A 56663-nucleotide genomic window follows, 5' to 3' on the forward strand; every position below is an offset into this window, starting at 1 on the left:
AGCCCGGCACGGGCGCCGTCGACGCCCGCCCCGGCGCCTGCGCCGGCACGCGCCGCCGCGCCCGCGCCCGCGAAGGCGCCCACCGCGGCGGCCCCGGCACCCGCTCCGGCGCCGGCACCCGCCGCGGCCACCCCTTCCGGTGCGCCGGCGACAACGACGCGCACTGCCTCGCTTGCGCCCCAGGAGCGCAGGCGCAGCGAAACGGCCCGGGCGGAGCGCCAGCCGCGCTTGCCGGACTGGGCCACGAACGACGATGCGCCGCCGGCGCCCCCCGCCACGGCAACGACGATGCCCTGGATCCGCCCGCCGGGCTGGACCCGCGACGACCCCGGCACGCCGGCGGCCCGCGCGCCCGCGCCCGTCACCGCGCCCGTGCCGGTCATCGCCCCGCCCCGTGGCCAGGCCCGCGATGGCGGACCGCCGATCGCGCCCGGCCCAGGCCCCGTCTACAACTACAGCTCGCCCGGCACCCCGGCATCGGCCGGCGGCGACGGCGGGCCGCCGGTGGTGCCCGGCCCCGGGCCGCTGTTCAGCGCGCCCCGCGCCGCCACGGTGGCGGCCGACGACTCGGGCCCACCCGTCACGCGAGGCCCCGGACCGGTCTACAACTGGACGTCGACGCGCGAGCGCCAGTGACTGGCGCGCGCGCTGCCGATCCGTACACACGCCACGAGAACTGCTTGTTTTTGTAAGGGCAATTCGCTACCCGGTCGGGTCGCCTGCGGCGATAAGATCGCGGCCCGTTGAACCGGACACTTTTACCAGGAGACCACATGAAGAGACTGTTGGCTTTCGCTGCCATCGCCACTGCCGTCACGGGCGCGTATTCCCAGGATTTCCCCGGCAGCAAGCCCATCACCATCGTGGTTCCCTTCGCCGCCGGCGGCCCCACCGACCGCGTGGCCCGCGACCTGGCCGAAGCCCTGCGCAAGCCCATGGGCGGCGGCAGCATCGTGATCGACAACGTGCCCGGCGCCGGCAGCTCCATCGGCGCGGCGAAGGTGGCCCGTGCCGCGCCCGACGGCTACACCCTGCTGCTGAACCACATCGCCATGTCCACCGTGCCCACGCTGGTGCGCAACGTGCCCTTCAAGGTCGAAACCGACTTCGAGTACCTGGGCATCATCAACGACGTGCCGATGACGCTCATCGCCAAGCCCGCGATGAAGGCCAACAACTACAAGGAACTCACCGCCTGGATGGCCGAGAACAAGGGCAAGATCAACCTCGGCAACGCGGGCGTGGGCTCGGCCTCGCACCTGTGCGGCCTGCTGTTCCAGAGCGCCACCAAGACCGAGATGACCCCCGTTCCCTACAAGGGCACGGCGCCGGCCATCACCGACCTGATCGGCGGCCAGATCGACCTGCTGTGCGACCAGACCACCAACACCTCGCCGCAGATCGAGGCGAAGAAGGTCAAGGCCTATGCCGTGACCACGCCCAAGCGACTGACGACCCCGCTGCTGAAGGACCTGCCGACGCTGCAGGAGCAGGGTTTGAAGGACTTCCAGGTCACCATCTGGCACGGCCTCTACGCGCCCAAGGGCACGCCGACCGCGGTGACCAAGAAGATCAACGACGCGCTCAAGGTCGCGCTGAAGGACCCGGACTTCATCAAGAAGCAGGAAGGCCTGGGCGCCGTGGTCGCCACCGACAACCGTGTCGAGCCTGCGGAGCACAAGAAGTTCGTGCAGGCCGAGATTGCGAAGTGGAGTCCGATCATCAAGGCGGCGGGCGTGTACGCCGACTGACGTTCTGAGCGAAGCGCCGATCGAAGGTCTTTCGATGGCATGAAGGTCGCGGCGCGGGCGCGCCGCGACTTCGAATCCAGGTGGGGCGGGGTGAGGGACTCGTGCAATGCGAGTGCCGCCGCTTCCACCGCCGACGCCCATTCCCCACGATAGCGCGCTGCGCACCCTCGGTGGCCGCATGCCGGCCTTGTGCGTATCGGCGTGCTGGCTACGAATTTCGTAGAGCGGGCCGAGCGATATTCGCGGAGCATCGGCCTCCGATGAAAAACTCCGAACTCATTCGTGCGCACGGCGAGGTGGTCGCGCAAGGGCCGTTCACGCACACGGTTCTTCGCTATGTTCATGACATCGGGACGGCGGAGTTCATCAATGTGGGGCTGGTGGTTGCGATGACCGATGTGCCATGTGTGGCGGCGAAGTTCAATACCGACTTCAGACGGGTGAAATGCGCATTTCCCACGCTGGACGTCGAAGTCTTTGTGGCGCGCATGAAGCGGCTGCAGTCCTGCTTCGATGGCATTGATGAGACGTGGTGCACTGAACTGCGGGCTCGGGTAGGAGATTCACTGATGGCGCTGGTCCGGTCCGTTCTGCCGTTGGAAGACACGGCGCTTCACTGGTCTCCGGTCGGGGCGGATGCAGGTGGACCTCTGCCGGCGGCGCTGCAACTGCTCTACCAGCGCTTCGTCGTCATTGCATGATCGCCGTCGCTGAGTTCCGGGAAGACTTGGGCCCACTCTGGGCGCCGCGTGCCATTTCGCCCGCATCTGTGCCATACATCACGACGACGACCACGCATCGGCGCACGGATCGGGCGCACGCCTCTTCGGCTCGTCAGAGTGCCGGCCGAGGAGACCCGAGGTGGCTTGTCGAAGAAAGACAAGCACTGCGGAAGAGTTGATCGAACTGATCGCCATGCTGACCTGGTGGCTGCGTTGCGCTGTCCGTCACAAGCTACGCCGCCTTGCACGCCTGGGCCAATCGGCTCGCCGCCGCCATGGGAAGCGGGCAAGCCCTATCGAACGCATTCTCTGATCCACTCGTCTACGCCGGCCAGTACCCCTGCGGGAGAGCCGTTCTGGGGCTGCACGCTATACCCGAAATGCAAGCGCACGGTTTGAGGTGAGTGCAGTTGCAAATTTCCGCGTATGCGATCACCCGATCACCCCATCCAAATGCCATGCGAATTGAGGTGCGGGCCTCTTCGCTCCGCCGTATCGCTTGCACTACTGATGCTCGTGGCATCGGTGAATGCACCCGGTCATGCAGCAAACTATCCATGCTCCGGCCGCAAAGGCGGAGTCTCCCACTGCGCCGGTGAGCTTTTGGTCTGCAACGATGGATCGATCAGTGGTTCAAAGAAGATCTGCACGGGGCCGCAAGGCTCGGCGACGCGCGCCGTGCGTTCCCCCCAACGCCCATTGATGAGCAGCGAGGATTGCGCTTGTCGATCGGGAAGGATTTGTGTTGGCCCGCGGGGTGGTCGCTGTCGCTTGAGCGACAGTGGGAGCAAGAGCTATGTGCGTCGATGAGCCCGGGGAAAATGGGCGTTCCAGCCTAAGTCTGTTTTGCAGCAGCAGTAGCAGTCAGTCAAGCAGGCTTCTCCGAACCAACGCTCAGGGCCCATGGCTGTCCTTCAAGCCGCGGCGTCGGATGACAGCAATGCAGCGTTTTCCGCATATCCCTGTTGGACAGCGAACTTTCGCTGTCGGCCCGTTTCCAGTCATCCAAGTGCTGACGCCGCCTCGGTATGGACGGCCGGTCCCAAAGCATTGCAGTCATAGCTCCCCGCTCGCCCTTAAGCGACCTTGCCCTCTAAGCGTCGAACGTCAGCTCTGTTCGCCATCAAAATGGGAGTACGGGCCCGTTGCCCTCCATTAACTTCGGTTGCCCAATGACAGGTGTACGGCAGGAAGCCGCCGTCTTGGTCGCCGATCTCCGACGATCAGGATTTGCGCCCGGACTTGGGGCATGGGCACGTGCCTTCGCGCACGCCAACGTCGCCGCTCCTACCCTTGCTCGCGCGGAATTCCGGTGACCGTGACCGGTGATGGCGCCCGAGTGGCTCGCTTGAAGATCGAAGGTGAGATGCCCGTGTGCTCCTTGAAGAAGCGCGAAAAGTTGCCTGGCGCAGAGAAGCCGAGGTCGAGCGCGACATCAGTGAGTTCGCTGCCTTCGCTCACGCGGCGCATTGCTTCCTCAACGCGCACGCCGCTCCAGAAGACTTGGGGCGTGGTATTGAGTTGGTCGCGAAACAGCGCGAAGAGGCGTGCGCGTGAGAGGCCGACCTTGGCGGCGATCTCGTCGATCGAGGTCTTGTCGGACACGTTCTGCCGCATGTGGGCGATCGCACTGCGCAGCCGATGGTCCAGCGTGACGCCAACGCTTACGCCGGGTGCCGCCTCGCCACCGGCCGTCGACGCGGCAATGGCCGCCTCGAGCAGCCGTTCGACCTCGTCGTCGATTTCGCTGCGCTCCGGTCCGGCCGAGATAATCAGGTCCAGCACGCGCCAGCACGAACGGCGCATCGCAGGGCTGATGGGAACGTGCGGCGACGGAAACCTGAAGCTGCGTTCCTTGGCGACGCCGAGTTCATCCAGCCACTCCTTCTTGATCATGAAGACGATGAACAGGCATGGGCCGCTGTCGTCCAGTTTGACCATGTCGTGCGCTTCGTACGCATTGACGCCGAGGGCCACGTTTTCTCCGTAGGGGACGACGCTCGAGCCGACACGGGCAGTGGCGCGCGCGCCACCAAGCCAAAGCGCCAACTGCGTTTCGGAATGCGCATGCGATACCAGATTGGCGCGCGCTTCCAGGACGATGGCCGTACCGAACGCTCCTTCATGGAGCGCATAAGCCTCCTGCATGTGAATACTCCAGAAGTCCGGTCAGGATGCGATTGTTCCTTTGCCAGCGGGGTCCCGAGGCGCCAATTCGGGTAAGTCCTAAGTACACGGCAAGACTCCCTGATACGCCGCTGGACGCGTCGATAAGCGCCAAACGGCTGCAATTCCTAAAGTTCATCCCATGCCGCCGAGCCCTTCAAGCCGGCGAATTTCGGAGAGAACCACAGGAGTCAACAAGCATGCGCATCGCTACCTACCTGGTCGACGGCCGCCGCCAAACAGGCCTCGTGTCTGCCGACGGTCTCACGATCACACCCTTCATCCTCACGCCCGAGCAGGCCGACAAAGGCGCCTTGACCTTGATCGAAACGCTGGCCGAAGGCGGCAAGCTGCCGGCAACCAACGGCGCCGTCGTCAAGGTCTCGGACGTCGCGCTTGACGCGCCGTTGCCCAAGCCGCGCCGCAACGTCTGGTGCGTCGGCCGCAACTACCACGCGCATGCCAAGGAGCTGTCGTCCTCGGTGTTCAAGGACAGCGGCGCCAAGACCGACGAATGGCCGATCGTCTTCACCAAGGTGCCCGAATGCGTGGTCGGCCCGCATGACGAAGTGCTGGTGCCGAGCGACATCTCTCAGCAGATCGACTACGAAGCCGAGCTCGCCGTCGTCATCGGCAAAGGCGGCAAGAACATCACGCGTGCCGACGCGATGGACCATGTCTTCGGCTACACGGTCGTCAACGACGTGACGGCGCGCGACGTGCAGGTGCGCCACAGCCAATGGGACATGGGCAAGTCCTTCGACACCTTCTGCCCGATGGGCCCGTGGGTCGTGACGGCCGACGAGTTCGATGGCACGAAGACGCGCGTGCGCTGCTGGGTCAATGGCGAGCTGCGCCAGGACGGCCCGACCGAGAACATGATCTTCGACATCCCGACGCTGATCGAGACCATCTCGCGCGGCATCACGCTGTATCCGGGCGACATGATCGCCACCGGCACGCCGGCCGGCGTGGGCATGGGCATGTCGCCGCCGCAGTACCTGAAGGCGGGCGACGTGGTGCGGGTCGAGATCGACGGTCTCGGCGCCATCGAGAACAAGTTCATCTGAGCGCACCGATGACCACGCAAATCATCAACGGACTGGCCGTCGAGATCGACGGCGAAGGCGACGCACTGCTGTGCATCCACGGGCTCGGCGGTTCGTCGAACAACTGGACGCCGGTGCTGGCGGCGCTGTCGGGCTTCAAGGTCATCCGGCCGGACCTGCCGGGCAGCGCGCGTTCTTCGCTGCTGCAGCATCCGCTCTCCATCGAGCGCTACGTCGCCGCGCTCGACCAGTTGCTGGCCGGCCTGGGCGTCGAGTCGGTGCATGTCATGGCCCACTCCCTCGGCACCATCGTCGCGCAGCACTTCGCCGTGCGCCATCCTGACAAGGTCAAGTCGCTGGCACTGTTCGGCCCACTGGTCGCACCGCCGGAAGCGGCACGACCGAACATCACGGCGCGGGCCACCCTGGCGCGCAGCGGTCCGGTTGCCATGCAGGAGATCGCCGACGCCATCGTCAAGGGTGCGACCAGCAAGGAGACCAAGGAGCAGCAGCCCGCGGTGCTTGCCTTGGTGCGCGAGAGCGTGATGCGCCAGTCGCCCGAGGGCTATGCGCAAAGCTGCGAGGCGCTGGCCACCGCCCAGTCGGCTGCGATCGAACAGATCGACGTGCCGACGCTGCTCGTCACCGGCGACCAGGATGGCGTCGCCCCGCCCGCCAACGTTGCCGCGATGGCCGCGCGCATCGCCGGTTCCCGCCAAGTCGTCCTCGATGGCTGCGGCCATTGGACGACTTTTGAAAAGCCACAACGCTGCATGCAGGAACTCGAACAGTTCCACGCTTCGCTCGCGCTGATTTCGTAAACCCATTGCCGGCGTTCCGCCAGAGGAGACAAGCATGACCCGCATCGCATTCACCAACGTCCGCATCTTCGACGGCACCGGCGAAGACACCTACCTCGGCGACGTCCTCGTCGAAGGCAAGCGCATCGTCGAAGTCACGCGCCTGCCCAAGCGCGTGAGCACCGACGACGCCCGCGTCATCGAAGGCCGCGGCCGCTTCCTCATGCCCGGCATGACCGAGGCGCACACGCACTTTTCGTGGAACGACCAGCCCTCGCTCGCTGCCATCCAGTTCATGCCGCCCGAGGAGCACATGCTGTGGTGCGTGCGCGTGGCCAAGCGCTACCTCGACATGGGCTGGACGTCCGCGATTGGCGCGGCGGCGGCCAAGCCGCGGCTCGACGTGGTGCTGCGCAATGCGATCGATGCCGGTGAATTCCCAGGCCCCCGCTACCTCGCGGGCAGCCAGGAGATCACCACCATCGGCGCGCTCGGCGACAACACGCTGCCGCACATGAAGTTCGAGGAATTGAGCTTCGGCAGCGTATGCAGCGGCCCCGAAGACATCCGCAAGTCGGCGCGCACCTTCATCAAGTACGGCGTCGATCACCTGAAGATCAACCTGTCGGGCGAGTACATCGCCGGCCTGCCCGCAGAGATGTCGCCATTCGCAGAAGACGAGGTGGCGATGCTTGCGCAGGAGGCCAAGCGATACGGCAAGCGCATGGCGGCGCACGCGCGGTCGAGCGAGTCAGTCAAGCAGTGCGTGCGGCATGGCATCGAGATGGTCTATCACGCCAGCTTCGCGGACGAGGAAGCGCTCGACATGCTGGAGGCGGCCAAGGACAAGCACTTTGTCGCGCCGGGCATTGGCTGGCTGATCCGCACGACCTACAACGCCGCCGAGTTCGGCATCACCGAGGCGATCGCCACGCAGATGGGCTACAAGCGTGAACTGGAGATTGCATCCCAGTCGCTGCGCAAGATGCACCAACGCGGCATCCGTATCCTGCCCGGCGGGGACTACGGATTTGCCTGGATGCCCCATGGCACCAACGCCAACGACCTGCAGTATTTCGTCGACTACATCGGCATGACACCGAAGGAGGCGCTGCTCGCCGCGACGAAGCTGGGCGGCCAGATCATGCTGCGACCCGACGAGCTGGGGCAGTTGAAGGCCGGCTACCTTGCCGACATCGTGCTGGTCGACGGCGACCCGCTGCAGAACCTTGCACTGCTGACCGACCCCACCAAGGTCCGGCTCGTGATGAAGGACGGCGTTATCTACAAGGATTGCGCAACGCCTGTTCCGGCGGAAGCAGCACTTCACCTGGATGGCGCAAGCACACCCCTGCGCGAGGAGGGGGTAAAAGAGGCGATTGCTGAAATGAACTGAGGGCAGGACGGACGCGCGGCCCATTGATATGGATGTGCCGCGCGACCGCAATGCAAGTGCGGATTCAACCGGTCGATGCAACACACTAGAAACTGCTTAAGCAGAAGGAGTTTTGCAGATGAAGTATCGAACGCGGACCTACGACACGGACGCCCAGAAGGCCCTTATGTGGGAGCGCTGGAAAGCAGGCGACAGCCTTCAACAGATAGCCCAGTTGTTCGATCGATCGCATTCGTCGGTCGGAGGGATTCGGTCCCGAACAGGCGGCATACCGCCGCCAAAACGGTGCCGGTCCTGCTTGGCGCTGACTTTGTCCGAGCGCGAGGAGATCTCACGTGCTGTAGTGGCCGGCTTCTCGATTCGAGCGATCGCCAGCATCCTCGGGCGAGCGCCATCGACTGTTAGCCGGGAGATCAAGCGCAACGGTGGTCGCGAGGGCTACCGGGCTGCTCAGGCCGACCAGGCGGCGTGGGACCGCGGCCGCCGTCCCAAGAGATGCAAACTGGCAAGGAACAGAGCCCTGGCGCGCATGGTGGCTGCCAAGCTCCAATCGCTGTGGGCGCCCGAGCAGATCGCGGGGTGGCTCAGGCATAGTTATCCTGGCGACGAGGATTTCCAGGTGTCACACGAGACCATCTATCGCAGCCTCTTCATCCAAGCTCGAGGCGCATTGAAGAAGGAGCTGCTGCAGCACCTGCGGCGCACGCGTGTCATGCGCCGCTCGCGCCATCACACGCAGAAGACCGACAAACACGGAAGAATTCTCGAAACGGTGTCCATTAGCGAGCGCCCGGCCACGGTGGAAGATCGGGCGGCGCCTGGTCATTGGGAAGGCGACCTGCTGTTCGGGGGCACGAGCAGCCAGATTGCCACCCTGGTCGAGCGTCAAACACGCTACGTGATGTTGGTGAAACTTGGGGGCACGGACACCGAAACCGTCGTCAGTGCGCTGATCAAGAACGCTCGCAAGTTGCCGCAGGAGTTGTATAAATCGCTGACCTGGGATCGAGGCAAGGAGATGGCGGCTCACAAGCGATTCACCCTGGCGACCGACATCTAAGTCTACTTCTGCGATCCGCACAATCCTTGGCAGCGCGGAACCAACGAGAACACGAATGGCTTGCTCAGGCAGTACTTCCCTAAAGGGATCGAGCTCTCGAACCATTCACAAGCCAAGCTGAATGCCGTTGCAAGACAATTGAACGAGCGACCAAGGAAGACCCTCGACTTCCACACACCGGCTGAGATGTTCAGCCAAATCGTTGCATCGACCGGTTGAATCCGCAAAGTGAGACCAGTCATTGCGGGCGGCCGCCCGGCTGACCGGACATGGCCGGCACCGCAGTTCCGCGTCGTGTCAAGGAAGCTGCCGGTCGGCGGTACCCGCGGCGGGATCTGCCAATTCGGGCATATCGATCGACCGCTTCACCGAGTTCTGCGGTCGACGGCGTGCCCGATGAAACGACGTGCGAATCAGATCTCGGTTTGTTCAGCGATCTCCAATGCATCGTCGACTTCGATGCCAAGGTAACGTACCGTTGACTCCAGCTTGGAATGGCCAAGCAGCAACTGCACGGCCCGCGAGTTCTTGGTCCGGCGGTAGATCAACGTGGCCTTGGTTCGCCGCATCGAATGCGTACCGTACGCTGTAGGATCAAGACCAAGTTCCTTGACCCAGCCTTCGAGAATTCGAGCGTATTGTCGCGTCCCCAGATGTGGAGACGCGTGGACACGGCTTGGGAACAAGAAATCTTCAGACTTCAGCCCAGTTTGCTTGATCCACTTCTGCACAGCTTCGCGTGTCACCGGCGTGATCTCGAACTGCACAGGGCGCTGCGTCTTGTGCTGCATCACGACTGCGCGCGTTGCCACTAGGTCACCGTGGCAGACCTCCCGAACCTTGAGGCTGACGAGGTCGCAGCCGCGCAACTTGCTGTCGATTCCCAGATTGAACAAAGCAAGCTCGCTTACTCGGCTTTCCGTCTGAAGGCGCGCTCGCAATACCCAGATGTCCTTGGTCCTGAACGGAACCTTCTGACCGACGATCTTGCCCTTGTTCCACGGCTCGCGAGCAGGGGATTTGAGATTGGATGCCATGATGGACTCCCATCAAGTTGAGGGCCATCTGGGATGCGCGGCTGTACGTTCCGAAATCAAGGCGCCCGTCTCGACCGATAGCGCCCTGCAATGATGCAATCCAACAAAATTTCCGCTTTGTGGACCAACTGCGAACTGGCAGTCTCGGCCAGGAGCTGCCCCGCGAGCGCGCAGGTTGTAGGACTGCTTCGGCTGGGCAGAGTCACTCGTGAAAGACGGTCCAAGTCCCGCTGCGTTCGATACCCGACATTCGACGGGCAGCGGCTCGTATGACTCCTGCGCATCCGAGACCGGGCACTCGCTGGGTTGCGGCGGGCGGTCCGACCTGGAATGACTGGGCCGGTCTGGGACGAACTGACACTGCCGACCCAAAGCAGCCGTTGCCCGCCGAGGGGCAGCTGCAAGCCCCGTCTTCCATTCGTTCAGGGGGCACAGTGAGCCGCGACACAGTGTCTTCACATGGAAGGCGACCGCGGCGTAGGTGAAACCGGCTCCGTCCGTGTGTTCAGGATGCAAGCGAGCCTGGCGCGCGCACGCCGACTTGGCCGAATCCCAGCAACTGCCGCGAAGGAATCAAGGCGGCGCGAGAACTGTCATCGAGTGTGCCCGCGACGTACTCCATAGCAGGATGGACTTCTCCGCTTTCATCGAGCAGGTTGAACTACCTGCGCCTGTCAGCCTCTTGGATCTCCATCACGCATCTCCAATGCTGCGACGCACCAATACGTGGGCAGACCTTGCAGTTGCATGCGTGAACCTAGCGGCCTCCCCGACGGCCGCGAGGTCCGTCGCGATCGGGCGTAGTGCTGCAGGTTCCGGGTGCATGGTTCATGCCGGGCCTGAGGCGGCGTGAGTGCCCCAAGTGCACGCCGCACGTGTTCCGGCGGTGATTCCGCGACTACTTCTTCGACGGCGGCAGGTCGGTGCAGGTGCCTTGCGCAACCTCCGCCGCCATGCCAATGCTCTCGCCCAGCGTCGGGTGCGGATGGATGCTCTTGCTGATGTCGATCTCGTCAGCGCCCATCTCGATTGCGAGCACGATCTCGCCCAGCATGTCGCCGGCGTGCGTGCCGACAATGCCCCCACCGAGGATGCGGTGCGTCTCCGCGTCGAAGATCAGCTTGGTGAAGCCCTCGTCTCGACCGTTGGCGATAGCCCGTCCCGACGCGCTCCAAGGAAAGTGGCCCTTCTTGATATTGATGCCTTCAACCTTGGCCCGGGCCTCCGTGAGGCCAACCCACGCCACTTCTGGGTCGGTATACGCTACGTTGGGGATCACGCGCGGGTCGAAGGCGGCGCTCGAAAGTTCCTTGTTGCCGTGTATGTCGCCGGCAATAACCTCGGCCGCCACGTGCGCCTCGTGCACCGCCTTGTGAGCTAGCATCGGCTGGCCGACGACGTCGCCGATCGCGAAGATGTGCGGCACGTTCGTCCGCATCTGGGTGTCGACGCCGATGAAGCCACGATCGGTCACGTGAACGCCAGCCCTTTCGGCGCCGATCTTCTTGCCGTTCGGGCTGCGGCCGACGGCCTGCAGCACCAGGTCGTACACCTGCGATTCCTGGGGCGCATTCTCGCCCTCGAACATGACCTTGATGCCTTCCTTGGTGGCTTCGGCGCCGACCGTCCTGGTCTTCAGCATGATGTTGTCGAAGCGCGCGGCGTTCATCTTCTCCCAGACCTTGACGAGGTCGCGGTCCGCGCCCGGCATGAGGCCCTCGAGCATCTCGACCACGTCGAGCCGCGCGCCGAGCGTCGAATAGACCGTGGCCATCTCGAGGCCGATGATGCCGCCGCCGAGAATCAGCATGCGCTTGGGATCCGTCCCCAACTCGAGCGCGCTGGTGGAGTCCACAATGCGCGGGTCGCCCTTTGGCACGAACGGCAGACTGACCGACTGCGAGCCCGCGGCGATGACGCAGTAGCGGAACTTGAATTTCTGCTTCTTGCCGGTAGTGTCCCAGCGCGTGCCCGAGGTCTCGTCGACCTCTATGACATGGCTGTCGATGAAGCTGCCGAAGCCGCGTACCACCGTCACGCGGCGCATCTTCGCCATCGCGGTGAGGCCGCCGGTGAGCTTGCCGACCACCTTGTTCTTGTGCGCGAGCAGCTTGGCGCGATCAACCGTGGGCGCGGCGAAGCTCACGCCGAGCGACTCGAAATGCTTGACATCGTCCATCACCGACGCGACGTGCAGCAGCGCCTTTGACGGGATGCAGCCAACGTTGAGGCAGACACCTCCGAGCGCGGCGTAGCGCTCGATCAGAATTACCTTGAGGCCGAGGTCGGCCGCGCGGAACGCGGCCGAATAGCCGCCGGGTCCGGCACCGAGCACGACGACGTCGCACTCGGCGTCGACTGCGCCGCCGTAGCTCGACGCATGCACCGCAGGTGCGACAGATGCCCAAGGTGCCTTCGCAGTGCCGGGGGCTGCCGAGTTCGCGGCCGGTGCCATCGCATGCCCCAACGCTGCGGCGGCTGCATCGTCAACCTCGAGCGTCAGCACCACCGACCCTTCGCTGATCCTGTCGCCCACCTTGACCGCCAGTGCCGTGACCACCCCAGCCGCCGACGAAGGAATCTCCATGGAGGCCTTGTCCGATTCGACGGTGATCAGCGACTGCTCGACCTTGATCGTGTCGCCCACCTTGACCAGGACCTCGGTTACCGTTACCGCGTCGAAGTCACCGATGTCGGGTACCTTGATTCGTTGCTGACTCATATGGCGCCGATCAAAGTAGCACTCGGCGGAAATCAGCCAGCACCTGGCCGAAGAACGCGTTGAAGCGAGCCGCGGACGCACCGTCGATGACGCGGTGATCCCACGACAGCGACAGCGGGAGAATGAGCCTGGGGACAAACGCCTTGCCGTCCCATTTGGGCTCGAGCTGGCTCTTGCACACACCCATGATCGCGACTTCGGGTGCGTTGATGATCGGCGTAAAGTAGCGCCCGCCGATGCCGCCCAGCGAGCTGATCGTGAAGCAGGCGCCCGACATGTCGGCCGGGCTAAGCTTGCCGTCCCTCGCCTTCCTGGCAAGCTCCGCCATCTCCTGGCTGATCTGGATCACACCCTTCTTGTCGGCGTCTTTGATGACCGGCACCACGAGACCGCCAGGCGTGTCCGCCGCGAAGCCAATGTGGAAGTACTTTTTGAGCACGAGCTGGTCGCCGTCGAGCGAGCTGTTGAACTCGGGGAACTTGCGCAGCGCCGCCACCGACGCCTTGACCATGAAGGCGAGCATGGTCAGCTTCACGCCGGCCTTTTCGTTCTCCTTATTGATCGCAACGCGGAAGACCTCGAGCTCGGTGATGTCGCAGTCGTCATGGTTGGTGACGTGCGGGATCATCACCCAATTGCGGTGCAGGTTGGCGCCGCTGATCTTATTGATGCGCGAGAGGTCCTTGCGCTCGATCTCACCGAACTTCGTGAAGTCGACCTTCGGCCATGGTATCAGGTCCAGTGCGGAAGCGTCCCTCGATCCGCCATTCCCGGAACTGCCGAACTGCTGGACGTCTTCATGCGTGACGCGCCCTTTGAATCCGCTTCCCTCGATCTCGCCGATCGGAACGCCGAGCTCTCTCGCGCTCTTGCGAACCGAAGGTGATGCAAAGGCCGTCGAGGCAGGCAGGAGATCTGGCGCAGACATGACGGGCGGCATGTTCACGCTTTGCGCTGATTCAGGCGCGGTCTCGACGCTCGCAGAGCTCTCCCTCACCTCTTTGCTCATGACCAGAAAGGTCGAGCCTCTCGACACCTTGTCCCCAACTTTGACCAGGACGTCCCTCACCGCTCCTGCGCGAGGCGCCGGTATCTCCATGGATGCCTTGTCTGACTCCACGGTGATCAGGCTCTGTTCCGCGACGACAACGTCTCCCGGCTTGACCATGACCTCGATCACGGTCACGTCTTCGAAATCCCCGATATCGGGAACCGCAATGAGCGCCTCCTGCGACTGCGGCAAGCGGGCTTCCATCGTCGCCCCTTCAGTGTCAATGGCGACCAGCTGCGACCCGGCGGAAATGTGGTCACCGACAAGAACGTTGATGCTTGCGATCACGCCGGGGCACGGTGATGGAACTTCCGTGGCCCTGGAAGATGATTCCACCGTCACCAGTGACTGGCCGGACGAAATCTCTTCCCCCTCCTCGACGAGAACCTCGATCACCTCCAACTGTTCCCCCTCGGCCATCGACGGCAGGTCTACCGAAATCCGGTTCATTCAGATGCCCGACTAGAAGATGTTGCGGGAAACCAGTTCACGACAGGCGAGCGCGATCCCGTCTGCGTTCGGCGTCAACACTGCCTGCAGATGCGGAGCTGCCGGCATGCGCACGTCGGGCGTTGTAAGACGCTTGACGTGCAGCGGCTGATTGGCGCCCAGCAACTCGCCAAGGCGGGTGACGATCTCGGCGCCGAATCCGCCGGACCGAACCGCCTCGTGAACGATCAGAACTCGTCCCGCTGCCTTCCGCACAACATCGACGATCGCCTCTTCGTCGAGCGGAGCCAGCCAGCGCAAGTCCAGAACGGAAACGCTTACCCCCTCGTCGGATAGCGTGGACGCTGCAGCCAGCGCCTGGTGGAGCATGGCGCCCCAGGTGATGATCGCAACGTCCTTGCCTTCGCGGTGGAGCCGTGCCTCGCCGACCGGTTTGACCTCGCCGAGCCGGCGCACATCACCCTTCATGGGATAGAGGCCCCGGGCCTCGAAGAGAACGCACGGATCAGGGTCTGCCGCTGCTTCGCGGAGCATGTCGTACGCATCCTGCGGCGTTGACGGCAGGCCAACCTTTAAACCGGGGATGTGGGCAAGCAGCGCCTCCAGGCATTGAGAATGCTGTGCGCAAGACCCGGGCGTTACACCCTGCTGCGTGCGCATCACCATGGGGACGTTCGTCTTGCCGCCAGTGATGTAGCGTACGTTGGCGGCTTGATTGACCAGCTGATCGAGTGCGACCAGCATGAAGTCCGCCCACATGATTTCCACGATGGGCTTCAGGCCATTCATCGCTGCGCCGACTGCTGAACCGAGGATCGCGCTCTCAGAGATGGGAGTGTCGAAGACACGTTCCACACCGAAATCCTTCTGCAGTCCTTTCGAGCCGCCGAAGATCCCTCCGGCATTTCCGACGTCTTCGCCGTACACAACTGTGCGCTGATCGGTTTTCAGTTCATCGCGCAATGCGGCGCCCACGGCGCCGATATATGCGAGTTCTTCAGGCACCGTCGCACCAGACGATGCGGGCTTGAATGCAGCTGTGCCCGTGACATTCGCGCCCGCCGTCTCAGTATCCGTCAGAGGCATGGCCAGAACCGTCTTCGTCAAAGCCTCCACTCTCGCCTGTTGTTCAGCGATGATCGTTTCAACCTGCGAAGCAGAGATGACCCCTTGCGAAACGAGTTGGTCGCCGAGGACTTTGAGCGGATCCCTGCCAGCGGCGCTGGCTCGGTCCTCACGCGAACGATAGTGCTCGACGTCGCGGTTGTAGTGCCCCCAAAGGCGCGGCACCTTGCATTCGATGAGACTGGGCCCGTGGCCCGCACGTGCGCGCTCGGCTGCCGCCGCAATCGTGTCGCGCACCAGTACAACATCGGTGCCATCGATGGTTACGCCATCGATGCCATAGGTGATCGAGCGCCGCGCGAGACGCTCGACGGGCGTGGTGACTCGCGTGGGCGTCAGTTCGGCCCAGCCGTTGTTCTCGCAGACCAGCAGCACCGGGAGCTTCTTGTAGGCCGCGAAGACCAGTGCCTCGTGCACCGCGCCTTGGTTCATCGCGCCATCCCCGATCGAGACGATCACCACGTTACCGCTGCCGGCAGCGACTTCGGCCATCGCCACGCCACAGGCAATGGGCACACCCGCGCCGACGATGGAGTTCTCGCCGATGAAGCGCTGATCCGGCGCCATGAAGTAGGCCGAACCACCGCGACCGCCGTTCACGCCGCCTGCGCGATGGCACAGTTCTGCCATCACGGAGGTGGGGTCGAGCCCGGCTGCCAGCGCCCAGCCGTGGCCTCGGTAGGTGGAGATGACCTTGTCCTGCGGTCCCAGCGCCGCAAGTGCCGCCAAGGGCACCGACTCTTGGCCAGCGCACAGGTGCATCGAGCCAACGATCGCCGGTGGCGTGGTCTTGCTCAGGTCCAGTGCTTTTGCCTCGAAGGCCCGGACGAAGGCGATGCGCGCCAGCATGTCGGCGCGGAATCGGGCATCGGCATTACTGCCGACGTCACGGTTATGGATGGGTTCGATGGCGAGTTGTGTCATTGCAGTCAGTGATGAATAGGTTGTTCCGTCAATGGCCGGTGGCGTTCACCACCACTGCCCTTTCAGTGCGCGCCTCAACGCGCGCCCAATCGAGCTCGAGACCAGCACCGGGCTCGTCGTCGGCAGCCATCCAGCCGTCAGTGACGACGAGCGGCCGTCGCAACAGCACATCCAGCGGGTCGGCGCCAGACTCAGGCGGAATGAATTCGACGCCTTCGACCTGCGGAAACGCGCAGGCCAGGTGCAGGTGCAACGGTGCAAAGACGTGGGGGAACACCGTGCTGCCGCCCATCTCGGCCAGCTGCAAAGCGGCCAGCGCACCGGTCACGCCGCCGCAGGTGGTCGCGTCGACTCGCAGCACCGAGATGCCGTCCGCCAGTCGGCGCATCGAGCGCAGGTCAATGACGTCTTCGCCGGCTGCGACCGGCGTGGAGAGCTTCTGTTGCAGCGCGACTGTCAGGTCGCCGTCCTGAGGCCCGAACGGGTCCTCCAGGAATGCCAGGCCCGCGCCGTCGACGGCGCGGCAGAAGCGCATGGCTTCGGTCAGCGAGCGCCAGGTCCAGTGGGCGTCAGCAGCCACCCGCCCTTGCGCCACACGGGTGACGGCTTCGACGTAGCGCACGTCATAGTCGGGATCGTCTCCCTTGAGCATCACCTTGACACGCGGATAGCCTTGGTCGAGCCGCATCGCCACCTCCTGGGCAATGTCCTCGACGCTCCGCGTGTTCATGTAGTAGCCGGCAACCGCAGTGACCGGCGCTCGCGTTCGCAGGCCGCCAAGCATCTTGTACAAGGGCATGCGGGCATGCCGGGCAGCGAGGTCCCACAATGCAACGTCCAGCAGGCTCAGCGCACGCGCGTACACCGGCATGGACGTGGCATTCGCCAGCCTGAAGCCATGCAACCCCGCACGCCGCAGCAGGGGATCGGTCCCGACCAATCCTTGCGACACCCTGGCCAAGGTGTCGACCAGCGGCGTACCTCGCGGATAGCCCAAGGCATCACCATGCACGCCGGCATCGGTTTCGATGCGCACCGCCACGTAATCTCGGGACTTGATCTCGACATCGCCCAGCCGCAGCGGCTGCGGCAGTGGAACCTTCACTTCGGCAATGCGCAGTTGTGTGATCTTCATGGCAGTTCCTGGTGCTCGTGGGCGCGATCAGATGTACCCATAGGCCGACCAGCCGCCGTCGACTGCCAGCACCTGCCCGGTGATGTGCGCGCCGCGGGGCTCGCACAGGTACACGACTGACTGGGCGATGTCTTCGGGTGTGCCCAGCCGTTGCTGCGGCGTGCGCTGCCTGAGCGCGGCCAAATCGATGCGCCCCTCCGAATCCAGCGCTTCCAATAGCGGGGTCTGCACGTAGCCCGGTGCCACGCAATTGACGCGCACGCCCTTCGACGCCCACTCGATGGCCAGCGTCTTGGTGAGCATGGCCACCGCCGCCTTGCTCACGCAATAGCTCAGGCGCTCGGGCGCCGCCACCAGCGAGTAGATCGATCCGACGTTGACGATGGCGCCCTGGCCACGCGCCACCATGCGCCTACCCGCGGCTCGCGCGCAGAAGAACACACCGTTGAGGTTGATGCCCATCACACGCTGCCACTCCGTGTCGTCGATTTCCAGTGCTGCCCGGTTGCCGCTGACGCCCGCGTTGTTGACCAGCAGGTCGAGGCGCCCCCAGCGTGCGTCCAGCGTGCTGAATGCGGCGTCGACCGAAGCCGAGTCGGACACCGAAGCGGCAATGGTGAAGGCCGTGCCACCCTTGTCCGCAATCTGACGGCAGGTTAATTCCGCGCTCTGCACGTCGATGTCGAGGATCGCGACTTCGGCACCAGCGTCGGCCAGCGCCAGGGCGGTTGCGCGGCCGATGCCCGTCGCACCTCCAGTGAGCACGGCACGCAATCCCGCGAGAGACTGCAACGTGGCGTTAGGTTGTTGATCAGATGCTTGTGACATGGGAATGCTCGGTTGGAGAGACTCCGGGGCCGCTGCGGCGCCCTGCGGCGCTGCCAGACCCTTCCGGGGTCAAGTGGTTGACTCGGCGTCGGATGCTGGCGACTCGACGTCTTGCCCTGCATGGCGGCGCAGCACTTGCAGGTAGTGTTCGAAGCGCTCCTCGAACCGGTCGGCGGGCGCTGACAGGCCGATCGCATAAAGGGGGCTCGCGGCCATGGGCACCGCCACACAGCGCAACCCCAGCGCAAACTCCTCCCGGTCCACGGCGTAGCCGTCGATGCGGATGCGCTCCAGTTCGACGCGCAACTGCGCCGCGCTCGCGATGGTGTGCGGCGTCAAGCGCGTGAAACGGTGCCCACGCAGGTACTCGGCACTCTGCAGCGGCGGTGCCAGTGCCAGCAACAGCTTGCCGGCGGCGCGCGCATGTGCATGACCGCTGAAGCCATGGGGAACCTCGGCTGCATGCACCGCGGCATTGCCGCGCGCCGAACTGAGCACCACGATCTCCCCGTCTAGCCAGCCGACGGCATAAGCGGTCTCACCGGTGTCATTTGCGACCTGCCGCACCACGGGCGCGAACCGGCCTGGCGCGTCCAGCTGACGCTTGAAGCCCTCCACCAGCGTCGCCATGGTCATGCCGGCCACGAAGCGGCCCTGCGCATCCTTGCGCAGGATGCCGGTTTCCGAAAGCGTGTGCAGCAGGTGGTAGGTGACCTGGCGTGGGAGGCCCAACTGCTCCGCGATCTCCTTGGCGTGCAGACCATTGTCGCTGCGTGTCACGGCAACGAGGATGGCCACGCAGCGTGCGGCGGTCTGCACGCGCGGCCGCGCATCCGCTTCCGGATCATCGCGCTGAGGCGCCGGCAGGGCCACGGTGGCCCAAGGTGCCGCCGGAGTGGCATCCACCGCTTTCCTCGCCCGTCTCGGTTCAACCTTCATACGGCGTTCCTCTGCTGCCGATAACCGCCTCAATCCGCCTGGATGTTGTTTTCCTTCACGATCTTGCCGAACATGGCGTGGTAATCGCGGGTCATGTTCGCAAGCGCCTCGGGCGTACCACCGCCAGGTTCGTCGCCACGCTCCAGGATGGCTTTGCGGGTTGCAGGATCTACCAGCGCCGTGTTCAATGCGGCATTTGCTCGCTTGATGATGGCAGGCGGCAGATTGGGCGGGCCATAGAGGCCGATGAACGCATAGATTTCGAAATCCTTCAGGCCGCATTCGGCGGCGGTCGGGACATCGGGAAGAGCCGGTACTCGAGTCTTGCTTGTCGTCATGATCGCCCGCAGCTGCCCGGATTTGATGAACGGCGACACGACCGACACCGCATCGAACATGGCGGCGACCCGCCCGGCAATGAGGTCCATTGCGGCCGGGCCGGAACCCTTATAGGCCACATGGTTCATGCTCGGCTTGCCGAGTCGCTCGCGCAGGATCTCGGTGGTCACGTGGGTGATGCCGCCAGCGCCCGAAGTCGCGTAGTCGATGCCACCCTTGGTCTCCTTCACCATCTGGACGAACTGCTTGAAATCCTTCACCGGCGATGTAGCCGGCACCAGCAGCACCAGACCCGAGGTCAGCATCGTGCCGATCGGCGTGAACTTCAGCGGGTCCGGCATCTTGGCCTTGGTGTAGACGTGAGGTGCGATGGTGATCGCCACGTTGCCCGCCAAAAGCCGGTAACCGTCGGCGGGCGCTTGCAGCACGTATTCGGAGCCAATGGCGCCGTTGGCTCCGGCCTTGTTGTCGACGATCACCGGTTGACCGAGGCTGCTCTGCAAGCCGGCGGTCAGCGCACGGGCAATGAAGTCGGTTTGGCCGCCCGGCGGGTACCCGACGACCAGCGTCACCGGCTTTGTGGGCCAATCGGCCTGTGCCAGTGCAGGCGAGCCGTGCAGGAGCGTGGCCCCAGTCGCTAGCGTTGCCCCGATGGCTTGTCGCCGGGTCATTCGGAGGTTCAGGGTCGAATTGGGCATGGTGATTGTCTCGTCTAGAGGAGGTTGACTGTGGGCCGGACGCAGAGCATCGAGTGGACGACGGGCTGGTGCTCACTGCACCATCTGCCGCGCGGACTGAAGGTTCGCCGAGCCTGTGAAGGGCGTCAAATATCGGCCGAATCATCAAATGTTGATACTCGCCGATCACGAGCTGACAACAAAACATGGAGGAGTGCCTGCCCATAAAACCGGGGACGCACACTCTGCATGTGACATCTGCATCGACAGGCTTAGCGCCCTTCGACGCCGTGGATCGACTGCGGCTCAGGCCTGGGCTCAGCGGAAGCGGCGCTTGAACCAGCGGCGGACCATCAGCCACAGCAGTGAGGTTGCGCTGAGGGGTCGGGCGGACGGCGACGCCGGGGCCACGGTCTCTGTCTCGGTCTCTGGTTGGTTAGCCGCCGCGGCCCGGAAGTTGTCGCTGAACTGCACGAGGATGGCGTCCGAGGCCGGGCCGATGAGGCGCCCGCTGAACTGCGCTAGCTTGCCACCGACCGACATCGTCGCCGAGCCGACCAGCGTCGAGTGACCCGGTCCGTCGCCCGGCACCACGCTGGCCGTGAGGTTCATCGATGCCGACGATCCCGTCTGGTCGTTGGCCTTGCCGAGCAGCTGGATTTCACGTCGCGTTGGGTCGATGGACAGCACCTCGATCTCGCCGGAGAACTTGAGCACCGCCGGCCCCACCCTGCTGACCACCATGCCCTTGTAGCGCCGCGCATCCAGCTGTTCGGTGATTTGTGCGCCAGGCATGCACGCAGCCACCGCCCGCACGTCGCTCAGCAGGGCCCAGCTACGTTCGATCCCCGCGTCCAGCGGCACCTTCTTGTCGATCGTCACTTCCATCTCAGAGAACTCCTTGTTCCGTGGCCCTTGCATCGGCGTCCGCGCCTCGGGGTCTCATTCGGTTGAAAAAGTCTCCCTTGAGGGCCCGTAGCTCCATCAGGCGGGCGTCGCGCCAGCGTGTACGCTCGGCATGGCGGTCGATCGGCAGCCTGCGGCTCCAGGATGCGCTAGCTGCGCACCGGTACAGTGCGAGCCTGGGCCCGAGGGAGCACGAGAACAGGTGCGCGAGCCGGCCCGCGCAAGAGCGCGCGGCGCCGCAGGCCGGGAACTTCAGTCCCGGGCAGCGACGCGCAGCGCCTTGAAACCGCCGGCGATGAACGGCACCAGATGCGCCAGGATCTCGTCCGGCTCGCGAGGCTTGGCCGGCGGCTGATTCAAGATGCGCTCCCAGCGACCCGTATTCGCGCTGACGAACAACATGGCCGAGACCATGTAGAGGAAGCCGTCGACCAGGCTCTCCTGCGGCAGGTCGGGCAGCGCTCGGGCGAACTCGGCGAGGTAGCTGCGCGCCACATCGTTTGTGTGCCGCTCGATGACGTCCACTCCACGGGGCGAGTTGGCCAATCGCCCCATCAGCGTCGCGAAGTTCCGCCAACCCTGGTCGCCGTGGCTGGTCGCCTCGATGAAGGGCTTCACGTAGCAGATGATCAGCGTGTCCAGCGGCAGCGGGCGTCCGCCGCGCACTGCCAGCGCCTCCGCCAGCATCTGGCCGCGCTGCGAGTTCAGCACCGACAGACGCCGGCCGACGACTGTCTCGAAAAGCTCGTCCTTGCTGCCGAAGTGGTAACCCACCACAGCTGCCTGCACGCCTGCACGCGCGGCAATGTCGCGAATTGAACTGCCGTCGTAGCCCCCATCGGCGAAGAGTCCCTCCGCATGATCGAGGATCGTGAGCCGCGTCTCCTCGGCACTTCGGCCGGCCGGTCGCCCGATCGGATTGGCTGCGGCTCGCCGTGCAGCACGGCTGCTCCCGGGTGCATCGTCGGTGTGCGGCATCCTCGTGGCCATAGTCCGTAGTGTATGCGCCGCTGACGAGCCCCTCGATCATCACGCGCCTTTGGCTTGCCGGATGAGGGACCGCAGCCGGGGCGGCGGCACCGGAACCTGCATGATTTCCACGCCGAGCGGAGCCAGCGCGTCTTCGATGGCGCTGGCCAGCACGGCAGGCGCCGACATCCGGCCACCTTCACCGCCACCTTTGATGCCGTACTCCGTGAACGGCGACGGCGTCTGCAGGTGGGCCGTGCGGATTGGGGGCACGTCGTGCGACGACGGCAGACAGAACTGTCCGAAGTTCGCGTTGACGAACTGGCCTTCGGCGTCGTAGATGAACTCCTCCATCAACGCCGTGCCGATGCCGTTGGCGGTACCGCCCACGACCTGGCCGTCCAGGGTCTGCGGATTGACGACCGTGCCGGCGTCGTGCACTGCGGCGTAATCCAGGATCTTGACCTGGCCGGTCTGCTCGTCGACTTCGACCACCGCGATGTGGCACTGGTGACCCATGATCGGATAGAAGATCCCCAGGTGCTTGCGCTCGGGGTGCGGCTCCGTGGCCACTGGATGATCGTAGACGCCCGTCGTCTCGAGCCCGGTGTCGTACTCCGGCGTGTCGGGAAAGGCCTTGCGGAAGAAGTTGGCCATGATCGCGATCTCCGCGATCGTCTTCGTGCGGTCGGTACCCTTCACCCGCACGGCGCCGTCCACCACCTCCACATCTCCGACGGAGGCCTCCATCAGGTGGGCGCCGAAACGCTTGAGCCGGTCCTTCAGCCGGTACGACGCTGTGACACATGCCCCGGCGATCATCACCGTGAATCGGCTTCCATTGGACCCGATCCCATTGAAGCCCGTGTGCGAGTCGGAGTAGCCGATCGCGACGTCCGTGGGCGCGACGCCGAACTGCTCGCACAGGATCTGCGTCACCATCGTCTCGGAACTGGTTCCGATGAACGGGGTCTGGAGCTGGCAGTAGATATGGCCCGATCCGTCGATGCGTAGTTGCACGCCTTCGGGCGCGCTGGTCAGCGTGAAGCCCGGAGTCTTCACCGGGTTCAGGAACCACCACTCGGTGGGCGAGTACACGCTGCGCTCCTGGCACGTTGCCAGGCCGATGCCGATGCGCCGACCCTGCGCCCGCGCCTCGGCTTGGCGGGCCTGCCACGCGGGCAGGTCGATCAGTGTCTTGGCCTTGTCCAGAACCGCCTGATAGTTGCCGCTGTCGTAGATGTTGCCCGTCGGAATCATGTACGGGAACTCGTCCGGCTGGATCATGTTCTTGCGCCGCAGTTCCTCGCGGTCCATGCCCAGCTCGCGCGCGGCCACGTCGACCAGGCGCTCGATGACGAAGTTGCCGCATTCAGCGCCGAAACAACGGTACGGCCCCTGCTGGCACTTGTTGGTGAGCACGGCGATCAGTCGCATGCCCACGCTGTTGATCTTGTATGGCCCGACCACCTGCGCGAGCGGGTTGCCGTTGGTGCCGACGCTGAAGTGCAGGTAGGCGCCGTAGTCGTCGACCACCTTGAAGCGAAACGACAGCATCGTGCCGTCTCGCTTGAGCGCCAGCTCGGCGTCGTAGCGGCGATCCGGCCCATGGCCATCGGAGTTCAGGAAGTGCTCGAGGCGGTCTTCGATGTACTTCACCGGACGCCCGGACAGGCGCGCCAGGCCGGCGGTCATGATGATGATTTTGTGCAGCAGCACCTTGGTCCCGAAGCTGCCGCCATTGGTCACGCCCACGAGCTTCAACTTGGTCGGGTTTACTTTCAGGCAGCCGGCGATCACCCACGGGATGAAGTTGCCGAAGGCGCTGTTGCTCGTGACGGTGTAGCCGTTCGCGTCGTCGTACTCGGCGATGGCGCCGCATGTCTCGATCGGCGTGCCCGCAGCCCGGCCCCACACCATCTGCCGCCGCACCACCAGATCGGCCTTGGCGAAGTCATCCTGCACCGGGCCCCAGTCGAAGGACTCGTCATAGGCCACGTTGGAAGCCCGCTCGGTGGGGTGGATGATGGCGTCGCCGGTAGCGAGCATCGCCTGCTCGGGGTCGCTGTTGGCAGGCAGGACCTCGTACTCGACCTCGATCAGGTCGACCGCGTCCTCGGCGATGTAGCGGTCGTCCGCTACGACCGCGGCCACCACCTCGCCGACGTGCCGCACCTTCTCGATCGCCATCGGGTGCTGGGTGATCGGGGGACTGGCGAACGACACCGCGCTGACCGCAACCTCGTGCAGTTCGCGCCCGGTGATCACTGCGATGACGCCCGGCAGCGCCTCTGCACGGCTCTTGTCGATGCTCACGATTCGGGCGTGTGCGTGCGGGCTGCGCAGCACCGCTGCGTGCGCCATGTTCGGCACGCTCAGGTCGTCGATGTAGCGCCCCTTGCCGGTCAGCAGCTTGGGGTCTTCGACGCGCGGAATGCTCTTGCCGATCCACTTCGCGCCGGAACGCGCCGGCTCCCGCTGCCGGCTGGGCGGAATGATGTTGTCGGCCAGGTGGGGGCTCTTCATCACGTGGTCTCCTTGGCAGCACGGAGCTTGGCAGCGGCCGACATCACGGCCGCGACGATGTTCTGGTAGCCCGTGCAGCGGCACAGGTTGCCCGAGATGGCCTCGCGCACGTCTTCCTCGGTGGGCGAGTCATTGCGGTCGAGCAGTTCCTTGGCGACCATCAACATGCCAGGCGTGCAGAAGCCGCACTGCAGGCCATGTTCTTCGTGGAAGGCCTGCTGGATCGGGTGCATCGCGTTGGCCGTGCCCAGGCTCTCGACGGTGTGCACGTTGCAGCCGTCGATCTGCGCCGCAAAGGTCAGGCAGGAGCGCACCGTGCGCCCGTCCACCATCGTCGTGCAGGCACCGCACACGCCGTGCTCGCAGCCGACATGGGTGCCCGGCAGCGCCACCTGATGGCGCAGGAAATCACTGAGCAGCAGACGGGGCGGCACCTCCGCTTTCCGTTGCCGCCCGTTCAGACAGAAGTCGATCTTGACCGGTTTCATGGACTTGTCTCCTTCGGACGGTTCGGTCAATTTGCGCGACCGGCCGCATCGGCCAGCGCACGGCGCGTGAGCACTTCGATGAGTTCGCTGCGGTACTCGCCGGAGACCATCAGGTCGCCGCTGGGCGAGACGTTGCGCCGGGCTTCTTCGCCGGCGCGCTGGAAGGTCTGCTCGGCGGCCGGCTGCCCGACCAGGCTGCGTTCGACGGAGTCGAGCCGGACCGCACGCCCTCCGATACCGGCAGCACACACGGCCGCCGTCGCGATGCGACAGCCCTGCACCGTCAGCAGCGCACCGACGCACACATAGGCAAAGTCACCCTTGCGGGTGCTGACTTCGTGGAAGCCCCAGCCCTGCCCCGCAGGGGCGACGGGAATGCGCAACTGCACCAGCATCTCGTCGCTGCGCAGGGCCGTCTCGTACAGGCCGATGAAGAACTGTGCCGCCGGCACTTGCCGTGTGCCCGCAGGCCCCTGGACTTCCATCATCGCCCCCAACGCCAGCATCACCGCCGGCATTTCCGAGGACGGATCGGCGTGGCACAGGTTGCCGCACAAGGTTCCGCGGTTGCGGATGGTTCCGTGGGCGACGAACTCGTAGGCCGCGGTGATCAGCGGGCATGCCTCGCGCACAACCTTCGACTGTTTGACGTCCTCGTGGCGCGCCAGGAACCCGATGATGAGTTCATTCCCCTGCCGCCGCACGTAGTCGTGCCCAGGGATGCGGTTCACGTCCACCAGGATGCCCGGCTGGGCGAGGCGCAGGTTCATCATTGGCACAAGGCTCTGGCCGCCTGCCAGCACCTTGGCGTCGCCATTGCCCTGCGCCAACAGGGTGATGGCAGCCTCCACGGTGTCCGGTCGCGAGTATTCGAACGGTGCGGGTTTCATCCTGTCTCCAGTTGTTGGTCCACGAAGGGAAGGCGTGACGTGCGGGCGGGTCAGCCCGCGAACTTGGGTTCCACCAAACCACGAATGCCCAGTCCCTTGATGCGGAACAGGGCCCCGGCCGAGAACTGCGGCTTGGCTTCGACGGCGAAATGATCGTGAGTCTTGGGATGCGAGACCCGGCCCATCGACGTGACGTAGATCTCGTCCAGCCGGTCGCCGCCGAACATGACGCTGGTGATGTTGCGCACCGGCATGCCGATGCGGCGCTCGAGGGCGCCGTCGGGCGTGTAGCGGATCAGGTCGCCCGAAATGACCTGGGCGTTCCACACGCACCCTTCGGCATCGACCGTGGACCCATCGGCCAGCCCCGCGTCGCCGCTGGTGCTGGCAAAGTCACGCTTGTTGGACAGCGTTCCGCTTTCGATGTCGAAGTCGTAGCGGTACAGGGCCTGCTTGAAAGAGTCGGCGAAATAGAAGGTGCGATCGTCCGGGCTCCAGCACGGACCGTTCGAGCAGATGATGTCCCGGTCGACTTCGGTGACGCGGAAGTCGGGATCCAGCCGGTACAGGCTGCAGACGGCGAGTTCCTCCTCGTCGTCCATGCCGCCGGCGAAGAAGCGCCCGCGCCGGTCGCACTTGCCATCGTTCAGCCGCACGCGCCCGCCGTGAGTATCCACCCGGTGCACCACTTCGCACTCGCCGGTGTCGAAGTCGAACAGGTAGAAGCCGTCGCTGGCTGCCAGCACGGCACCGCCGTGTGTACGCAATGCCATGGCCCCGACATCCATTGGCAGCGACCAGTGGCGCGTGGCGCCGCTGCGCGGGTCGAGCTGCCAGATCGAGGGCTTGCCCACCCTACGGCCGGTGCAGTCCAGCCAGTAGAGGAGGCCGTTGTCAGCGTCCCAGACCGGCCCTTCGCCCAGGTGGTTGTCGCACTGGAAGACGCATTCGATCGTGTATCCCATCACTGACCTTCGGTATTAAATTGGTCGAATGATGAATTAACGCGGACTGGCGAGCATTAGGGCTTCTACCAGGGTCGCCCTTGCGAGAGGCCCAAGCGGGCCGGAACGTCGACACCGCCTCCACGAGCTGGCCGGCCTAGCGTCTGAGCCTTTCCGCGGCACCCCGGCTCTGCTCGGCGAGCGCCCGGTTCTGCCATGTGGTCTTCCCCAAGGTGCGCCACCGACTGCGCGACGTGCTCGATGCTGGTGGCCTGCTCGGCGCGGCATTGCTGTTCTCGCTGACGATGCTGCTGACCAGCCGACCGCGAGCCGATCTGCCCCATGGTTTTGCCCGCCTGCTCCACGTTCAGCCGCCCTGCCTCGACGCTTTCGATGCTGGCCTGATGCGCGCCTTGATCCTCTTTCGCGGTCCCACTCTCTTGAGGGCAAAGCACGGTGTCGCTACGAATGACGCCCCGCTTGGCGGACCGGGTCATCTGCGCCTCTTAGGGTAAGTACGGATGGAATACGCCCGATCAGCTCGCAAACTAACTATTCATACGACTGAGTAATTAAGCCGGACTCAACTAAAGGAGAACGTTTTGAAAAGAGGTTCCCATTGATCGAAGCCAGACGTCACCTGTTGAAGGTCGCTGGAGCTGCGTTTTTAGGCACCATGGGCTCGATGATGTCAGCCGCCTGGTCGCAAAGTAGGTATCCCAGCAAGGTGATCAAGACGGTCGTGCCGTTCCCGCCCGGAACCTCGCCTGACGCGATTGCCCGAGTTTGGGCGCACGCGATGGGGCGCCATCTGGGTGGAACCATCATCATCGACAACCGCCCCGGAGCAACTTCGGTCATCGGCACCCAAGCCGTTGCTACTGCTCCCGCTGATGGATACACGCTGCTGTACACGGTCCAGAACACCTTCTCGATCAATCCGTTCGTCTTTCCGTCTCTTCCCTACAAGCCGTCTGACTTCGTGCCGGTCAGCCAGATCTGCGGGGTTCCGATGGTGCTCATCACCGGGGCAGGTTCGGGCATCAACTCCTTTCAGGAAATGGTGCAGCGGGCTCGCAAGCGGCCCGAGTCGATGAACTTCGCCAGCCTGGGCATAGGTCAGAGTACGCATGTCGCAATGGTCCGTCTCATGCGGTCGATCGGCATCGAAATGACCCACGTCCCATACAAGGACGGGGGTGTGGGGGACGTGATGGGCGGCGCTGTGGACGTGTCCTTCGAGTCCAGTACGGTGGCCCTGCCTTTGATTCAGGCAGGGAAGCTTCGCGCCTTGGCGGTTTCAAGCGCCACTCGCCTTGAACTGCTGCCGGAGGTGTACACGCTTCCAGAGCTGGTGCCAAATTTCGCTGCGGCCGACTCCTGGCAAGGACTGTTCGTCCGGAATGGCACGCCGTCTGACGTCGTTGCGACTCTCGTCGCCGCGTCGCAGTCGGTCACCGGCTCGGAAGAATTTCAGAGGCGCTTGCGCGAATCCTCGCTGATCCCGGTAGGCAACACGCCGGCGGAATTCGCAAAGGTCCTCGAACAGGAATCCCGCGCATTCCAGCAGTTGGTTCGCGAGAACAACATCCGGGTCCAGTAGACAGACCGTACGGTAACCGAATGTCCGATTCGGAACGTCGGCCCCCGGCGTTCCGAGAACAGATTCGCATTGCCCCACGATGGGGTGCAAATTGGAGATATGAATGGAAAGAACTTCTAGTGAACATCTGCGTGGCATCCGCGCCAACGAGCTCGATCGAGGCCTCACGCGCGCCGACGTTGAGGCGATGGCCGAGCGCGTATCCAACTGGGGCAAGTGGGGGCCCGACGATGAACTCGGCACCCTCAACTACGTCGGTCCCGAAGAATTGAGAGCGGCCGCAGCGCTGGTTCGCAAGGGCAAGGCTATTTCCCTTGGACTGGACTTCAACCTCTTCGGCCCCCAAACGACCGGATGGGGTGGACGCTTCAATCCCATTCATACGATGCTTGCCACGGGCACGGACGCTGTTGCAGGTGTCCAGGATGCGGGTGGCGTTCGGTATGCCGACGACATGGTGTCAATGCCATTGCAGTGCGGGACCCAGTGGGATGCACTCGGTCACGTGTTCTACGGCGACAAGATGTGGAACGGATACGAAGCGCGGCTGGTCGATTCTGCGGGTGCGAAGAAGAATGGCATCGAGAAGACCCGGTCCCGCATGGTGGGCCGCGGGGTGCTTCTGGACGTTGCCCGGTTCAAGGGAGGTGACTATCTGTGCGACGGGTACGGAATCAGCAACGCTGACCTGGATGGCTGTGCGAAACACCAGAAGGTGGAAATTCGGCGAGGCGACTTCGTCATCGTCCGGACTGGACAGATGGAGGAGCGTCTGGCGCGCGGGAACTGGGATAAATACGCTGGCGGGGACGCTCCTGGCCTGCGGTTCGAGACGGCGGCGTGGATCCATGAACGCCAGATCGCTGCCATTTGCGCCGATACCTGGGGCTGCGAAGTGCGGCCGGGCGAGGTCCGGGAGACGAACCAGCCGTGGCATTGGGTCGTGATCCCGAAGATCGGGATCACCATGGGCGAGATCTTCAACCTGAAGGAACTGGCCGACGACTGCTTGGAAGACGGCGTGTATGAGTTCCTCTTCTGTGCGCCGCCCCTGCCCATCACCGGGGCAGTCGGCTCGCCGATTAACCCGATCGTGCTGAAGTGATTGCTGTCGTAGGCCGCGCTCACCAGGTCGGCCCGTCTCTCGCAATGGCCCGCCCTGGGAGTGTCTAAGCTTTCTGAGTTCAGGCGCTGACGCTTTTCCACCGCGACGGTCGGCGCTTACCACGAATCGACCGAGAAGGTGGGAAGCTTCTTGCGTGGCACTCGGCTCCTCGCGCGGCGGCCGAACTCACCTCGCCGCCGATCTGAGCGCGCGTAGCCTGATGACACGCTACAGCAAGCAATACATGATGAGAAAGCAGCAGGTCCCACGATCGCGACTACTACGCGATGTTCGGAAAAATCGTCAAGGACAACAACATCCAGGCGGACTGACCCGCTTGGGGCTACAGGAGAATACGATGTCCAACCAAGTTCACCCGTCGCAGGCGGCGATCATCGGATCGGGCATGATCGGTCGCGCCTGGTCCATCGTCTTCGCGCGTGCCGGCTGGCAGGTTCGCCTGTACAGCAGGAGCATGGCCCAGGCCGGAGTGGCGCTTCAGCGCGTGTCGACCACGCTGTCCGACATGGCGGAGGCAGGCCTGCTCGACGAGTCGCCCGCTGCGGTGGCATCGCGCATCTTGCCCACCGATTCCCTGGAGCGTGCCTGCACAGGAAGCAAACTCGCCGTGGAGAACATACCGGAGACACTCGAGCTCAAGCGCCAGGTCTTCACCGAACTCGACGCCCTGTGTCCGCCCGATGCGGTGCTGGCCAGTTCGACGTCGTGGCTACCGGCGTCCAGCTTCACGGAGTCCGTGCCGGGCCGTCACCGGTGCCTGGTGGCTCATCCGACGAACCCGCCGAACTTAGTGCCGCTCGTGGAGGTGTGCCCTGCACCGTGGACCTCGCCCGAGTGTGTGAATCAGGCCATGTCCATCTTCACCAGCGTTGGGCAGCAGCCGGTGCTGGTCCGGCGGGAGATCCACGGCTTTTTGCTGAACCGCATCCAGGGGGCAGTGCTCAACGAGGTGCTCAATCTTTTCGAGCAAGGCTTTGCCAGCACGGCCGACCTGGACAAGGTCATGAAGTACGGGCTCGGTCTGCGGTGGTCGTTCATGGGGCCTCTCGAGACCATCGACCTGAACGCGCCCAAGGGCGTCATCGACTACGCCGCGCGCTACGGGGAGACCTACTCGGCGGTGGGCAAGACCCAAGGCGCGAACGGCTGGTCGCCCAAAGTCATGGCGAAGATCGAACTGGAACGGCGCCAGGTGTTGCCGGAGGACCAACTGGCAGAGCGTGGCCGCTGGCGCGACCAGCGCCTGATGGCCTTGCGGGCGCACCAGCGACGACAGGAAGAAGGGGCCGGCTGAATGCGCGCCGGCCAACCCGGATGAACATGGAGTCTTGCAATGAATGAAGGCGTGAAGGGCCTGCGGGTGCTGGTCACTGCAGCGGCTCAGGGCATTGGCCTGGGCATTGCGGAGGCGTTTGCCAAGGGTGGCGCGCAGGTGCACGTGTGCGACGCCGATGCCCCGCTGCTGGCCGCAGCGAGCGCCAGGTGGCCAGGGCTGACGCACTCGCACACCGATGTCACCGATGCCGCCCGGTGGACGCGATGTTCGACCTGGTGGCCGGGCGATGGGGCGGACGTGCTGGTCAGTAACGCAGGCGTGGCGGGGCCTACGACAGCGCTGGAAGACACCCGGCTGGAGGACTGGAACCAGACCCTCGCGGTGAACCTGACCGGCGCCTTCCTCTGCGCCCGGCGGGCGGTCCCCATCCTGAAGGCGGCCCGCGGCGGCTCCATCGTCAACATGTCCTCCGCCGCCGGGCGCCTCGGGTTTCCGCTGCGCACGCCCTACTCGGCAACGAAGTTCGGCGTGATCGGGATGACGCATACCCGGGCCATGGAACTGGGCCCTTCCAACATCCGGGTCAATGCCATTCTGCCCGGCGTGGTAGCGGGGGACAGACAGGAGCGTGTGATCGCCGCCAAGGCGGCGTCATTGGACATCGAGCACGAAGCCATGCGGCAGCGGTTGTTGTCCAAGGTCTCCCTGCGCCGCATGGTCACGGTCGACGATGTTGCCCAACAGAATCCTGTTCATCTGCTCGCCTGCCGGTTCGGCCATCAGCGGCCAGAGCCTGTCGGTTTGCGGGAACGTCGAGCATCTAGGCTAAGTCGACCAATGGGCACGCGGTTCAAGGCCCGGCGGATGTGGCGCCGCGGTGGTACCGCGCCTGCACGAACTGGCTGGCCAGTACGTGCAAGGACCGCCACTTTGCCACGCCCGACATCCGAATGCCGGCCTCGCCTGTGCTGCAGTCCCGAGTGCTGCCGGATGCCCGATCGATCGCTCGGCGGCGCGCGAACTCACCACGCCGCCGATCTGAGCACGCGTAGCCCGATGACACGCCACAGCAAGGAAAACATGATGAGACAAGCAGCAGCTCCCACGATGCCGCACGCGCCCCTCTCAACAATGGCTCATCGACGGCAGTTCATCGTCGCTACGGTGATGACCTGCCTAACGGTGGCATCATGTCCGCAAGCTGCGCTGGCGCAGTCGACGTATCCAAGCAAGCCGATCCGCGTGGTCGTGCCTTTCGGACCTGGTTCCTCACCCGACGTGGTCGCCCGGCTGTGGAGCGAAAAGATCGCGAAGGCCACGGGGCAGGCCGTCGTGATCGAGAACAAGCCGGGCGGCGCAACCATCATCGGCTCGCAGGCCGTGGCGACGGCGGCACCGGACGGCTACACATTGCTCTACGCAGTCAACAGTTTCTCGATCAATCCGTTCATCTTCAAGTCGGTGCCCTACAGGTCGAGTGACTTCGTGCCGGTCGTCCGCGTGCTGTCGGTGCCCTACGTCATCGTGGTTGCACCGAACTCACGCATCGAAACCCTCGGCGACCTCATTGCCGCAGCACGCAAGGAGCCGGGCAAGCTGAACTACGCGAGCTACGGCGTCGGCAACGGAACGCACGTCGCCATGGCGTGGCTGCTGAACGCCACCGGCACGTCGATGACTCACGTCGCCTACAAGGACAGTCCTTCGGTCGGGGTGATGTCGGGCGACGTGACTTCACTCATGGAGCCGAGCACCACGGCCATTCCGATGGTGCAGTCGAAAAAGCTGCGCGCCTTGGCCGTCACGGGCCCAAAGCGGCTCGACGCCTTGCCCCAGACGCCGACGGTGGCGGAGACACTGCCCGGCTTCCAGGGCGATTCGTGGCACGGCCTGCTGGCGCCCAAGGGAACACCCCCGGAGGTGGTGCAGCGCCTGGCGGCTCTATCGGCCGTGATCATTGCGTCAGACGACTTCCGCCGCAGATTACTGGAGCTCGGCCTGGTGCCGGCTGGCGGGACACCCGCCGAGTTCGGAGAGTTCCTGGCGCAGGACAGCAGGAACTGGGAAAAGGTGGTCCGGGACAACCGGATCACCGCGGACTGACAACTGGATTAAGGCTGCGGCCCCCAGGGCGCAGCCAGCAGCAACTGATTGACCTGCGTCTTCAGCAAGGGCCGCAGCTGCGCGGCGAACTCTCCGAAGGCCTGGTTCTCGGACAGCCGCTTCCAGAATGCGCGGCGGTCTTCATCGCTGTCGAAGCGCCACAGGTGTACCAGTTGATGCAGTTCGCCCGTATCCGACGTGAAGTAGCCGATCAGGTTCTTGTCGAACCCGCCGGCCTGCAGTGCGGGCCAGCCAAGCGTGCTGTACAGGCGGACCACCTCGGGCATCTTGCCGACTGTCGCCGAGTAGGTGCGCTTTTCGTAGACGGTGGTCATGCATCGTCGCCTGTTCACAGGCCTGGATGGCGGGTATCCCACAGTCGGCGCGGCGTCTCGCGCTCGTAGGCTTTCCCGTTCGGAAAGCTCACCAGTTCGAACTGCAGGCCCCAGGGCGAAAGGAAGTAGACCCAGGTCTGGCCGGCGCTGGGGCCGGCGGTGCGCACCGTCGGTTCGCCCAGCACGCGGATGCCATGGGCCTTCAGATGCCGCACGGCAGCTGCGATGTCGTCGACGTAGAGTGCCAAGTGATGCCCTCCGATGTCGCTGTTCCTCGGCATCTGTTGCGCTTGGTCCGGCGACGAATACTCGAAGATCTCGTAGTTGCTGCCGTTGCGGCAGCGAAAGAAGCGTAGCTTCTTTACCACCGCGCGAGGATGCACGTTCAGGTGGACCGCCATCCAGTCATCTTCGGCGCCGAAAGGGCCGACGTCGTAGAACTGCTCGCAGCCGATGATGTTGACGAAGAAATCCGTGGCCTGCTGGAGGTCTGGCACCGTCAGGCCGATGTGGTCGGTACCGCGGAGCCCGGGCAGGCCGTGCAGGGGAACAGGGGTGGAGGGAGCCAGCGACATTCGAGAAAGTGGTGATGGTGAGAGTCGCATCCGGAGGCGAGCCGTGATCACGCTGACCTTCGGACGAAATGCAAGGGGTCCGGCGGCAGTCTACCCACGTCGCCAAAGGGGCTCAAGTTTGGCCTGTTGCATCAGCATCTGATGATTTGCACATCCTGCGACACCCTCTCGGGGTTCAAGAAATCTTGGCGTCCGCTCGCAGCAAATGGCGCAGGGACCATCGAATCCGATTGGGTGCTGCAGTCGTTCGCCGATGGCTACCACTTGCTGGGCGAAACGTGGCGATCACTATCGCACCGCATGTCTACACCAACGCCAAGATGCCGGACCCGTTGAAGTTCGCGCCGACGGCTGCGACCGTCAAGGCAAAGTCCGCTTCTGGCCGGGACTACCAATCCACCCGCGCGCCACATTGCCGCCAGTCGAGGCGGCTGCCCCGACACGACTGCCGGCGCAGCCCCCGTCGAGGAGCTCAGATTTCCGTCTGCTCAGAGATCTCGAGGGCGTCGTCGACCTCAATGCCGAGGTACCTCACGGTCGACTCGAGCTTGGAGTGCCCAAGGAGGAGTTGCACGGCGCGCAGGTTCCTGGTGCGCCGGTAGATCAACGTCGCCTTCGTGCGTCGCATCGAATGCGTTCCGTAGTCGGCACGGTCCAGGCCCAGTTCGTCGACCCAATGCCCAAGGATCCTGGCGTACTGACGCGTACCGAGATGCGGCGAGCCGTGGAGCCGACTGGGGAACAGGAAGTCCTCCGGCTTCAGCCCAGCGAGCTTGATCCACGCCTGCACGGCGTCGCGAGCGGCCGGCGTGATCTCAAACTGGACCGGGCGCTGGGTTTTGTGCTGAACAACCATGGCGCGCGAGGCCACTTGGTCTCCGTGGCACACGTCCCGGACCTTGAGGCCGGCCAAGTCGCATCCGCGCAATTTGCTGTCGATGCCAAGGTTGAAGAGTGCCAATTCGCGAACCCGGCCTTCCATGTGCAGCCGGACGCGCAGCGCCCAGATGTCCTTGAGCTTGAACGGCGCCTTTTGCCCGACGAGCTTGCCCTTGTTCCACGGCTCGCGACTTCGAGCGGGAAGGAAGCAGTCATCGGTGAGGCGGGATTCAGCTGGCGGCAGCGAGAGGGCAGCTGAACCTCGCATAGCTGCCGCTCGGGACGGCATCGGTGACTGCGTCGAACGACGGCTTGACGACGGTGAGCGTTAGGACGCCCGACAACTGCCACCGGCAGCTCGCGCGGCGCTCCCGCCATTGGCCTCCGTGAGCTGGTCGACGGCAATGGGCCCGAACCACCATCCGGCGCTGATGCAAGCAGCCATTCGATGCGACGCGGCCAGATTGCTTCACCCGCTCCGGTCACTGTCGCCGTCCAGTCGCCCGCCGATCCGCGGAAGAGGATCCCGAAGTCAAGTTCCAGACTAGACCAGTCAGTCGCAAAGAAAGGCGCGGACGTCAGGTATCGGCGATCTCCGTCGTTCGCCGGAAAACATTCGACCGACAGCAGCCAGTGTGGAACAGTCGTAGCGAGTTGGACTCGCGACCGGCTGCTCATGGCCGACAAGAGAAGTTCAAGTCACACTGCCCGACTGACCGCTCGCAGTCCCTAGCCGCCGTTCCGCCGACATCCGCCCCACCCTATTGCGAAACCTTCACCCGCGCAAACTCGAAAACCGCGGTTCTCCCATTCGCAGTGACCTCAAAACGAATCGCATCATCAGGTCTCGAATACGGATCGCAGCAGCCCTTCAACACGAGATCGCCCGTGACCATATGAAGCGGATCAACCGTATTCGCTTGCAGTATCGAGTTGGCCGCCATCTCCTGATTCTGGGCGTTGTACTCAAGCTGCCGGATGCCGAGCCCCGTAGCGCCTCCGACGGCCGCCCCAGCCACGATGCCGGCCAGCGGGTCGTAGACGCGAACGGTGCTGGTCCCGGCGAAGGTCGTGACGCCACCGCGCCCGGACACAAAGCCGGAGTAGTTCGAGCGATAGGTCTGGCGCGAGGCCCCATACGCAGCGGCACCCGCCGCCAAGCCACCGACGATGGCGAGCGCGATCTGCTGGCTTCGCTTCTCGCTCTGAATCTCAGCGATTCGCTCGGTGTAGGTGTAGATCGGAACCGGCTGGCCGCGGAAGAATGCCTTGACGTTGTCCGTCGTGAAGTTGACGGCTTCGCTGCCATTGTTGGCGTAGCCGATGGTGAAGGTCGGCATCGTCATACCCTGCGTCCTGAACGTCGGGTACATGAAGATCTCGTTGGCCTCACTCTTCTCGGTGACGGTCCCGATGCCCTGTGTGTACTTCAAGGTCTGGATCGGCTCGTTGGGTTTGGCCGAGTACGCAACCATCGTGCTGCAGCCGCTCGATGCGAGGGCTGCTGCGGTGACGAGCGCGATGATCTTTGCGGGGCGTCCTCTGTTCTTGTTCGTCAACACGGTCAATGCCTGTCGTTGTTGTCGGGGGAGTGGCGATTGTTGGCAACTCTCGACGATCGACGTAAGGTACAAAGTCTCGGTTGCCTCAAGAAAATCTGCAGTCGTGAACCGCGGCTTGGCCCATCATCGCGACGACTCCCTGAACCGAGCCGAGCCCCGTGACCCACTGGACCATCACCGAAGCAACCCAAGACGAAGTCCGCTCCGGCGAGCTCGGCCGCCGCCTGCGCCACTTCAACTACACCTTCGTCGGCGAGTACCCCGAATCCCAGCCCATCTGGCTCAACGCCAAGGACGAAGAAGGCCGAACGATCGGGGGCCTTCAGTTGGCATCATGACGATCGCCGTACCGCTCGTGTACGAGCTCTGCAACCACACGCCGTGGAGCCACTGCGGATGTCGTTTTCCACTGTTCGAGCAAGTTCGTGCGCAGTTCCCCGAACTCCGCGGGCAGGGGCCAGGTTGGCGGTAGCAGTGCCCTCCACTCGGCGATGCTCAGCTTCCGCCACCTGGGCAAGCGGTTGTTCGCCAGCACAAGCAGTCCGACCCTGTTCGCCGGCTTGTACCTGCGGGCATCCAGCAGCATGAGGCCGCAGACAGCCAGCGGGTCGACCAGCTCGATCCGGCCTTCACGATCGAGGCCGTAAACGTAGTGGATCATCGCTGTGTACGAACCTTGCGCGACGAGCGCATTGCGGCATCGGATCTGTAGGTAACCGCTCAGCTCAAGGTTCTTCAATGCGTCGATCAGGGCCGCATCACTGTCGTCCTCATCGGCCCCAGGCATGACGTCGAGAATGACTGCGTCGTTGCTTTTCCTGAGCCCATTCGAGAAGTCCATCGGACGCTGGCTTCCGATGTCGGGGTCGCAACGAGGCGGGTCGATCCTGCTCGCGAGCGATTGGGGCGGGGCGGCCAGAGTATTCAGGCTGTAGTGATGCCACCGGACGATCGTCGACGGCGTCTGCGCGCCGCGCTCAGGCGGATCGATGACGTGCATGGTGGTGGCGGGCGCCGTCGCGCAGAAGCCATGCACTATCTTGGAGATCGCATTGCGTTTGGAATGGGAGGATTTTGGCCAGCAATCGCGGAGGAACGCGCCCAGGTAGTCGAGTTCCGGGGGGAGTCTCCAGCCGAGACGGAGCACCTCTTGGACGTCGTCGATCCTCAAACTGGAGCTTATCGGCACGCGGCCCAGCAGCGCGAACAGCACGCCCATCAGTTGCGCCTCATCGGCCATGTCTTCGCCAAGGAGCCACCGTGCACATACGAGCAGCGCATTTGCACCGCTTGATCTCGCGCTGCTGTCCATCTGCAGGACATGATCGATCATCGCGATGTACGAGTCCAATGGGGCGAGCTGCCCGACGATCTGCGCAATCACCGAACAGTTCTGCATGTAAAGCCGCAGCGCCCTTTTGGCCATGGCGTCGACCTGATCCAGCGTGAGCGGCGGGCGCTGGGCCCGCGCAGGCTCCTGCACGGACGTTGCCTGTTGCCCGCGCACCGAGATCGTTCGCGCAGGCAGAGGCGGCAAAGGCTCGGCGGTCGGGCGCTGTCCAGGCTGCACGGGGTCGCGCTGCGGTTGGAAGCAGGCGTCGCGCAGGTCGCTGAGCTCTTCGGGCAGCGTCCGCTGGCCAGGCAAAAGCGCGATGAAGGCGTCGAGATCATCGGCCTCGGGCACAAAGCCGATCGCTCGGCACAACAGGACGAGCGCCTTCGCTTCGTCGGTCCAGCCGTTCCTCTTCAATGACAAAGCGCAGGAAAACAAGGCTTCTCCCAACCCTTTGGCGTTCGAGCCGCGGATCGACAGCACATGGTCAGCCATCCTGCGGTACGTGCCCTGGTGGATCAGATCGTCGATGATGGGCGCCACTTGCCTGTGTTCGAGCGATCGCCTGACAGCCTGAAGCGCCTGCAGCAGGCTGCCACCGAAAGCAGGTTTGCCTGACAGTTGCGAGGCAATCCGCTGTTGCGGCACCGGTGGGGGCTTGTCGAATATCGGCGGCGTCTCGATGCGCTGCCGCTTGTATTGCTGCTCGGGTTCCGCAACCAAGGAAAACTCGAACGGTACGTCAAGGCTTGTCGGGTACTGGTTCCGCGGATACGGGCTCATCGGAAACGGGTTCGGCGGGAGCGGATTCGTCAGTTGCCAGCCCGGCAAGAGCGGGTGGGGCGGGTACGGTTCGAGTGCGTACCACTCCTGGCGCTGATCCTCGCCAGGACCGCCCCAGGCTTGATCTTCAGAGTCGGACTCGCTGTCCGGAGGTATCTCCGGCCGCAGCGGCACGTCGGCAGGCCGGAGCGGCCGGAATTCGCGGACGCCGTAGTGCGGCATGAGGGACGAATAGACGGTGCCCGCAAGATGCGCAGGGACGTGAAGGTCATTCAGCGGCATGCCTTGGGGGTTGTTCCGGGCAGCCTGGTGGTTCGTCGGCTGGCCGGTCGGCATGCCCGCTCTTCCGCCCGCCTTAAAGTACATGCGATGCCTCCAGTTCGGCGCGCCACATGCGATGACGCTGCGCATGCGCCATCAGCTGCTGGCCCAGTGTCACGAAGTCCAAGGCGGCACGCGGCCAGGAGTCCGCCAGGAACACCTGCCGGGTCGACGGCTCGATGATGAGCGCGGCTGTCGCTTCTTCGTGCCCGGGGTGCCGTAGTACGCAGGACCAGGATTCTTCGAGTTCGTCGAGCCACGTTGCCTGATCCGCCCGGCCAGGCACGCTGTAGAGCACCACGGTCTCCCGGTGCTCGTCTTCATGCAGATGGATGAGGACGTCGTCGCCGAGCAGCAGCGTGCGTGGCGCAGGGTTTGCGGTGGTTGGGCCCGGTCTGGGCCCCAGGAGCGATTCGATGGCGGACATGGGGGTTTGCTCTCCTGTGCGATATGACCCCGATACGTAACGCGCCCGTGAACCCGGTTCCAGCACTGGCACGAGCTCACGCAGGCGAGCCCTTCCGGCGACCTCCAAAGGGAAGCTCGATGCCTTGTCCGCACCTCACGACGCAGCTGCAACGCCATCGCCCACAGCATCCCGCATCCCGACCGCCGCGCGGAACAATGGCAGCGGCCACTTTTCGGGAAGCAGAAACATCCGGGTCTCCAGCCGGTCCAGATCTTCGGCCGCAATCTCACGGCCCAGGTAGGTGAGCTGCTTGTTGCGAAGCTCAACAAAGCCGGATTCGTGGCGCCGGGCCAGACGGCGCCACAGGGCATGCGCGCCCGGCGACTGGCGTGCCCCGCTCATCAGGCAGATCCCGCTCGCGAGCGCCCAGTCGTAGACCGCCGTCGCGATGCCCCGTCTCTGGTACTGCGCCAGGTAGCGGGAGTGAGGTGAACGCAGGCGACGATCCGCCCGGCGACTGACTTCGACCAGCCTGCTGAAGACCGTGCAGCCCGCGAGACAGCGCCGCTGCATGTCTTCGACGTACGCATAGATCTCACCGTCGCTCTCCCGGACGTGCACCTTGAAGTGCGAGTCCGGCAGGCCGAAGGTCGGCAGGCCGTGCAAGGGGCCGCCAGCCGTACGAATACGCTCGTAGATGGACTCGAGGGACTCGCCCCGCTCCTTGGATGGATCGACATCGACCCGAAGTTCAGCCGGGCGGAAAAAGGGAATTCGAAAGTGAGGGAACGGCAACGCAAGGTTCATGGCTTCATCCGCGCAGGGTCTGAGGTCGGTGCGCCACCGGCGATGTGTCGGAGGTCATGACGGCCCCCTGAAGATCGGACGGCGCATACATGATCTTCAGCAGGCAGCCCCGCTGCTGCGCCAGGGCCGCGGCCCGCAGCACGGCCCGATCACCCTGCGCCGAAAAATCCGTGAGGGCAAGAATGGCATGAATGTCCACCATGGATCTCCTAGCGGCCCATGGCGGCGGCGCTCAGCCAGAACGACGGCAAGGGCGCCCCGTGTCCGCCGGTCGCCGTGGTGGGCTGACCGGCTCGGATGGCGCGGCCGTTCACCGCGGCCGGATCAGGCAGCTGCGGCGGCCTGGGGCCACCGGCTCTGACTCTGCGCACGGGCAAGGCGTCGGCGGCGAGCCGGTGCGCGGCGGCTGCACTGGATGCCGGCTCGTGGTCGTGCGGGACCACGAGCACGTCTGCATCCGAGAGGTCGAGGATGCGGCTCGCGGTCTTGTCGAAGAGGAGCTCGCTCCATCGCGAGGAGGGATGCCTGCCGACGACGATGAGTTCAGCGCCGCTGTTCTGCTGCTGCACGACGGTTTGCCTCGCGGCATCGCCGTGGCTGATCGCGGACAGCACGCGATTGCGGCGGGAGTCGTAGGAATCGGTGAGCCAGAACATCCTGTCCTGTGCATGGCGCCGGCATGCGTCGCGATAGGCCTTGATGGCCTGCTCCGAGACCTCGGCATGACGAAGCTTGCCTTCGTTGGCCGTGCTCACTGCGTGGAAGAGCTCGACTTCCGCGGACTTGCCGAGGCCGAAGCTGATGTCGACGAGTGCGCGTGACGACTCGCTGAAGTCGACGGCCACGATGAGGCTGCGATAGTCTCGTTCGGCCTCGCGCCGCACGACGAGAACGGGCCGCCTGGCGGTCCGAAGGAATTGCTCGACGGGCTCGCCCGCGAAGAATGCGCGCAGCCCCCTGACCGGGGCCGTGCCCCAGACGACCAGGTCGGCGCGCCGGGCCTCGGGCAGAAGGTCTTCGACCTTGAAGCTCAGGCGACTCACTGCCCGGACCCGAATGCCATGGCGCTGGCCGAGCTGAAGCGCGTGGTGCGCCAGCCTGGTGGAAGCGTCTCCCGGCACAGCCTCGCCAGGATAGGCAAGGTAGACGAGCGTCAGCGCTGCGCCATGCTCCGCGCAGAGCAGGGCCGCGCGAGACAGCGCGTGGTTCCCGCGGGGGGACAAGTCGGTGACGGCAAGAATGAAGCGAGGGATCATGGCGAGACCTTTCGACATGGCTGGCGCCTGCCGTCCAGTGCGCGGCATCGCGACGACGGGAAGGCAGAGGGCAGATCAGGCGACTCGGTAGCGAGCCGGGCGACGACCGGGAGGTCGCGGGACTATGTGGAGTGGTCGACGCAGGCGTCGGGCCGCTGATGCTTCAGCAGCCTGGAGCGTGGGGAAATAACCGGATTGGCGAGCGTGCGCTCGCCGTGACCCATCGCATGCATTGCAGCACTCCATCGAATGCGAACGCGCGCCATGCGAACGTTCGCGACCGCGCGAGGCTTGTGCCCGGCGGTGGATGGTTGCGCTGAAAAGGGAGTGAGCGGACCGCCGGGCTTAGGAATGTGCTGGCTTGGGCTGCGGCCGGGCCTTCATTGCAGCCGCACGCGCATAGGTGGCCGCCAGAAGCAGCGCAGCCAGGGCGACGTGGGTGCAAATCAGGGTGGTGGTCATGAGTGGCGAGTCTACGGGGTCTGGCTTTTACCGCAAGCGTTGGTGCGGATGCCCTCACAGGCTCTGCCAGATTGCGCACCCTGCCGCGAGCCGCGAACCCCCTTATCGGAGCATCCCGTGCAGGGGCACGAATCTCTCCGGGGCCTAGCGGCGGCCTCGCATCCACGACATCAGTGCGGCCGTCAGCACGCCGCCAGCCGCTGCCGCGCAGGCCGCCGCCTTCCATGGCTCGTCAGCGACGAACTGCATACCCCGCTGCTTCAGTTCAGCGGCGTGGGTCTTCACGTCCTCCATCTTCTTTCCGGCGGAGTTGACGGCGCTCTTTGCATAGGCCTTCCCCGCTTGTACGGCGGCGCCGGCCCTGCTCTCAGGATTCCGGCTGGCGCCAGGGCCCGCGTCGGTCGTCAGGCGGCCGACCTGGTCTACGTCATCCATGGCTCTTTGCATCGAAGCGCCTGCGGCGCCCCCGGATGCGTCGGGCCAGTCGGCGCTGCCAGCCGCAGGCGTGCTGTTCGGCGGACCGTCGCCATCGTTGATCGTTTTCTCGCTGTGGGCGGGATCGCGCGACAGGTCGGATGATTGGCTTTGCATGGCGACACTCCAGTGGATTGGGTCGGGCCAGCATGGCTCGGAGCCGCGCCCCTTGCATCGGAGGCATGGCCGAACGGGTGTAGGCCTTCGCTCGCTTCCCCCAGTCGCAGGCATCGAGGCGAGCGCTGGATTTCCTTCGTCGCTTTGGAGGCGCCGTCCTATAGGGCCGCGCGGCCTTCCCGCGGACGCTGCAGCTACTCAATTTTTCAAGGAGCGCATCGTGAATCTCATCATTTGGCTCGTGGTCGGCGGACTGATCGGCTGGGTCGCCAGCATGATCATGAACACCAATGCGCAGCAAGGCGCGATCCTCAACGTCATCGTCGGCATCGTTGGCTCGCTGCTGGGGGGTTGGCTGGTGGCCCCACTGCTCGGATCGGGGACGGTCAATCAGAATGACTTCAGCGTGAGCGGCCTGCTGGCCTCCCTCATCGGCGCTGTGATCCTGCTGGCCATCGTGAACATGGTGCGGCGCGGTCGCGTCCGCTGAAGGGGAAGGTCATGGGCCTCCTGGGTTGCTACCGGTGGTGCTCAGCATGCTGAGCCAGCGCGCGCGCTCCGGCGGCGGCGTCGGCGGCGGCCTGGGCGGCCTCGGCGACCTGCTCGGCCAGCTCACGCAAAAGGGCTATGGCCGACAGGCCCAGTCCTGGGTCGGGACCGGTGCGAACGAAGCCTTGCCCCCGCAGGCGATCGACGACGTGTTCGGGCAAGACGAACTGCACCGGATCGCGCAGCAGGCCGGTGTGAACGACGACGAGGCACGCGCCGGACTGTCGGAGTTGTTGCCGGACCTCGTCGACCACTTCACACCGAGCGGCAGCATGCCGGATGGCGAACAGCTCTCGGCGAGCGTGGACGACTATTTGCGGCGGCTGCGATAGCTGACTCCGACCTGCTCGAACTCGCGATTGAAAGCGCAGGCCAGGTCCGTCAAGGCGCAGGCCCTGCAGGAATGCGCCGGGGCGCATCGCAAGCGCGGCAAAAGCCTCTTGCCGACAGAGAGTGCTCGCGGTTCTGCGACTTCCGATCCGCCCCTGTTGCCTCAGCGCAAGAAGAACATGGCGCTCATCGTCAGCCCGGTGGCGACGATCCCGTGGCGCAGCCAGTTCGCGGGCAACCGGCGTGCGCCGCGCGCCCCCAGGTAGCCGCCCAGTAGCGCGGCGCCCATCATCAGGCCGGCCTCGCGCCAGGCGATCAGGCCGCCGGCGATATAGAGCGCGACCGCGATCGAGGTCAGCAGGACCGACACCAGGTTCTTCAGACCGTTCGCGGCAAGAAGACTGGTCTGCCCCAGCAGTCCGAACAGGGCCAGCAGCAGGATCCCGACGCCACCGTTGAAATACCCCCCGTAAGCGGTCACGGCGAAAACGCCAGCGACCGCGCCGACGGGATGCGGGTTCCGGTCGTGAGCGCGTCCGGCCAGCCGGGGCCCCAGCGCGAAGAGCAGCGTGGCCGCCAGCAGCAGCCACGGCACCACGCGCCGGAAGGTTGCGTCGGGTGTCCACAGCAGCAGGGCCGCACCGCAGGCGCCGCCCAGGATGGAGACGACGAGCAGCCGGCGCAGCGGCAGGCCCGGCGGTGTCTGGGTCTCCCGCCGCAGTGCCCAGGCCCCTGACAGGTAGCCAGGGAGCAAGGCCAGCGTGCCTGTGGCGTTGGCGGTGACAGCCGGCACGCCGGTCAGCACCAATGCGGGCAATGTGAGGAAGCTGCCCCCGCCGGCGACGGCGTTGAGGGCGCCGGCTGCGAAGGCGGCCGCGAGGAGCAATGCGGTATCCAGAATCATCGGGGCGCATTGTGGCCCCCGGGCGCGCGTTTCCCGCGCCGCGGGAGTGAATGACGGGCCGGATGCGTGCGAAACGAAGGCAAGGCATTCGCCCAAGGACCAGGCGCGCTCTCAAGTCCGGCGTGCGAGGAAGCGCACAATGCACCCCCATGGTCAATATCGCATCCGTCCTCAAGTCCGAAATTGCACGCGTCGCGCGCAAGGAAGTCCGCGCCGAGATCGAGCAATTGAAGAAGTCCAGTACGTCGCAGCGCAGCGCCATCGCGCAACTGCGCCGCCAGGTCGCCTTGCTGGAGAAGGAACTCAAGCAAGCCCGGCGCCAGGTGGTCTCGGCGGCCCGAACTCAGGCCGTGTCGGCGGACGACAAGCCGCGCCGCTTCAGCGCCAGCCGCCTCGCGGCACAGCGGGCGAAGCTGGGCCTCTCCGCAGCCGCCTTCGGCAAGCTGGTCGGCATGAGCGGTGCAACGATCTATTTGTGGGAACAGGGCAAGTCCCGCCCGAACGCCGAACAGCTTCAGAAGATTGCCGGCATTCGTGCCTTGGGCAAGACGGCTGTGTTGGAGCGGTTGTCCGGGGGGTAGGCCTCCCAAAGACCTGCATGAAGACAGCCAACGTCAAGCTGCGCAGGTCCGAGGAATACATGGCAACTCAAGCCGCCTGCACCGCCACGATCCACAACTGCGCCCCCTGCCGCGGCGTCGCGGTCCAGGTGACGTTGTAGCTCCCGGCCGCATCGACCTGCCGGGCCGCCACCGCGCACTGCACGAGCGCACCCGACGCCAGCACCGAATCGATCACGGTGAAGCCGTTGTCGGGCACGGCGGTCTTGTTCTGGTCCACCCCGGCATCGCCCCACCACCACGCGACGAGCAGCGCCGGGCCCGTGGTGGTGACGCTGGCGCTGGTCAGGGGCTGGCCCGAGAGCACCTCACGCCACTGCACGTCGCGCACGACGCCGCCGTTGACGACTTCGACCACGCTCAGCGTGGTTTCGTCGGTGACCTTGGGCGTCTCGACGGTGAGGACGTGGCCGTCCCGGCCGCGGGCCTGCGCGCTGGCATACAAGGCGGTGCCGGAGTTGGGCCACAGGGTGTAGGTATGCGGCGTTCCGAGCTGGATGAAGGTGTTGCCCGCGTTGTCGCTGGGCAGGGGGGCCACGAGGACACCCCGTCCGACGCAGGCCAGCAAGGTGCTGCCGGTCGCCCGCGTGGCCATGGCGGACGTGGAGAGCGTGGGGGCCGACACGCGGTCGAGGATGGTGAAGGCGAGCGTGTGGGCACCGAGGGCCGGTGCCGTCGAAGAAGGCGCCAGAGCCGGCGCTGGCGCGGGTGCAGGCGCGGGAGCCGGTGCGGAGGCAGGCGCGGCGCCGGGTGCGAGCGCGGCAGCCAGCGCGGCCGACCCGCCTCCCCCTCCACCCCCACCCCCGCCGCAGGACGTGAGCGTCGCACCGCCGGTTGCGGCGCCGACGGTGGCCAGTGCGCACAGGCGGCTCAGCAGGACGCGGCGGTCGTTCCGCGGTGCAGGGTCCGAACCGTCGGAGGGTTCATTCATGTCGACGCTCCGTTGTCTTGGTGTTCGATTGTGGAGGGACGCAGCCTGCCAACCAACACCTTGCGCAGTTCAGCTGTTACCGCCCGTCAGCGCGGACAACGCGCCTGAATCCTCCGGCATGGAGGCCGCTGCGGCGGGCGTGCAATTGAACTGGCGCCCCTTCCGTGCACCGGCTTATTTCGGCCTCACCGCATCCGCCGTCCCCTGGATGAAGGCCTTGATCTTCTCCACGTCCTCCATGCTCAGCTTGTCGCTGAAGTCCGGCATGCCGCGCTCCATGGCAGGTCCCTTGAAGACGAACTTGTCGAGGTTCTCGATCATGGACGCGTTCATGTAGCCCAGGTTGGGGATGTTGCCGCCGCGGTCCACGCCCGGCACGCCGTGGCAGAAGACGCAGTTGCTGACGTAGAGCAGCGTGCCCTCGGGCACCTTGGCGGGGTCGTACTTCACGCCCTGCAGCAGCTTGTCCATGCGGTACTGCACGAAGTCGGGCTTGGGCGCGTTGCCGCCGATGACGAAGGTGTAGACGGTGCCCGGGCCCTGGCGCTCGGTGGCGCGCGCGGCCAGTCCGTAGACGCCGCCCCAGCCGACGGCGACGGAGACGTACTGCTTGCCGTCGACCATGTAGGTGGTCGGCGCGGCGACCACGCCGGTGCCGGTGGCAGTCTCCCACAGCTTCTCGCCGTTCTTCGCGTTGTAGGCGACCAGGCGGCCATCGGCAGTGCCCTGGAAGACCAGGTTGCCGGCAGTGGTCAGGGTGCCGCCGTTCCACGGCGAGACGTGCTCGACGCCCCAGGCCTCCTTCTGCGCGACCGGGTCCCAGGCGACGAGGCGGCCCATGGGCTTGCTCTTGGGCGGCTCGGCGTTGATGAACATGGCGGTGTTCCAGCCGAGCGCGGCATGGGGGCGGGCCGGCTTGTTCTCGTTGAACTTCCAGGCCTTGTCGTCCATGAGCGAGAGCGGGATGTTCTGCGCGGGCAGGTAGGCCAGGCCGGTCTGCGGGTTGAAGGACATCGAGTGCCAGTTGTGCGCGCCGAAGGGGCCGGGGATGCTGTCGCCGGGCTTTTCGTTCTGGCGCGCGGCGGCCACCTCGATGGGGCGGCCCTTCTTGTCGTAGCCGGTGGCCCAGTTGACCTCGACGAAGTTCTTGGCGGAGATGAACTTGCCGTTGGTGCGGTCGATGACGAAGAAGAAGCCGTTCTTCGGCGCATGCAGGATGACCTTGCGCGGCTTGCCGTTGATCTTGAGGTCGGCCAGGATCATCGGCTGGGTGGAGGTGTAGTCCCAGTTGTCGCCGGGGGTCTGCTGGTAGTGCCAGACGTATTGGCCGGTGTCGGGGTTGAGGGCGACGATGGAGGCGAGGTAGAGGTTGTCGCCGCCCTTGGGGCTGCGCTTGCTGCGCGCCCAGGGCGAGCCGTTGCCGGTGCCCACGTACATGAGGTTGAGCTCGGGGTCGAAGGCGAGCGTGTCCCAGGCGGTGCCGCCGCCACCGGCCTCCCAGTACTTCCCGCTCGGGTCCCAGGTCTTGGCGGCCTTGGCCATGGAAGCGTCCTCGAAGGGCTTGGAGGGGTCGCCCGGCACGGTGAACCAACGCCACTTCTGCTCGCCGGTGGCGGCGTCGTAGGCGGTGACGTAGCCGCGCACACCGTACTCGGCGCCGCCGTTGCCGATGATGACCTTGCCCTTGAAGACGCGCGGCGCGCCGGTGATGGTGTACGACTTGGTCTTGTCGACGATGGTGTCCTTCTCCCAGACGGGCTGGCCGGTGGCGGCGTCGAGCGCGATCAGGCGGCCGTCGTAGGCGCCGACGAAGACCTTGCCCTGGTAGAGCGCGACGCCGCGGTTGACCACGTCGCAGCAGCCGCGGAAGCCCTTGGACTTGTCGACCTGGGGGTCGTAGCTCCAGAGCTTCCTGCCGGTGCGCACGTCGATGGCATGCACCACGCTCCACGAGGCGGTGACGTACATGATGCCGTCCACCACCAGCGGTGTGGCCTCGACGCCGCGGGTGGATTCGAGGTTGTAGGACCAGGCCAGGCCCAGCTCCCTGACGTTGCCGGTGGTGATCTGGTCGAGCTTGCTGAAGCGGGTCTCGGCGTAGTCGAGGCCGTGGCTGGGCCAGTCGTTCGTCTTGGCGGCGTTGGCGCGGATGAAGGCGCCGTCCACGCGCGCGGTGACGGCCTTGATGTGCTCGGGCGTGCCCTTGTCCTGGGCCGCGGCCGGTCCTGCGCCCAGGCACAGCAGCGCGCCGAGCGCGAGCACGGTGTGGAGCTTTTTCATCGTCGTCTCCTGTCGTTTCGTTGTGGTGCGAAGAATCGTTCTCCGGCGCGCTTTCTTCATCTTCGGGAATACCCGGGTGCGGGACTGTTCCATTGCGGAACACATTCGACCGGCACCGGCATCGGCCATACCCAGGAGAGCCCCATGTCCCTGCCACCGAGCCGCCGCGGCGCAGATGGCCTGCGGCAGCTGTTCTCGACCACGCGCGCCGAGCGGGTGGCGCTGGCGCGGCAGCAGTTCTTCGAGGAAGGCGTGCGGCCCTCGGGGCTGGTGGGCGAGCAGGTGATCCAGTCTTGGATGCGCTGCACCCGCGAGCACGCCGACCGCGGCCGGCTGATCGCCTTCGACCCCGTGACGGCGAGCCGCCTGCATGCGACGCTGAACCGCAACCGCGAGCTGCTGGATGCTGCGCGCGTTGAACTGCAGACGATGGAAAGCTCGCTGGCCGGCACCGATTCGCGCGTGCTGCTGACGGATGCGCAAGGGGTGATCGTGCACGTGACGCACAACCCCTCGGCGCCGGCGCAGCCCATCCTGCGCAAGACGGCGCGGGTGGGCGTGAACATCGCCGAGAGCGTGGTGGGCACCACGGCGCCGGGCATCGTCGCGCGCACCGGGCAGGCCTGCACGGTGGATGGAGCCGAACATTACTTCGACTACCTGCGCGAGATGCAATGCGCCGCCGCACCGATTCGCGACGTGCACGGCCGGCTGGCCGCGGTGCTCGACATCACGGTGGAGGCGCGGCCCTTCGGCTTCGATGCCGCCTCGATGGTGGCGCTCTATGCCACCACGATCGAGAACCGGTTGCTGCTGGCGCAGTCGGCCGACCGGCTGGTGCTGCGCTTCCAGGCCAGCCCGGGGCTGCTGGGCACGCCGCTGGAGGCGCTGGCGGGCGTGGGGCCGGACGGGAGCGTGGAGTGGCTCAACGCGGCCGGCGCGCGGCTGATCGGGCGGCTGCCGGAATCGGGGCCGCGCGACGTGGAGCGGGTGTTCGGCCTGGACCTGCGGACGCTGATGCGGCTGGGCCGCCATGAGGCGGCGCGGCCGGTGCGGCTGGCGAGCGGGCTGGGCGTGTGGCTGCAGGCCCGGCTGCAGGCGCCGGACGGGGTGGACTTCCGGCATGGGGTGAGCATGGCGGTGGTGCCGGTGGAGGGCCACGCAGCAAGCGGGCCGCCGGCCGCCGCCACGCCGCCGCGGGCCGCTGCCGGCGATGGCACGCTGCACGGCCACAGCCGCAGGCTGATCGAAGAGACGCTGGCCGCACACGGCGGGAACATCTCGCATGCGGCGCGGCAACTGCGCGTTTCGCGGGGCACGCTGTATCGGCGCTTGCGCAGCTGGGCGGCAGGGGCCGCGGGCCAGGACGGTTGAGGGGCGCGGCTGGGACGCCATGCGGTCGGGCCGGCGGCGGCTCGGGCCCGGTGAGCGGCCGGGTTAGCCCGGACACGGCCGGGCGACCCCACTCGATACGATTTCCAGCGGGCGCAGCCCTGTCCTGCGCTGGAGCCGAGATGATCCCCCCGACGAGTGAAGCCGAGCGCCTGGCGCTCTTCAGAACGATGCAGCGCATCCGCGCCTTCGAGAACGCCGCCGAAGCGGCCAGCCAGGGCGGCGTCAGCGCCTACGGACAGGAAGCGGCAGGGCGCGCACAGGTGCGCGGGCCGCTGCACCTGTCGACCGGGCAGGAGGCGGTGGCCGCGGGCGTGTGCGCCCATCTGCACGCAGCCGACTACCTGACCTCCACGCACCGCGGCCACGGCCACACGCTGGCCAAGGGCGCGGACCTGGCCCGCATGATGTGCGAGCTGTTCGGCAAGGCCACCGGCTTCAACGGCGGCAAGGGCGGCTCGATGCACATCGCCGATTTCTCGGTGGGCATGCTGGGCGCCAACGGCGTGGTCGCGGCGGGGCTGCCGATCGCGGTGGGCGCCGCGCATGCGCAGAAGCTGCAGAAGAAGGACGCGATCACCGTGTGCTTCTTCGGTGACGGCGCGATCAACCGCGGGCCTTTCCTGGAATCGCTCAACTGGGCGCGGGTGTACGGGCTGCCGGTGCTCTTCGTCTGCGAGGACAACCGCTGGAGCGCGACCACGGCGAGCGGGCCGATGACGGCGGGCGACGGCGCGTCGGCGCGCGCGCTGGCGCTGGACATCGCGGCCACGCAGGTGGACGGCAACGACGTGTTCGCGGTGCACGAGGCGGCACGCCATCTCGTGGCCGAGGTGCGTGCCGGGCAGGGGCCGAGGCTGCTGCATGCCCTGACCTACCGCGTGAAGGGGCATGTGTCGGTCGATCCCGCGGCCTACCGCGATCCGGTCGAGCTGGCTGCGGCCCTGGAGACCGATCCGCTGGCCCGTGCGCGCGCGCGGCTTCAGGCGGAAGGCGCGAAGGCGGGGGTGCTCGATGCGATCGAGCGGGACGCGCGCGCGGAGGTCGAGGCTGCCCTGGCCATGGCCGATGCCGCGCCCTGGCCCGAGGCTTCGGCCGCCTTCACCGACGTGCAGACGACGGGAGCCGGCCAATGGACATGAGCAGCGACATGGCAGGCGGCCGCGCCAGCACGGCGGTGCGCGAGATCAGCTATGCCGAGGCCGCCGTGCTGGCGGTGCAGCGCGAGATGGAGGCCGACCCGCGGGTGGTCGTGCTCGGCGAGGACGTCGGACGCGGCGGCATCTTCGGGCAGTACAGGGGACTGCAGCAGCGCTTCGGCGCCGAGCGGGTGATCGACACGCCGATCTCGGAGGCCGCGATCATGGGCGCCGGCGTGGGCATGGCGCTGGCGGGCCTGCGGCCGGTGGTCGAGATGCGGGTGGTGGACTTCGCGCTGTGCGGCATGGACGAACTGGTGAACCAGGCCGCGAAGAACCGCTTCATGTTCGGCGGCCAGGGCCGCGTGCCGATGGTGGCGCGGATGCCGGGCGGCATCTGGGACGCCTCGGCGGCGCAGCACTCGCAGTCGCTGGAGGCCTGGTTCGCGCACCTGCCCGGCGTGGTGGTGGTGTGCCCGGCGACGCCGCAGGACAACCACGCGCTGCTGCGCGCGGCGATGCAGTGCGGCGATCCGGTGGTCTACATCGAGCACAAGGGACTGTGGGGCGCGCGCGGGCCGGTCGACGAATCGCTGCAGTTGCCCCTGGGCCGGGCGGCCACGCTGCGCCATGGCGACGCGCTGACGCTGGTGAGCTGGAGCCGGCAACTGCAGGCCTGCCATGCCGCGTGCGAAACGCTGGCGGCCGAGGGCATCGCGGTGGAGCTGATCGACCTGCGCACGCTGTGGCCCTGGGACCGCGAGACGGTGCTGGCCTCCTGCGCGCGCACGCGCCGTCTGCTGGTGGTGCACGAAGCGGTGCAGGCCGCCGGCTTCGGCGCAGAGATCGCGGCCAGCGCGGCCGAGGCGACCGGCTGCCGCATCGCGCGCCTGGGCGCGCCGCGCATCCCGGTGGGCTATTCGCCGGTGCTGGAAGCGCAGTCGCGCGTGGGTGCCGAGCGCATCGCCGAAGCGGCGCGGGCGCTATGCACGCCGCGCGCCTCGCCCCTCTGACGGCCGCCCGCCGCGTTTCTGCTCCGCAGCGCATGAACAAGCGCACGCCAGCCGGGGAACACCGCGGAACCGGCTTTGCCGGGCCGCTGGTGTTGCCCCCGGTGAGGGGGTTGGCGGACCACACGAAGTGGGGGAGCCTGGGGGAGAGCAACATCCTTCCGGGCCGCTGGTGTGGCCCCTGGAGAGGGGGTTGGCGGACCCCACGAAGTGGGGGAGCCTGGGGGAGAGCCCATCAAGCGGCGAAGCCCCCGTCGATGTTGAGGCCCGCCCCGGTCACGAAAGCGGCTTCGGGGCTCGCCAGGTAGGCCACCATGCCGGCGATCTCTTCGCCGCGGCCATGCCTCGGCAGGGCCATGAAGCCGTGCATGGTGGATGCCATCGGGCCGCTGGCCGGGTTCATGTCGGTGTCGACGGGGCCGGGCTGCACGTTGTTGATGGTGATGCCGCGCGGGCCGAGGTCGCGCGCAAAGCCCTGCACGAGACCGGTCAGGGCGGACTTGCTCATGGCATAGACGCCGCCGCCCGGGAAAGGCATGCGCTCGGCATTGGTGCTGCCGATGTTGATGATGCGGCCGCCTTCGCCCATGTGGCGCAGCGCCGCCTGGATGGCGACGAAGACGGCTCGGACATTGACATTCAACGTGAGGTCGAAGTCCTCCAGCGAGATTTCGTCGACCGCGCCGAGCTTGAGCACGCCGGCGTTGTTGACCAGGATGTCGAGCCGGCCCAGGCTTCGGGCGGCCTCGTCGATCGCCGAGCGCAGCGCGGCTGCATCCGCGCTGTCCACACGCAGCGCGATCGCCCGCCCGCCGGCGCTTTCGATGCTGGCCACCAGCGCCTTGGCGGCGGCCTCGTTGCTGGCGTAGCTGAAGGCGACGGCGGCGCCGTCCCGGGCGAGACGGCGCACGATGGCAGCGCCGATGCCGCGGGAGCCGCCGGTGACGAAGGCGGCCTTGCCGTCGAGCACGGGCCTGGCTTGGGTGACTTGGGACATGGTGGACTCCAGAAGATGTTGTTGCGATGGAGCAAGTGTCGGGATTCCATTGCTGCACCGGTAGCCGGCAGTGCGCCCTATCAAATTCAACTTCGGGTTGAAAATCCGGCCCATGCAGCCGCTGAGCCATCTCGAATCCTTCGTGCGCAGTGCCGAGAGCGGCAGCTTCTCGGCCGCCGCCCGTCAACTCGGACTGACACCGGCGGCGGTGAGCAAGAACGTCGCGCGCCTGGAGGCCGGCCTGGGGCTGCGCCTGTTCCAGCGCAGCACCCGCAAGCTGGTGCTGACCGAGGGCGGCGAGCGACTGCTGCAGCAGATCTCGGGCGCGCTCGGCACGCTGTCGGACGCGGTGGCCGGCGCTGCCGAGGCCGGCCGGCAGCCCGCCGGCACGCTCAAGGTGAGCATGGGCCAGGCCTTCGGGCGCGAGTACATGGTGCCGCTGTTGAGCGACTTCCTCGCGCGCTACCCGGCCATCCTGCCGGACTGGCATTTCGACAACCGGCAGGTGGACCTGATCGGCGAGGGCTTCGATGCGGCCATCGGCGGCGGCATCCAGCTCACGCCGGGGCTGGTGGCGCGGGAACTGGGGCGCGTGCACGTGGTGGCGGTGGCGGCGCCGGGCTACTTCGGCGGCAGGGCGGCGCCCACGCATCCGTCGGCGCTGGCCGGCTTCGACAGCATCGTGCGCCGCTCTTCGCCCACCGGGCGCCTGCGCACCTGGACCTTGCGCGGCCCCGCCGGCGAGGAGGCCGCGGTGGAAGGCCGGCCGCGCATGATCCTCAGCGACCCGGAGGCCATGTGCCGGGCCGCCGCGATGGGCCTGGGCATCGCGCTGGTGCCCATGCCCTTCGCCCTGCCCGCGCTGCAGGCCGGCGCGCTGGCCCGCGTGCTGCCGGGCTGGTATGCCGATGCCGGACCGCTGTCGCTCTACTACCCGAGCAAGAAGCTGCTGCCGGCGAAGACGCGGGTGTTCGTCGACTTCGTGGTGGATCAGTTTCATGCACGCGGCTTCGCCGAGCGCATGAGCGGGGCCGGCGAGCCCGTTGCCTGAACACGGGGTAATTCCCTGCGGCGGATGAGCCCCGCGCCCTGTACAACAAGGCGCATGCACCAACAGGAACCACGCATGAGCTTTTTCCCCTTCGCCTCCCGCCGCACGGCGCTCGCCCTGGCGGCAGCCAGCACGCTGTTGCTGGCTGCCGGCCCCGCATTGGCGCAGGACGCCTGGCCCAGCAAGCCGGTGCGCATCGTCGTGCCCTTCGCGCCCGGCGGCACCACCGACATCCTCGCGCGCGCGGTGGCGCCGGAGCTCTCCAAGGCCCTGGGCCAGCAGTTCATCGTCGACAACCGCGCCGGCGCCGGCGGCAACGTGGGCGCGGACATCGTCGCCAAGGCGCCCAACGACGGCTACACGCTGCTGATGGGCACGGTGGGCACGCACGGCATCAACCGGGCGCTCTACCCCAAGCTGCCCTACGACCCGATCAAGGACTTCGCGCCGATCACGCTGGTGGCCGCGGTGCCGAACGTGATGGAGATGAACGTCGACAAGGCGAAGGCATTGAACATCAACAACGTAGCGGACTTCGTGAAGTACGCCAAGGCCAACCCGGGCAAGCTGAACATGGCATCCAGCGGCAGCGGGACCTCGATCCACCTGGCCGGCGAGCTGTTCAAGACGATGACCGGCAGCTTCATGACCCACATCCCCTACCGCGGCTCGGGCCCGGCGCTGCTGGACCTGGTGGGCGGCAATGCGGACGTGATGTTCGACAACCTCCCCTCCTCGATGCAGCAGATCAAGGCGGGCAAGCTCAAGGCGCTGGCCGTGACCAGCGCGCAGCGCTCGCCGGCGCTGCCTGACGTGCCGACGGTGGAGGAAGCCGGCGGCCCCTCGCTCAAGGGCTACGAGGCCAGTTCATGGTTCGGCCTGCTGGCCCCGGCCGGCACACCGCCCGAGATCGTGAACCGCATCCAGCAGGAGGTCGCCAAGTCGCTCGGCACCCCCGCCATCAAGGAAAAGTTGGTGGCCCAGGGCGCGATCCCCAGCGGCAACACGCCGGCCCAATTCGCCAAGCTGATCGACAGCGAGCATGCCAAGTGGGCGAAGGTCGTGAAGGCCTCCGGCGCCAAAGTCGACTAGCTCGTAGAACCCAAAGGCGGCGCGCAGCGCACGCCCTTTCGGGAAACACCGCGGAACCGGCTTCGCCGGGCCGCTGGTGTTGCCCCCGGAAGGGGGTTGGCGGACCACACGAAGTGGGGGAGCCTGGGGGAGAGCTTAGGTCCCCCAGGTGACGTCCTTGCCGTCGCTCAAGGACGCCTTGAGCATGTGCAGCAAGGGCACGGCGCGCTGATGCAGGCCGACATGCTGCTTCTCGGCGTTCTCATCGTGGCCCTCGACGGCATAGTCGTCGTAGTTGTGGGCGTTCTGACCCTCGCGCGCGATCGCGGCCTCCAGCGCGGCAATCGCGGCGGGCATCTGGTCGACGGTGATCACGCCCTGCCTCGTTGGCGTTTTACCGATGACGTCGAACAACTGCCTCGCATGCGTCTCCAGCATCTTGAAGGGGGGTGCGGCGCGTGACTTGAATTCATAGAGCATGGGTGCCTCACATTATTTGTAGATGTAATCGCGGACAAAAGGGTACACCGATTGGGCGCCGTGCAGCGGCCTCGCCTTGACCTGCCCGTCGGGCTTGGTCGCGAGCATCTGGTGCAGCGCGATCCAGCCCTGCTCGAAGCTCATGGCCGAGCCGGCCAGATAGAGGCGGTAGGCGCGCAGCACGCGCTCGGCCTTCTCCTTGCCGCTGGTGCGCACCAGGACTTCGCGCGCCTCGTCGAAGCGCGCCTCCAGCGCGTCGGACCAGTGCCAGAGCGTGCGCGCATAGTGCGGGCGCAGGTTCTCGGTGTCGACCATCTCGAGGCCGGCGTCGGCCGTCTCGCGCAGGATGCGGGTGACGTGCAGCAGTTCGCCGCCCGGGAAGATGTATTTCTCGATGAAGTCGCCCAGCCCGGCGCCGAGCTGCGCGTAGTCGAGCTGGCCGGAGGTGATGCCGTGGTTCAGGACCATGCCGCCGGGACGCAGCAGCGCATGGATCTTGCGGAAGTAGGCGCCCATGTTGGCGCTGCCCACGTGCTCGAACATGCCGACCGAGGAGATCTTGTCGAAGGGCTGGGCCTCGTCGAGCTCCCGGTAGTCGCGCAGCTCGACGCGCACGCGGCTCTGCAGGCCCTTTTCCTCGATCAGGCGGGTGACGTAGGCATGCTGGTTCTTCGACAGCGTGATGCCGGTGGCGTCCACGCCGTAGTGCTCGGCGGCCCACAGCAGCAGGGCGCCCCAGCCGGAGCCGATGTCCAGGTAACGCTCGCCGGGCTGCAGCATGAGCTTGCGGCAGATGTGGTCGAGCTTGGCTTCCTGGGCCTGGGCCAGCGTCATCCCCTCTTCACGGAAGTAAGCGCAGGAATAGACGCGGCGCGGGTCCAGCCAGAGGCTGTAGAAGTCGTCGGAGACGTCGTAGTGGAACTCGATCTGCTCCGCATCCTTGTTCAAGGAGTGCGCACTGCGGGACCTGACGAGCCGCTGCAGGCGGGCCCACCAGCCGCTGGCGGTCTCGGCCGGGTTGCGCGGCAGCAGGCTCACCGTCACGTCGATCAGATCGCGCATGGCGCCCTGGATCTGCACCTTGCCCTCGACGTAAGCCTCGCCGATGGCGCCGAGCTGGCGCGCGCCCAGCTTGGCCAGCGCCGACCACTCCGTGAAGGCCAGGGTGACGCGCGAGCCCGGCCTGCTGAACTGGCGCCCGTCAGGCAACTGAAGCGTGATGGGCACTTGCAGCGATGACAGCTGCGACTCGATCTTCGGCAACAGGCTTGGCATGGAGCGATTCTTGCCAGCAACGCGCAATGTCGTCAACCGACCCCCTGAATACCCTGAGCCGTGTTGACATCAGATCGTTTAGGCCTAAACTATTGATCCATGAACAGCTTCACCCCAGACCTTCGGCGCATCCTGTGCATCGGCGGCGGCCCGGCCGGCCTCTACTTCGCGCTCCTGATGAAAGCCAGGCAGCCGTCGCTGGAGGTCACGGTGGTCGAACGCAACCGCCCCTTCGACACCTTCGGCTGGGGGGTCGTCCTGAGCGACCAGACGCTCGACAACCTGCGGGCGGCCGACCCGGAAACGGCCGCGCTCATCG

Annotated in this window: 51 protein-coding genes and 3 pseudogenes (1 of these 54 running past the window's edge); 23 read left to right on the forward strand and 31 right to left on the reverse strand. The window is 65.8% G+C overall.

The features are described 5' to 3' along the window. The 3 genes and pseudogenes from ABEA07_RS25510 to ABEA07_RS25520 all read left to right on the forward strand — a co-directional run. Positions 1-636, forward strand: a pseudogene (locus ABEA07_RS25510) (hypothetical protein); the annotation flags it as partial. 137 nt (positions 637-773) lie between these two features. Next, entirely contained in the window at positions 774-1751 is a 978-nt protein-coding gene (locus ABEA07_RS25515) for a tripartite tricarboxylate transporter substrate-binding protein (RefSeq protein ID WP_345541424.1), read from the forward strand. A 260-nt stretch (positions 1752-2011) separates the two neighbouring features. Next, entirely contained in the window at positions 2012-2452 is a 441-nt protein-coding gene (locus ABEA07_RS25520; RefSeq protein ID WP_345541426.1) for a DUF3037 domain-containing protein, read from the forward strand. Positions 2453-3760: 1308 nt separating this feature from the next. On the opposite strand, the gene ABEA07_RS25525 is transcribed toward ABEA07_RS25520, so the two are convergent. Next, positions 3761-4621, reverse strand: a complete 861-nt coding sequence (locus ABEA07_RS25525; RefSeq protein WP_345541427.1) for an AraC family transcriptional regulator — start codon at positions 4619-4621, stop codon at positions 3761-3763. 218 nt (positions 4622-4839) lie between these two features. Between ABEA07_RS25525 and ABEA07_RS25530 the strand changes: the two genes are divergently transcribed. The 4 genes and pseudogenes from ABEA07_RS25530 to ABEA07_RS25545 all read left to right on the forward strand — a co-directional run bounded on the left by ABEA07_RS25530 (position 4840) and on the right by ABEA07_RS25545 (position 9163). Continuing rightward, positions 4840-5709 (forward strand): fumarylacetoacetate hydrolase family protein, encoded by an 870-nt coding sequence (locus ABEA07_RS25530; protein ID WP_345541428.1) that lies wholly within the window; start codon positions 4840-4842, stop codon positions 5707-5709. An 8-nt stretch (positions 5710-5717) separates the two neighbouring features. Then, the gene (locus tag ABEA07_RS25535; protein WP_345541429.1) at positions 5718-6509 is read left to right on the forward strand and encodes an alpha/beta fold hydrolase; all 792 of its coding nucleotides are present in this window, start codon (positions 5718-5720) and stop codon (positions 6507-6509) included. A 34-nt stretch (positions 6510-6543) separates the two neighbouring features. Further along, entirely contained in the window at positions 6544-7884 is a 1341-nt protein-coding gene (locus ABEA07_RS25540; protein ID WP_345541431.1) for a metal-dependent hydrolase family protein, read from the forward strand. A 118-nt stretch (positions 7885-8002) separates the two neighbouring features. Beyond that, positions 8003-9163 (forward strand): annotated as a pseudogene (locus tag ABEA07_RS25545) (IS30 family transposase). A 194-nt stretch (positions 9164-9357) separates the two neighbouring features. On the opposite strand, the gene ABEA07_RS25550 reads toward ABEA07_RS25545, so the two are convergent. The 14 genes from ABEA07_RS25550 to ABEA07_RS25615 form a co-directional block, all read right to left on the reverse strand. Beyond that, on the reverse strand, positions 9358-9981 hold the full coding sequence (locus ABEA07_RS25550; RefSeq protein ID WP_345541433.1) for a tyrosine-type recombinase/integrase: 624 nt from the start codon (positions 9979-9981) through the stop codon (positions 9358-9360). Between the two features lie 898 nt (positions 9982-10879). Further along, positions 10880-12703, reverse strand: a complete 1824-nt coding sequence (gene lpdA, locus ABEA07_RS25555) for a dihydrolipoyl dehydrogenase (protein WP_345541435.1) — start codon at positions 12701-12703, stop codon at positions 10880-10882. A 10-nt stretch (positions 12704-12713) separates the two neighbouring features. After that, positions 12714-14204, reverse strand: a complete 1491-nt coding sequence (gene aceF, locus ABEA07_RS25560; RefSeq protein WP_345541436.1) for a dihydrolipoyllysine-residue acetyltransferase — start codon at positions 14202-14204, stop codon at positions 12714-12716. A gap of 12 nt (positions 14205-14216) precedes the next feature. After that, entirely contained in the window at positions 14217-16253 is a 2037-nt protein-coding gene (locus ABEA07_RS25565; protein ID WP_345541437.1) for an alpha-ketoacid dehydrogenase subunit alpha/beta, read from the reverse strand. Positions 16254-16281: 28 nt separating this feature from the next. After that, a complete protein-coding gene (locus ABEA07_RS25570; RefSeq protein ID WP_345541439.1) occupies positions 16282-17388 on the reverse strand; it encodes a mandelate racemase/muconate lactonizing enzyme family protein in 1107 nt (368 codons plus the stop codon). Between the two features lie 27 nt (positions 17389-17415). Then, entirely contained in the window at positions 17416-18216 is an 801-nt protein-coding gene (locus ABEA07_RS25575) for an SDR family NAD(P)-dependent oxidoreductase (protein ID WP_345541441.1), read from the reverse strand. 69 nt (positions 18217-18285) lie between these two features. Beyond that, on the reverse strand, positions 18286-19155 hold the full coding sequence (locus ABEA07_RS25580) for an IclR family transcriptional regulator (RefSeq protein ID WP_345541443.1): 870 nt from the start codon (positions 19153-19155) through the stop codon (positions 18286-18288). A 29-nt stretch (positions 19156-19184) separates the two neighbouring features. Then, positions 19185-20192, reverse strand: coding sequence for a Bug family tripartite tricarboxylate transporter substrate binding protein (locus ABEA07_RS25585; RefSeq protein ID WP_345541445.1), 1008 nt, complete (start codon positions 20190-20192; stop codon positions 19185-19187). Positions 20193-20489: 297 nt separating this feature from the next. Continuing rightward, the gene (locus ABEA07_RS25590) at positions 20490-21059 is read right to left on the reverse strand and encodes an SRPBCC family protein (protein WP_345541446.1); all 570 of its coding nucleotides are present in this window, start codon (positions 21057-21059) and stop codon (positions 20490-20492) included. Positions 21060-21329: 270 nt separating this feature from the next. Beyond that, positions 21330-22055: a TetR/AcrR family transcriptional regulator gene (locus tag ABEA07_RS25595; RefSeq protein WP_345541447.1), complete on the reverse strand. Its 726-nt coding sequence runs from the start codon at positions 22053-22055 to the stop codon at positions 21330-21332. Between the two features lie 51 nt (positions 22056-22106). Beyond that, positions 22107-24572 carry a xanthine dehydrogenase family protein molybdopterin-binding subunit gene (locus tag ABEA07_RS25600; protein WP_345541448.1) on the reverse strand — a complete coding sequence of 822 codons (2466 nt, stop codon included), beginning with the start codon at positions 24570-24572 and terminating at the stop codon, positions 22107-22109. Then, positions 24572-25060 (reverse strand): (2Fe-2S)-binding protein, encoded by a 489-nt coding sequence (locus tag ABEA07_RS25605; protein ID WP_345541449.1) that lies wholly within the window; start codon positions 25058-25060, stop codon positions 24572-24574. The genes ABEA07_RS25600 and ABEA07_RS25605 overlap by 1 nt, the downstream gene beginning before the upstream one ends. Positions 25061-25086: 26 nt before the next feature. Further along, positions 25087-25950: an FAD binding domain-containing protein gene (locus ABEA07_RS25610; protein WP_345541451.1), complete on the reverse strand. Its 864-nt coding sequence runs from the start codon at positions 25948-25950 to the stop codon at positions 25087-25089. Positions 25951-26000: 50 nt separating this feature from the next. Continuing rightward, positions 26001-26915, reverse strand: coding sequence for an SMP-30/gluconolactonase/LRE family protein (locus ABEA07_RS25615; RefSeq protein ID WP_345541452.1), 915 nt, complete (start codon positions 26913-26915; stop codon positions 26001-26003). Positions 26916-27112: 197 nt separating this feature from the next. On the opposite strand from ABEA07_RS25615, the gene ABEA07_RS25620 reads away from it, so the two are divergent. The 6 genes and pseudogenes from ABEA07_RS25620 to ABEA07_RS25645 all read left to right on the forward strand — a co-directional run bounded on the left by ABEA07_RS25620 (position 27113) and on the right by ABEA07_RS25645 (position 33002). Continuing rightward, a complete protein-coding gene (locus tag ABEA07_RS25620; protein ID WP_345541453.1) occupies positions 27113-27409 on the forward strand; it encodes a hypothetical protein in 297 nt (98 codons plus the stop codon). Positions 27410-27513: 104 nt separating this feature from the next. Continuing rightward, a complete protein-coding gene (locus tag ABEA07_RS25625) occupies positions 27514-28497 on the forward strand; it encodes a Bug family tripartite tricarboxylate transporter substrate binding protein (RefSeq protein ID WP_345541454.1) in 984 nt (327 codons plus the stop codon). 103 nt (positions 28498-28600) lie between these two features. Beyond that, positions 28601-29602: a cyclase family protein gene (locus ABEA07_RS25630; protein ID WP_345541455.1), complete on the forward strand. Its 1002-nt coding sequence runs from the start codon at positions 28601-28603 to the stop codon at positions 29600-29602. 358 nt (positions 29603-29960) lie between these two features. Then, positions 29961-30917, forward strand: a complete 957-nt coding sequence (locus ABEA07_RS25635) for a 3-hydroxyacyl-CoA dehydrogenase (RefSeq protein WP_425584181.1) — start codon at positions 29961-29963, stop codon at positions 30915-30917. 39 nt (positions 30918-30956) lie between these two features. Next, a pseudogene (locus ABEA07_RS25640) lies at positions 30957-31728 on the forward strand (SDR family oxidoreductase). Beyond that, a complete protein-coding gene (locus tag ABEA07_RS25645) occupies positions 31656-33002 on the forward strand; it encodes a Bug family tripartite tricarboxylate transporter substrate binding protein (protein WP_345542180.1) in 1347 nt (448 codons plus the stop codon). Before ABEA07_RS25640 ends, ABEA07_RS25645 begins: the two are co-directional and overlap by 73 nt. An 8-nt stretch (positions 33003-33010) precedes the next feature. On the opposite strand, the gene ABEA07_RS25650 is transcribed toward ABEA07_RS25645, so the two are convergent. The 4 genes from ABEA07_RS25650 to ABEA07_RS25665 all read right to left on the reverse strand — a co-directional run bounded on the left by ABEA07_RS25650 (position 33011) and on the right by ABEA07_RS25665 (position 36350). Continuing rightward, a complete protein-coding gene (locus tag ABEA07_RS25650) occupies positions 33011-33337 on the reverse strand; it encodes an NIPSNAP family protein (RefSeq protein ID WP_345541458.1) in 327 nt (108 codons plus the stop codon). Positions 33338-33351: 14 nt separating this feature from the next. Further along, entirely contained in the window at positions 33352-33912 is a 561-nt protein-coding gene (locus ABEA07_RS25655) for a VOC family protein (RefSeq protein WP_345541459.1), read from the reverse strand. Positions 33913-34384: 472 nt separating this feature from the next. After that, entirely contained in the window at positions 34385-35059 is a 675-nt protein-coding gene (locus tag ABEA07_RS25660; RefSeq protein ID WP_345541461.1) for a tyrosine-type recombinase/integrase, read from the reverse strand. Positions 35060-35552: 493 nt separating this feature from the next. Beyond that, a complete protein-coding gene (locus ABEA07_RS25665) occupies positions 35553-36350 on the reverse strand; it encodes a hypothetical protein (protein WP_345541463.1) in 798 nt (265 codons plus the stop codon). A 161-nt stretch (positions 36351-36511) separates the two neighbouring features. Between ABEA07_RS25665 and ABEA07_RS25670 the strand changes: the two genes are divergently transcribed. Further along, positions 36512-36691, forward strand: a complete 180-nt coding sequence (locus tag ABEA07_RS25670) for a hypothetical protein (RefSeq protein WP_345541465.1) — start codon at positions 36512-36514, stop codon at positions 36689-36691. On the opposite strand, the gene ABEA07_RS25675 is transcribed toward ABEA07_RS25670, so the two are convergent. The 6 genes from ABEA07_RS25675 to ABEA07_RS25700 form a co-directional block, all read right to left on the reverse strand. Next, complete coding sequence (locus tag ABEA07_RS25675; protein WP_345541466.1) at positions 36676-38805, reverse strand: hypothetical protein; 2130 nt, start codon at positions 38803-38805, stop codon at positions 36676-36678. The two genes, ABEA07_RS25670 and ABEA07_RS25675, sit on opposite strands and share 16 nt — an antisense overlap. A gap of 19 nt (positions 38806-38824) precedes the next feature. Then, the gene (locus tag ABEA07_RS25680) at positions 38825-39217 is read right to left on the reverse strand and encodes a hypothetical protein (protein ID WP_345541468.1); all 393 of its coding nucleotides are present in this window, start codon (positions 39215-39217) and stop codon (positions 38825-38827) included. Positions 39218-39352: 135 nt separating this feature from the next. Next, on the reverse strand, positions 39353-40006 hold the full coding sequence (locus tag ABEA07_RS25685; RefSeq protein ID WP_345541469.1) for an N-acetyltransferase: 654 nt from the start codon (positions 40004-40006) through the stop codon (positions 39353-39355). A gap of 4 nt (positions 40007-40010) precedes the next feature. Next, positions 40011-40208, reverse strand: coding sequence for a hypothetical protein (locus ABEA07_RS25690; protein WP_345541471.1), 198 nt, complete (start codon positions 40206-40208; stop codon positions 40011-40013). 7 nt (positions 40209-40215) lie between these two features. Next, positions 40216-41280, reverse strand: coding sequence for a universal stress protein (locus ABEA07_RS25695; protein ID WP_345541473.1), 1065 nt, complete (start codon positions 41278-41280; stop codon positions 40216-40218). A 588-nt stretch (positions 41281-41868) separates the two neighbouring features. Continuing rightward, entirely contained in the window at positions 41869-42315 is a 447-nt protein-coding gene (locus ABEA07_RS25700; protein WP_345541474.1) for a hypothetical protein, read from the reverse strand. Positions 42316-42535: 220 nt separating this feature from the next. On the opposite strand from ABEA07_RS25700, the gene ABEA07_RS25705 reads away from it, so the two are divergent. Then, positions 42536-42805, forward strand: a complete 270-nt coding sequence (locus ABEA07_RS25705; protein WP_345541475.1) for a GlsB/YeaQ/YmgE family stress response membrane protein — start codon at positions 42536-42538, stop codon at positions 42803-42805. A gap of 46 nt (positions 42806-42851) precedes the next feature. Next, positions 42852-43196: a YidB family protein gene (locus ABEA07_RS25710; RefSeq protein ID WP_345541476.1), complete on the forward strand. Its 345-nt coding sequence runs from the start codon at positions 42852-42854 to the stop codon at positions 43194-43196. 161 nt (positions 43197-43357) lie between these two features. Here the strand turns inward: ABEA07_RS25710 and ABEA07_RS25715 are convergent, their stop codons facing one another. Then, complete coding sequence (locus ABEA07_RS25715; protein ID WP_345542181.1) at positions 43358-44095, reverse strand: sulfite exporter TauE/SafE family protein; 738 nt, start codon at positions 44093-44095, stop codon at positions 43358-43360. A gap of 152 nt (positions 44096-44247) precedes the next feature. Here ABEA07_RS25715 and ABEA07_RS25720 point away from each other — a divergent pair, with 152 nt between their 5' ends. Next, positions 44248-44679, forward strand: coding sequence for a helix-turn-helix domain-containing protein (locus ABEA07_RS25720; RefSeq protein WP_345541478.1), 432 nt, complete (start codon positions 44248-44250; stop codon positions 44677-44679). Between the two features lie 67 nt (positions 44680-44746). Here ABEA07_RS25720 and ABEA07_RS25725 read toward each other — a convergent pair whose 3' ends face one another. Beyond that, positions 44747-45649, reverse strand: a complete 903-nt coding sequence (locus ABEA07_RS25725) for a hypothetical protein (RefSeq protein WP_345541479.1) — start codon at positions 45647-45649, stop codon at positions 44747-44749. 174 nt (positions 45650-45823) lie between these two features. Continuing rightward, positions 45824-47929: a PQQ-dependent dehydrogenase, methanol/ethanol family gene (locus ABEA07_RS25730; protein WP_345541481.1), complete on the reverse strand. Its 2106-nt coding sequence runs from the start codon at positions 47927-47929 to the stop codon at positions 45824-45826. A 144-nt stretch (positions 47930-48073) separates the two neighbouring features. On the opposite strand from ABEA07_RS25730, the gene ABEA07_RS25735 reads away from it, so the two are divergent. The 3 genes from ABEA07_RS25735 (at position 48074) to ABEA07_RS25745 (ending at position 51473) form a co-directional block, all read left to right on the forward strand. Next, the gene (locus ABEA07_RS25735; RefSeq protein WP_345541483.1) at positions 48074-49303 is read left to right on the forward strand and encodes a helix-turn-helix domain-containing protein; all 1230 of its coding nucleotides are present in this window, start codon (positions 48074-48076) and stop codon (positions 49301-49303) included. Between the two features lie 140 nt (positions 49304-49443). Then, entirely contained in the window at positions 49444-50463 is a 1020-nt protein-coding gene (locus ABEA07_RS25740) for a thiamine pyrophosphate-dependent dehydrogenase E1 component subunit alpha (RefSeq protein WP_345541485.1), read from the forward strand. Beyond that, the gene (locus ABEA07_RS25745) at positions 50454-51473 is read left to right on the forward strand and encodes an alpha-ketoacid dehydrogenase subunit beta (RefSeq protein ID WP_345541486.1); all 1020 of its coding nucleotides are present in this window, start codon (positions 50454-50456) and stop codon (positions 51471-51473) included. Before ABEA07_RS25740 ends, ABEA07_RS25745 begins: the two co-directional genes overlap by 10 nt. Positions 51474-51705: 232 nt before the next feature. On the opposite strand, the gene ABEA07_RS25750 is transcribed toward ABEA07_RS25745, so the two are convergent. Further along, positions 51706-52467, reverse strand: coding sequence for an SDR family oxidoreductase (locus tag ABEA07_RS25750; RefSeq protein WP_345541487.1), 762 nt, complete (start codon positions 52465-52467; stop codon positions 51706-51708). A gap of 112 nt (positions 52468-52579) precedes the next feature. Between ABEA07_RS25750 and ABEA07_RS25755 the strand changes: the two genes are divergently transcribed. Together ABEA07_RS25755 and ABEA07_RS25760 are read left to right on the forward strand one after the other, a co-directional pair. Further along, positions 52580-53518: a LysR family transcriptional regulator gene (locus ABEA07_RS25755; protein WP_345541488.1), complete on the forward strand. Its 939-nt coding sequence runs from the start codon at positions 52580-52582 to the stop codon at positions 53516-53518. 75 nt (positions 53519-53593) lie between these two features. Beyond that, a complete protein-coding gene (locus ABEA07_RS25760) occupies positions 53594-54610 on the forward strand; it encodes a Bug family tripartite tricarboxylate transporter substrate binding protein (RefSeq protein ID WP_345541490.1) in 1017 nt (338 codons plus the stop codon). A 135-nt stretch (positions 54611-54745) separates the two neighbouring features. Here ABEA07_RS25760 and ABEA07_RS25765 read toward each other — a convergent pair whose 3' ends face one another. Continuing rightward, the gene (locus ABEA07_RS25765; RefSeq protein WP_345541491.1) at positions 54746-55069 is read right to left on the reverse strand and encodes a DUF1840 domain-containing protein; all 324 of its coding nucleotides are present in this window, start codon (positions 55067-55069) and stop codon (positions 54746-54748) included. Between the two features lie 12 nt (positions 55070-55081). Then, positions 55082-56344 (reverse strand): class I SAM-dependent methyltransferase, encoded by a 1263-nt coding sequence (locus ABEA07_RS25770; RefSeq protein WP_345541492.1) that lies wholly within the window; start codon positions 56342-56344, stop codon positions 55082-55084. Positions 56345-56443: 99 nt separating this feature from the next. Here ABEA07_RS25770 and ABEA07_RS25775 point away from each other — a divergent pair, with 99 nt between their 5' ends. After that, positions 56444-56663, forward strand: the 5' end (the start) of a protein-coding gene (locus ABEA07_RS25775) for a bifunctional salicylyl-CoA 5-hydroxylase/oxidoreductase (protein ID WP_345541493.1). It continues 2210 nt past the right edge of the window; 220 of the gene's 2430 nt are visible here — the first part of the coding sequence; the start codon lies at positions 56444-56446; its stop codon lies beyond the right edge, outside the window.

It is taken from the genome of Variovorax defluvii (assembly GCF_039541515.1).
Classification (GTDB): domain Bacteria; phylum Pseudomonadota; class Gammaproteobacteria; order Burkholderiales; family Burkholderiaceae_C; genus Variovorax; species Variovorax defluvii.

Coding starts and splice junctions, on each gene's coding strand:
- ABEA07_RS25515 (WP_345541424.1), top strand. CDS start 774: ATGAAGAGACTGTTGGCTTTCGCTGCCATCGCCACTGCCGTCACGGGC.
- ABEA07_RS25520 (WP_345541426.1), top strand. CDS start 2,012: ATGAAAAACTCCGAACTCATTCGTGCGCACGGCGAGGTGGTCGCGCAA.
- ABEA07_RS25525 (WP_345541427.1), bottom strand. CDS start 4,621: ATGCAGGAGGCTTATGCGCTCCATGAAGGAGCGTTCGGTACGGCCATC.
- ABEA07_RS25530 (WP_345541428.1), top strand. CDS start 4,840: ATGCGCATCGCTACCTACCTGGTCGACGGCCGCCGCCAAACAGGCCTC.
- ABEA07_RS25535 (WP_345541429.1), top strand. CDS start 5,718: ATGACCACGCAAATCATCAACGGACTGGCCGTCGAGATCGACGGCGAA.
- ABEA07_RS25540 (WP_345541431.1), top strand. CDS start 6,544: ATGACCCGCATCGCATTCACCAACGTCCGCATCTTCGACGGCACCGGC.
- ABEA07_RS25550 (WP_345541433.1), bottom strand. CDS start 9,981: ATGGCATCCAATCTCAAATCCCCTGCTCGCGAGCCGTGGAACAAGGGC.
- lpdA (WP_345541435.1), bottom strand. CDS start 12,703: ATGAGTCAGCAACGAATCAAGGTACCCGACATCGGTGACTTCGACGCG.
- aceF (WP_345541436.1), bottom strand. CDS start 14,204: ATGAACCGGATTTCGGTAGACCTGCCGTCGATGGCCGAGGGGGAACAG.
- ABEA07_RS25565 (WP_345541437.1), bottom strand. CDS start 16,253: ATGACACAACTCGCCATCGAACCCATCCATAACCGTGACGTCGGCAGT.
- ABEA07_RS25570 (WP_345541439.1), bottom strand. CDS start 17,388: ATGAAGATCACACAACTGCGCATTGCCGAAGTGAAGGTTCCACTGCCG.
- ABEA07_RS25575 (WP_345541441.1), bottom strand. CDS start 18,216: ATGTCACAAGCATCTGATCAACAACCTAACGCCACGTTGCAGTCTCTC.
- ABEA07_RS25580 (WP_345541443.1), bottom strand. CDS start 19,155: ATGAAGGTTGAACCGAGACGGGCGAGGAAAGCGGTGGATGCCACTCCG.
- ABEA07_RS25585 (WP_345541445.1), bottom strand. CDS start 20,192: ATGCCCAATTCGACCCTGAACCTCCGAATGACCCGGCGACAAGCCATC.
- ABEA07_RS25590 (WP_345541446.1), bottom strand. CDS start 21,059: ATGGAAGTGACGATCGACAAGAAGGTGCCGCTGGACGCGGGGATCGAA.
- ABEA07_RS25595 (WP_345541447.1), bottom strand. CDS start 22,055: ATGCCGCACACCGACGATGCACCCGGGAGCAGCCGTGCTGCACGGCGA.
- ABEA07_RS25600 (WP_345541448.1), bottom strand. CDS start 24,572: ATGAAGAGCCCCCACCTGGCCGACAACATCATTCCGCCCAGCCGGCAG.
- ABEA07_RS25605 (WP_345541449.1), bottom strand. CDS start 25,060: ATGAAACCGGTCAAGATCGACTTCTGTCTGAACGGGCGGCAACGGAAA.
- ABEA07_RS25610 (WP_345541451.1), bottom strand. CDS start 25,950: ATGAAACCCGCACCGTTCGAATACTCGCGACCGGACACCGTGGAGGCT.
- ABEA07_RS25615 (WP_345541452.1), bottom strand. CDS start 26,915: ATGGGATACACGATCGAATGCGTCTTCCAGTGCGACAACCACCTGGGC.
- ABEA07_RS25630 (WP_345541455.1), top strand. CDS start 28,601: ATGGAAAGAACTTCTAGTGAACATCTGCGTGGCATCCGCGCCAACGAG.
- ABEA07_RS25635 (WP_425584181.1), top strand. CDS start 29,961: ATGTCCAACCAAGTTCACCCGTCGCAGGCGGCGATCATCGGATCGGGC.
- ABEA07_RS25650 (WP_345541458.1), bottom strand. CDS start 33,337: ATGACCACCGTCTACGAAAAGCGCACCTACTCGGCGACAGTCGGCAAG.
- ABEA07_RS25655 (WP_345541459.1), bottom strand. CDS start 33,912: ATGTCGCTGGCTCCCTCCACCCCTGTTCCCCTGCACGGCCTGCCCGGG.
- ABEA07_RS25660 (WP_345541461.1), bottom strand. CDS start 35,059: ATGCGAGGTTCAGCTGCCCTCTCGCTGCCGCCAGCTGAATCCCGCCTC.
- ABEA07_RS25675 (WP_345541466.1), bottom strand. CDS start 38,805: ATGCCGACCGGCCAGCCGACGAACCACCAGGCTGCCCGGAACAACCCC.
- ABEA07_RS25680 (WP_345541468.1), bottom strand. CDS start 39,217: ATGTCCGCCATCGAATCGCTCCTGGGGCCCAGACCGGGCCCAACCACC.
- ABEA07_RS25685 (WP_345541469.1), bottom strand. CDS start 40,006: ATGAACCTTGCGTTGCCGTTCCCTCACTTTCGAATTCCCTTTTTCCGC.
- ABEA07_RS25690 (WP_345541471.1), bottom strand. CDS start 40,208: ATGGTGGACATTCATGCCATTCTTGCCCTCACGGATTTTTCGGCGCAG.
- ABEA07_RS25695 (WP_345541473.1), bottom strand. CDS start 41,280: ATGTCGAAAGGTCTCGCCATGATCCCTCGCTTCATTCTTGCCGTCACC.
- ABEA07_RS25700 (WP_345541474.1), bottom strand. CDS start 42,315: ATGCAAAGCCAATCATCCGACCTGTCGCGCGATCCCGCCCACAGCGAG.
- ABEA07_RS25710 (WP_345541476.1), top strand. CDS start 42,852: ATGCTGAGCCAGCGCGCGCGCTCCGGCGGCGGCGTCGGCGGCGGCCTG.
- ABEA07_RS25720 (WP_345541478.1), top strand. CDS start 44,248: ATGGTCAATATCGCATCCGTCCTCAAGTCCGAAATTGCACGCGTCGCG.
- ABEA07_RS25725 (WP_345541479.1), bottom strand. CDS start 45,649: ATGAATGAACCCTCCGACGGTTCGGACCCTGCACCGCGGAACGACCGC.
- ABEA07_RS25730 (WP_345541481.1), bottom strand. CDS start 47,929: ATGAAAAAGCTCCACACCGTGCTCGCGCTCGGCGCGCTGCTGTGCCTG.
- ABEA07_RS25735 (WP_345541483.1), top strand. CDS start 48,074: ATGTCCCTGCCACCGAGCCGCCGCGGCGCAGATGGCCTGCGGCAGCTG.
- ABEA07_RS25740 (WP_345541485.1), top strand. CDS start 49,444: ATGATCCCCCCGACGAGTGAAGCCGAGCGCCTGGCGCTCTTCAGAACG.
- ABEA07_RS25745 (WP_345541486.1), top strand. CDS start 50,454: ATGGACATGAGCAGCGACATGGCAGGCGGCCGCGCCAGCACGGCGGTG.
- ABEA07_RS25750 (WP_345541487.1), bottom strand. CDS start 52,467: ATGTCCCAAGTCACCCAAGCCAGGCCCGTGCTCGACGGCAAGGCCGCC.
- ABEA07_RS25755 (WP_345541488.1), top strand. CDS start 52,580: ATGCAGCCGCTGAGCCATCTCGAATCCTTCGTGCGCAGTGCCGAGAGC.
- ABEA07_RS25760 (WP_345541490.1), top strand. CDS start 53,594: ATGAGCTTTTTCCCCTTCGCCTCCCGCCGCACGGCGCTCGCCCTGGCG.
- ABEA07_RS25765 (WP_345541491.1), bottom strand. CDS start 55,069: ATGCTCTATGAATTCAAGTCACGCGCCGCACCCCCCTTCAAGATGCTG.
- ABEA07_RS25770 (WP_345541492.1), bottom strand. CDS start 56,344: ATGCCAAGCCTGTTGCCGAAGATCGAGTCGCAGCTGTCATCGCTGCAA.